Here is a 47,039-nt window from a genome sequence, read left to right on the forward strand (position 1 = left end):
CCTGGACACCCACCGGCCTGTCCGCCGGCACGGTCCCCGCACCCCGCGCCGGCGGTGCGTCGGCGGCACCGACGTCCGCAGCGCCGCTGGGCAGCGCCCCGGACCCGGTCCGGGCCACCGCGGCGCGTGACGAGTACGACGACGCGGACGACGACTACGAGGACGACGAGCGCCCGCGGCACCCGTACACGTGGCTGCACCTCATCGTGCTCGCCCTCGTCGCGTTCGTGCTCGGCTTCCTCATCGTCCTGCTGCTCAGCAACGCGTCCGACGAGGAGCCCGGCTCGACCGCTGCGGCCGTGCTCGTCGTGACGCCCGATGTCCACACCCTGACCGGCCTGCCGGCCGGTCCCGCCTGACCTGAACCAAGGAGACCTGTGGCTGCGACCGAACGAGCGATCGAGCTGGCCCTGGCGGCCGCTCGCGCCGCCTCCGACATCAAGGCGGAGGAGATCATCGCGCTCGACGTGAGCGAGCAGCTGGTGCTCACCGACGTCTTCCTGATCGCCTCCGGCACCAACGAGCGGCAGGTCGGCGCCATCGTCGACGCCGTCGAGGAGGCACTCTTCAAGCTCGGCGCCAAGCCGATCCGCCGCGAGGGCAAGGCCGCCGGCCGCTGGGTCCTCGTGGACTTCGGCGACGTCGTCGTGCACGTGCAGCACGCCGAGGACCGGGTGTACTACGCCCTCGAGCGGCTGTGGAAGGACTGCCCCGTGATCGATCTCCCCGCAGACGCGCGGGGGACCGACGAGGGCTCCGAGGCGTGACCGCAGGGCGTCTGCTCCTGGTCCGGCACGGCCGCACCGCCTACAACTCGGAGGCGCGGCTGCAGGGCCAGGTCGACATCCCGCTCGACGCGGTCGGCCGGTGGCAGGCGCGCACGGCCGCGGCTCGGCTGCTGACCCGGCACGAGCCGACGAGGATCGTCACGTCCGACCTCAGCCGCGCGCACGAGACCGCAACCTTCCTCGCGCGGGCGACCGGCCTCGACCTCGCCGTCGACGCTCGCCTGCGCGAGCGTGCCTTCGGCCTGTGGGAGGGCCTCACGGGCGACGACCTGCGGCGGGACTGGGCCGACGAGTTCGCCGTCTGGCGAGCCGGCGGCCAGCCGGAGGGCGTCGGCGCCGAGACCCGCGCGGAGGTCGCGCAGCGTGTGCGCGAGGGGATCCTCGAGCACGCGGAGTCGCTGGGGTCGGACGACACGCTCGTCGTCGTCTCGCACGGCTCCGCGATCAGCTGCGCAGTCGGGGACCTGCTCGGCATGCCGACCGACTGGCACGGCTTCACGGGCATGCTCAACGTGCACTGGACCGAGCTCGTCGCCACCCGCGGCGACTTCGCACCGCCGTGGCGGATGGTCGGCTACAACCTGGGACCGACCGACGCGTCGAGCGACTGGAACGCCGGACCGGACACGTCGCCCGAGTCGGACGCCGACGCCGAGACCCGGGACCCCGATTAGCGTTTGGCCCCGCGTTCGATCTAGACTCTCCGAGCGCCTACGGGCGTAGGTGGTTCCCTCCGGGGGACCGCGGGGCTGTGGCGCAGCTGGTAGCGCACCTGCATGGCATGCAGGGGGTCAGGGGTTCGAATCCCCTCAGCTCCACCGAAAGTGCTGGTCAGAGGCCACGCCGGGATCCTGAACATGGGAGCCGGGCGTGGCCTCTTCCATGTGCTGGACCCTCGCCGTCGGCGCCGTCATGGCGTGACGTGTGATCCCGTTCCCCTAGAGTCTCGTGCGATGGGACAGACCGCGCCGCGCAAGCGCCCGACGATCCGTGACGTCGCGGCTGCGGCTGGCGTGTCCCGGGGCACTGTCTCGCGCGTGATCAACGGTGGGCACTGGGTGTCCCCGGACTCGCTCGCGGCCGTGAAGGATGCGATCCGGACCACCGGCTACGCCGCGAACCAGCACGCGCGCAGCCTGGTCACCGGACGGTCGAACTCGGTGGCGTTCCTGCTCACCGAACCGCAGCACCTGCTCTTCGAGGACCCGAACTTCTCGATCCTCCTGCGGGGCGCCGCCCAGGCACTGGCCGCGCGCGGCATGCCGCTCCTGCTCATGGTCGCGGGCACCCCTGAGGAGCAGAAGCAGGTCTCGTCCTACGTCGGTGCCGGGCACGTGGACGGCGTCCTCGCCATCTCGTCGCACAGCGGCAACCCCCTGCTCGACGCGCTGGTGCGCCAGGGCATCCCGATGATCGCCTGCGGCATCCCGCTCGGCTTCGAGGGCAGCCTCGGCTACGTCTCCGCCGACGACCTCGGCGGCGGGCGGCGGATGACGCGGCACCTGCTCGACATCGGTCGCACCAGGATCGCGACGATCACCGGGCCCCTGGACACCCCCGGGGGCAGGCTCCGGCTCGAGGGCTACCGCGACGAGCTCGGGCCGCGCTACGACGAGTCGCTCGTGACTCACGGCGACTACTCGCGCGACGGTGGAGCCGCAGGGATGCGGACGCTCCTCGCGCGCCGACCCGACCTCGACGCGGTCTTCGTGCACTCCGACCTCATGGCTGCGGGCGCCCTGCAGGTGCTTCGCGAGGCCGGCAGACACGTCCCGCAGGACGTCGCGGTCGGAGGCTTCGACGACTCCGGGCTCGCAGCGACGCTCGACCCGCCGCTCACCACCATGCGGCAGCCGCTCGAACGCATCGCCGGCGAGATGGTGCGCCTGCTGATCGAGCTGGTGGAGGGCGGCGAACCGGCCGCCGTCACGCTGCCGACCACGCTCGTCGTGCGTGCCAGCACCGGATCGGCCGCTCCGGCCCCCTCCTGACGAGCCCGGGCGCGGCGGCCGCCCGATACCTGTGCACGCTCCCAGATCGCAGCGGTAGAAGCGGACATCTTGACGAGTCCTTCCGCGCGCTCGTACGGTGGCTCGGTGCTGTGCACGTGCACACTCCGATGAGACAAGGACGTCCCATGCACCCCATCAGACGACGCTCGACGCTCGCCCTCCTTGCCGCAGGCGCCCTCGTCCTCGGCAGCGCGGGCCCCGCCCCGGCCGAGGAACCTGACGGCGCGGTCCACTTCGCACCCGTCCGCAGCAACCTCGCCGCGAAGCCCTGGGTCACGGTGAGCGCCACCGCGGCGCAGGCCAGTGCAGCCCTCGCCGTCGACGGCGACCCGACGACCGCGTGGACGGCGCGTGGCAAGGGTCGGCACTCGCTCGTGCTTGACCTCGGAGGCGCGTACGACAACGTCCGGAAGGTCGGGCTCGTCTTCCCCGACGCGCACGGCACCTACCGGTACGTGGTCGAGGCCTCCCCGGACGGTGACGCCTGGCAGACCCTCGTCGACCGCAGGAGGAACACGCTGGCGGGTCGCGGCGAGGAGCACCTCGTCGCGCACGCGGGGATCGCCTTCCTGCGGGTGACGATCACTGACGTGTCCCCGGGCGCCGTCGCCGGCATCAGCGAGCTGTCCGTGTGGAACTACCTGCGCGACGACGTCGTGCTGGGCGCGGACATCTCGTACGCCGACCAGAACGACGCGCAGGGCCTGACGTACGTCGTGGACGAGGGCGCCGCGCCGGTGCCGATCCTCGAGGCGGCGGCCGACGCCGGCATGGAGTACGTCCGCCTGCGCGTCTTCAACGACCCGCGTGACGAGCAGACGGGTGAGTACCTCGAGCCCGCGTACCAGGGTCCGGAGCGCACCCTCGACGTGGCGCGCAAGGTCGTCGAGCAGGGCATGGGCCTGGGCGTCGACCTGCACTACGCCGACTCGTGGGCCGACCCGAGCAAGCAGGCGAAGCCCACCGCGTGGCGTGAGCTGCCCTTCGACGAGCTGACGCAGGCGGTCTACGACTACACGTACGCGACGGTGGACGCCCTCGTCGCCCAGGGCACCACCCCCGAGAAGGTCGCGGTGGGCAACGAGCTCATCAACGGGTTCATGTGGGGGAGCGAGCGTCCGCTGCCGTGGTTCGACGACGCGGCCTGGTGCGGCACGTGCTACTTCAACCAGGACCCGTCGTTCGTCTCGCAGCCCGGCGGTGCCCTGCTCTGGGACTACTGGGGCTCGGACGACCCGGCGGAGCAGGCCGCCTACGACGCCGCCTGGGACCGGTTCACCACCCTGCAGGCGTCGGGCATCGCGGCGGTCCGTGACGTCGCGGCCGCCCACGGTGCGGAGATCCCGGTGGAGACCCACGTGATCATCGACAACGGCCGGGTCGACAAGACGCTCGAGTTCTGGGACCAGTTCCTCACCCGGCTGAACGCCAAGGGCCAGGACATCGACGTGATCGCGCACTCGTACTACCCCGACTGGCACGGGACGCCCGAGCACTACGAGGCGAACCTGCACCAGGTGGCCGCGGCGCACCCGGGCTACGCCATGGAGATCGCCGAGACGTCGCACCAGTCGAACGACTGGGACGGCCTGCCGGTCCCGAACTCGCCCTACCCCAAGACGGCGGAGGGTGCCGGCCTCTTCCTCCAGGACGTCTTCCGGATCGCGAACGACCTGCCCGACAACCGCGGCGCCGGCGTCCTGGTCTGGGAGCCCGCGAACTGGCAGGAGATGATCGACTGGTCGAGCAGCGCGTGGCCGGTGCTCACGTTCCACGAGACGATCGAGGTCTACGAGGCCAGCGACGCCGAGTTCGTGGTCGCCGACACCGTCTACCGGACCGTGCGCACATCGAGCCCGCTCCGGCTGCCGGCCACCGTCGACGTCCTCGACTCCGACGGCACGCTCCACGCCGTGCCCGTGACCTGGGACGCGGCACCGGCCCGCGCCCCGTCCCGCCCCGGACAGGTCGTCGTCAGCGGCACCACGGCCGAGCACGGTCCGGTGACCGCGGTCGTCGACGTCGTCCGGAGGGCGCTCGCCAGCCGGTGAGCGCTCGCGCCTGGCGCACCGCCGGCGGTGGTCCCTCGCGGGCCACCGCCGGCGCCGTGCACGCCCGAGATCGCAGACGCCCGCTCAGCTGATCGAGAAGTACGTCGCCCTGTTGTTCCAGTTCTGGACCTGGGTCTGGTTGAGGTTGGCCGACTCGTGGATCCAGGCGCTGTCGGCGTTGCCCGCGGAGAGCTGCACGTCACAGTGGTTGAACGTGCGGATGGACTCGACGTTGTAGGCGAAGGGGGCGTACCCGCCGTCGGGCAGCGCGGCCTCGAACTCGTCGCCGTCATAGGGCGCCGTGCAGTCGCCACCGAGCTTCCAGATGCGCAGGCGCTTTCCCTCGAAGTTCGTCTCGGTGAACAGCGCCGCTGCGAGAGTGCGGCCAGCCTCCGGGGTGCCCACCTGCTCCTCCTCGCAGGTGTAGCCCCAGCCGAGCTGCTTCTCGTACAGGACGCAGGTGTCGAGCATCCCTGCGGACGCCGGTGCGCTCGCGGCGACGATCCCTCCTGCGGACACGAGCGCCACGACGGCCGTCCGGGCCACCAGGTGTCTGACGTGCATGGTCCCTCCCCTGACTCGACGAACGCCCGACGGTGGGCGCGCCTTCAGGATGCCGGACCGACTCGGACGTCGCCGCTCAGTCGAGCGGAGCGGTCCAGCGCAGCAGCGCCCCCCGGCCGGACGGCGGCCGCTGCAACGAGAAGGTGCCGCCGGACTGCCGGGCCCGGATGGCCAGGTTCTTCGTGCCGGAGGCTCGGGTGGGTGCGGCCGGCACGCCGACTCCGTCGTCCTCGACCTCGACGACGATCAGGCCGGGTGGCTGCGAGGACACCATGAGGCGGACGGCGACCGACTGGGAGTGGGCGTGGCGCGCGGTGTTCGACAGCGCCTCGCGGACGACCGCCACGACGTTGTTCGCGCGCCCGGGTGCCACCAGGTCGTCGAGCAGGCCCGGGGCGGGGGAGGACGGGTCGCCGTCGGTGACGGGGTCGCCGTCCACGCTGACCAGCAGCGACGGGGGGAAGCCCAGGGAGCTGGAGGCGAGGTCCACCTCGGCGGTGACCCGCTCGACGAGCGGCCGCGCGGCCCCGGGGTCGTCGAGCGTGCGCACGACCACCCGGATCTGCTGGATCCCGGCGTCGACGTAGCTCAGGGCGGTGTCCAGGGTGTGGGCGAGGCTCGGGGTGAGGGGCTCGTCGGGGCTGGTGCGGGCGCTCTCCAGCTGCATCCCGGCGGCGAAGAGCTGCTGGATGGCCAGGTCGTGCAGGTCGCGGGCGATGCGGGTGCGTTCGTCGTCGAGCACCGCCCGCCCCTGGACGCGCCGGGCCTCGGCCAGCACGAACGCGAGCGCCGCCTGTGACGCGAAGGCCTGCGAGAGCGTGAGGTCGCTGTCGGTGAAGGGTTCCGCGCCGGCGCGCCGCAGCAGCAGCAGGACGCCGACGCCCTGGCCCGCGGCGCGCAGAGGGGCGAACAGGGCAGGCCCGTACCGGGTCAGGGAGGGGTCGGCGCTCTGGATGCGGCTGACGAACTGGGCGGTGCCGTCGTCGAACGCCGAGCGGACGCGCTCGTCGTCCGTCAGGTCCAGGCCCAGGAGCTCGTCCTGGCCCACCCCCGACACGATCTCGAGTACCAGCTCGCCGCGGCGCCCAGGGAGCACGAGCGCCGCGGCGTCCGCCTGGTCGATCTCGCGGGCCGACGCCGCGATGCGCACGAGGACGTCCTCGTCGTCGGCGTCCTCCAGCAGCATGTTGCTGATCACCTGGGCCGCGGTCAGCCACTGCTGACGGCGCCGCTCGAGGGCGTACAGCTGCGCGTTCTGCACCGCGACCGCGGCGGCCGCTGCCAGCGCGAGCGCCACCGACTGGTCCTGGTCGTGGAACCCGCCCGCCTTCTCCGACAGGTAGAGGGTGCCGTACCTCGCCCCGCCGACGCGGACGGCCGCACCGAGGAACGAGCCCATCGGGGGGTGCCCGGCCGGCAGACCGCGGAACGCCGGGTGCGCCGTGAGGTCCTCCAGGCGCAGGACACCCTCGTCCGGGATGCTGCCGAGCACGCCCCACGCGTGCGGCGGGTGACCGAGGAAGGTGGCCGTGGTGGGGTCGACGCCGCTCTGCACGAACGTGGTCGACGCGCCGCTCTCGTCGACGATGTTGATGGCACCGTAGCGGGCGCCCGTCAGCTCCGTGCTCGCCACCACGAACCGTTCGAGCAGGCTCTGGATGTCCAGGTCCGCCGCCAGGCCGAGGATGGCGTCGAGGAGAGCGACCTCGCTGTCCGAGGGTGCCGGTGCCGGGGTGCTCGTCTCGTCGATGCTCACGATCGGACCCCCGGGAGTCGGGCTCCCACCAGGACGAGGGGTGCGCGAGGGACCAAGGTCCCATGACGGGAGGCCATCCTCCAAGAAGCGGCGGCGTCAGGCGTCGTCGCGCGAGGTCCGGTCCACCAGGTACGGGCGTCCGTCGGGACCCTGGACGCGCGCGAACGTGCCGCGGATCTCGGCCTCTCGCTCCTGCTCGTCGACGGTGGTGCCGCGCCCCTGGCTGTCCGGGGCGTTCGTGGTGGGCGGGCCGACGAACCGTAGGAAGAAGAGCGTCACGTGCTCGTTGAACGCGTCGAACCGATCGGAGAAGCCCACCGTCGCCCACCACCATTTGCCTACAGAAGATTAGGGCACGAATCTAACATAGGCTGGCGGTATGCCGACGACTCCGGACGTGGACCCGCTCGCCGTGGAGGCGCAGCTGTGCCTCGCCGTCTCCGCCGCCTCCCGCGCCCTGGTCGGGCTCTACCGGCCGCTGCTGGAGCCGCTCGGCCTCACACACCCGCAGTACCTGGCCATGCTCGCGCTCTGGCAGCACGGCGAGCTGTCGCTCAAGGAGCTGGCGGGGATCCTGCACCTGGAGGCGGCCACGACGTCACCCCTGGTCAAGCGCCTGGAGGCGCTGGGCCTCGTGACGCGGGCGAGGGGGAGCGCCGACGAGCGCGTGCTCGTCATCGCGCTGACCGACGCAGGGCGCGCCCTGCGCAAGCAGGCGGTCGGGATCCCGACGGCGATGCTCGACGACCTGCGGATGACGCGCGAGACGCTGGACGAGATCCGGTCCGGGGTGGACCTCCTCCTGGCCGCGTGCGTGCGCGCGCAGGCCCCCTCCGTCAGTCGGTGACCGCGACGACCCCTCGTGCACCGCGCTCGGCGTCGGACATCACGTGGCTCACGAACGGGTAGTGCCCCGCCTCGGGGAACGTCAGCTCGACGAAGCCGCCCTGGGCGGCCGCGAGGTCGAGCACCTGTGCGCCGCCGGTCCCTGTGCTGCCACCGTCCTGGAGCACGTACTCGCCCTCCTTGAAGACCGTGTGGAACTGGCCGCCGACGACGTGGAATGCCGAGCCGACGTCGGGGCCGGCCGCCACCACCCACATCCGCACGGTCTCGCCCGAACGGGCCGTCAGCGGGCGCGCGGCGTACTGGTTCGCGTACCCGTTGAACACCACCAGGTCCGGCCGTCCCGACTGCAGCCTCACGGGGTCGACCTCTCCACCCTGCGGACCCAGGTAGTACTCCGACTGGACCAGCACGTACTCGCGGTCCACGGCGGCCAGGCCGGGCGGGTCGATGATGACGGCCCCGAACATGCCGTTGGCGATGTGCACCGACATGGGCATGGTCGAGCAGTGGTAGAGCCAGATGCCGGAGCGGGTGGCGGTGAACGTGTAGACCAGCCGCTCGCCCGGCGCGATGGTGCGCATCACCTCGTCGGGGCTCACCGCGCCGGCGTGGAAGTCGATGGAGTGCCCGATCGTCCCCTCGTTCACCAGGGTGATCTCGAAGACGTCGCCCACCGAACCGCGCAGGGTGGGACCCGGGGCGGTGCCGTCGAAGGTCCACAGGGTCTGCCGCACCCCGGGCGCCACCTCCGTCTCCACGTCCTGCACGGTGAGCGTCCGGCGGTGCACCGTCGCGCCGGGCGCGGGCGGCAGGGTCGCGTCGCGCGCCACGAAGCCCGCGTCGGGCTCGCTCATCGGGTCGAGGTCGTCGGCCGCCGAGGTACCCGACGCGGCCGCGACGTGGCCCCCGTGCTCGCCGGCGCCGGTGGCGACGATGGTCAGGTCCATGCCGAGCAGGCGGTGCCCGGCGATCGAGCACCACCCCTGCACGCTCGCCCCGACCAGGCCGACCGCCACCCGCTCGGACTCGCCCTGGTCGAGGGAGCCTGACACCAGACCGGTCTCGAGGACCAGGTTGTGCACCATGTCGTCCCGGTTGGTCAGGGTGATCACGAGCTCGTCGCCCGCCGGTACCTCGATGCGGTCGGGGACGAACCGGGTGTGCACCATCTCGATCGCGACCTCGGTGGTGTGGCCGGTCGCCGTCACGTCGGCGGTGCTCGTCCGCGCGGAGGCCGAGGCCAGGCCGATCGACGCGGGGTCCACGGCGATGCCGACGGTCACCGTGAGCAGGAGGGCGCCGACGGCCGCCAGGATCTTGCCGGTCGCCCGCGGCGCGGGCACGACCGCGAGGCGTGCTGCCGACGTCACGGGGACGAGCGGAAGACTGCGCACCCGCCGGTTGGTGCGCAGCGCGCGGCCGAAGAGCACCAGGAAGCTGGCGAGGACGCCCACCACCAGCAGGGACAGCGCCACGGTGAGGCTGCTCGACACCGGGAGCAGCGAGAGCACGAGCGCGGCGTTCACCGTGACCACCCGGAACAGCCCGCCCCGGTCGAGCTCGGCCGCGGTGGCCTTGGACGCCGCCGGCCCGCCACCGAGCACGACCGGCACCAGGTAGCTGAGCGCGCCCACCAGCACCTGGGCCGCGAACCCCACGGCGACGTACGGCACCAGCACCTCGACGCGCGCGGCGGCGAGGGTCCAGCTGGGGGCAAGGGCCACCTGGACGCCGAACCCCAGCGTGCACAGCGCGAACCAGATCAGTGCGGCGCCGAGGCTCCACGCGGCGAAGGTGACGGCGGGTGCGCGGCGCAGGTGGCCGACGGCCTCCCGGAGCACCCGGCCGAGCGCCACCAGGTAGACCAGCACCCCCAGCCCCACGACCGTCCGCTGGTCGACCAGGCACCCGAGCGCGAGCAGCCCGAGACCGGCCACGAGCACGGACAGGGTGCGCCCGGCAGCGACGGTCGCGCCGTCGATCCGGGTGTGCAGCACCGTCGGCCACAGCAGCGCGATCGTCCCGATCACGGCCAGGCCCACCCAGCCGAACAGGTTCAGGCCGAGGTGGCCGACGAACAGCCGCTCGTAGTCCTCACCACCGCCGTCGAGGCGCGCCATGAGGACCCCGAGAGTCACCCCTGCGGCGAGCGTCAGCGCGCTGGCCGCGTAGTAGCGCACCAGCGGCCCGAAGCGGGCGGGCAGAGCGCCACGGGACTGGCCGACGACGACGACGGCGTGCGCGACCGCGTTCGCGCCCACCAGGACGCCGCCGGCCAGCACGAGCGCGAACCGGTCGGTGACCACTCCCGTCATCACCAGCACGGCACCCACGGTGTGCGCGGTCAGGCGAAGACCGAGCGAGAGCCGGTGGCCGGGGGCCCTGCGATGCAGCAGCGTGTCGGAGAAGTGCTGGCTCCAGATGAGGATCGCGGTGCTCACCGCACCGAGCAGCAGCAGGTGCACCAGCAACCAGCCCGACGAGGGCGTCTCCCGGTGCAGCAGCGTGCCGAGCACGGCCGCCGCCAGCCACGCGGGGACCAGGCTGCCGGAGACGACGTGCCAGAGCCGGTCCCTCATCGGACCGGCCTGCCGAGCACCGACGTCACGGCGACCACGACGAACAGCAGCACCGCCACGATGTTGAGCACTCCGCCCCACTGCACCAGGACCGGCCAGCCGTAGGCGTCACCGAGCAGCACGCGGGCCAGCAACGAGGCGTGCAGCAGCGCCGCCGGCCCGTACATGACCGGTCGGTACGGCAACGGCCGCCGGAGCACGGCCGGGAGGATAGAGGGGGCGTGCGCCATGATCATCGACATCACGAAGCCGAGGAACACGGCGTGCATCATCGCGTCGTACGCGGGGCCCGCGTAGACCGGCCCCTGCACCAGCCAGATCCCGGCCACCACCACGAGCCAGCCGTAGCCGGCGAGCAGGCACAGAGCCATGTACCGGGGGAGCCCGACCGCTCGCACGGTCCGGGTGGCGACGTCGTACCGGAGCAGCCAGACCACCAGCGCCAGCACGCCCAGGCCCAGCAGCGGGTAGCCGGCGACCGGCCACACGAGCGCCACGACCGCACCCGTGACGAGCCCGAGGCCGATGCCGAGCATCCGCTGCTCCGCGCGGTGGTCGACCGCGGGGGAGACGCGCGAGAGCTCGAGCCGTTCCCCGGCGATCGTCAGCACCAGGTACAGGATGAGCAGCGGCGCCAGTGAGGGGATCCCGACGCCGCGCAGCCACAGCGCGGTGGCCATCAGACCCATCAGGGCGCCGAGCACCTGCACCCCGGTCGACACCGAGGCCTGCCGGCGCCAGATCGCTGCGTAGACGGCCAGGAGGACGGCGCTGCCGGCTATCAGGGCGACCTGGCCCACGGCGACCGGGAGCGGGGACACCAGTGCCAGCCCGCCCACCCCGAGCAGTGCGGGCGACAGGTACGCCCACGACCTGCGCACGGCGACGGCCCGTTCGAGCGTGACGACGGTGCCGACGAACCCGAAGACCATGAGCGGGCCGTGCACCTCGGCGAGCCGGAGGCTGTCGACGGGGGCGCCGAGACCCAGGAGCACCAGGGCGCCGTCGAGCCCCGCGAGAAGGGCCACGCCGCCGAGCAGCAGGAGCCCGAGCCGCGATCCGACCCGGGGTCGCGGCACGGTGGGGGTGCCCCGCAGTGTGGTGCTGGGGCTGAGCGAGGTCATCGACGGCGCGCGCTGGCGCTACTGCGCGCGGGTGAGCCGGACGGTCCAGGCCTCGGGCCCGCGCTCGACGTACGACACGACGAACTCCCCGGGGCGGCTGCTCTCGAGCTGCGCGAGCAGCGGCAGGGGGTCGTGGGGAGCGACGAGGTCGAGGGCGAACCCGGGCTGGATGGCCCCGAGGGCGCCGAAGATCGAGGCGTGGCGGATCGCGTGCGGGATCGTGCGGGCGTCGAGCACGATGGTCGGCGCGTCGTCGTGGCCGCACGCGCAGGCGTGGTCTGCGTGCCCGTCGGCCTCGGCTGCACCGGCGCGGCCGGACGACAGGACGATCGGTTCGGCGGGCATGGGTTCCTCCTCGGCGGGCCGGGCGACCCTGGAACCAATTTAAGAGGAACGCACTCCGTTCAAAAGGACGTAGGACCTACTCCGCCGTGCGCCGGGCCGCGGGCAGGTCCACCAGGCACAGGTCCGGCTGCACGAACGGCCGCAGGCCGACGTCGCCGGTGTCGCCCTCCGACCTCGCGAGACCACGCAGGAGTCCCAGGTGCACCGAGCACACCACGTCGGGCAGCGCCCTCGCCTCGGCCCGGAACGGGCAGGCGAGCAGGGCGATGGTCGTCTCGTCGCGCAGCTCCGGCTCGAAGCCGATCTCGGTGAGGGCCCGCAGGAGCACCGGCGTCGGGCCGGCGAGCGCGCCGTCGTGCTCCGCGGCGCTCGCCGCGGTGGTGAGCTGCTCCGACCAGCGCTCGCCGGCGCGCTCCGCGCGGGCCCGGCCGCCGTCGCTGTCGTCGCCGATCACCGACGCGAGCGCGTGGGTGAGCCGCTGCTGGGCCTCCCCGACCGGCACCGGCGCCACGGTCGCGCGGAACAGCACCTGCGGCCGGCCGCGCCGACCCGAGCGGGCCACCTCGCGGGAGACAAGCCCCGCGGCCTCCAGGTGCTCCAGATGGAACCGCGCGGTGGTGACGTGCACCCCCACCGCCGCCGCCACGGTCACGGCGTCCACGGGGTGGGCGGACTCCTCCAGGACTGCCAGCACGCGGCGGCGCGGTTCGCTGGCCAGCGCGGAGTGCCACGCACCGCTCTGCGTGGACGGGACCATGATTTGAGAGTAACAGCGTGCTCTTTACGCGTTCGTCGGGTGCCGGGACCTTCGGCCGCACTGCTCCCGGCGTCCGGCCCGTAGTGTGCGTCCCGACCTGGACCGTCGCCCGGCGCACGTCGCGCGCGAGATCCGGCACGAGGAGGCGGCGACGTGGCGGACCCCCGGGGATTCCTGCGGACCCGGCAGCGCGAGCTGCCGGCGGACCGGCCCGTCGACGTCCGCATCATGGACTGGCACGAGGTGCACGCCCACCGCGCCGGCCACCCGGACGACCTCGCGATGATCACCCGCCAGGCGAGTCGCTGCATGGACTGCGGCATCCCGTTCTGCCACAACGGCTGCCCCCTGGGCAACGTCGTGCCGGACTGGAACGACCTGGTGTGGCGGGGCCAGTGGGCCGACGCGAGCGACCGCCTGCACATGACCAACAACTTCCCGGACTTCACCGGGCGGCTGTGCCCCGCCCCGTGCGAGACGGCGTGCGTGCTCGGCATCACCGAGCCGCCGATCACGATCAAGAACGTCGAGGTCACCATCGCCGACGAGGCGTTCGAGCGTGGCCTCGTCCGGCCGCAGCTCCCGCAGTGGATGACCGGCAAGACCGTCGCGATCGTCGGGTCGGGACCGGCCGGGCTCGCGGCCGCCCAGCAGCTGACCCGGCAGGGCCACACCGTCGCCGTCTACGAGCGCGCCGACAAGCCCGGCGGGCTGCTCCGGTACGGGATCCCTGAGTTCAAGATGGAGAAGCGGCACGTCGACCGCCGTCTCGCGCTCATGGAGACCGAGGGCACCCGGTTCCACAACGGCGTCTCGGTGGGGACGGACGTGACCGGCCAGCAGCTGCGCGAGCGGTACGACGCGGTCGTCGTGGCGGTGGGCGCGACGGTCCCGCGGGACCTGCCCGTGCCCGGCCGGGACGCCGGTGGAGTGCTGCAGGCGATGCAGTACCTGGTGCCCGCCAACCGGGTCGCGCTCGGCGAGCAGGTGGCGGACCAGCCGGTGGCGACGGGCAGGGACGTCGTGGTGGTCGGCGGCGGTGACACGGGCGCGGACTGCGTCGGCACCGCGATCCGCCAGGGCGCCCGGTCGGTGACGCAGCTGGAGATCATGCCGCGCCCGCCGCAGGAGCGTCCCGCCGGCCAGCCGTGGCCCACGTATCCGATGGTCTACCGCGTGGCCAGCGCCCACGAGGAGGGCGGCGAGCGGGTCTACGCCGTCAGCACGCAGGAGATCCTCGCCGACGAGGACGGGCACGTCCGCGCGCTGCGCCTGGTCGAGGTCGAGCTGGTCGACGGCAGGTTCGCGCCCGTCGAGGGGTCGGTGCACGAGATCCCTGCGCAGCTGGTGCTGCTCGCCATGGGCTTCACCGGCCCGGAGCGCGGGTCGCTGCTGGACCAGCTCGGCGTGGACCTCACGGAGCGCGGGACCGTGGCGCGGGACGACGAGTTCGCCACGAACGTGCCCGGCGTCTTCGTCGCGGGCGACGCCGGCCGAGGTCAGTCGCTGATCGTGTGGGCGATCGCCGAGGGCCGGTCCGCCGCGGCGGCGGTCGACACCTACCTGTCGGGCATCACCGAGCTGCCGTCGCCCATCCGCGCGAGCACCGGGGCGCTCCGGCCCTGACGGTCTGCACCGTCACCGCCCCAGCGTGCGGGCCCCGGCCGAGGACACCGAGCGCTCCGACACGGCGATGTCCGCGCGGGCGCCCGCCGCTGCGCCCGCCGCCCAGCCCCGACCCGACAGTCGACGCATCGTGCGACGGACGTGGGGGAACGCGGTGGCGACGGCCGCATCCACGTCGCGCTCCCGCGCGGCCAGGACGAGCTCGCTCGACGTGCCCTCGGTCTGCGCCTCGGTCAGCACCTCCGCGTAGAACCTGCGCAGGCGGTCCGCCACGGTCGTGGCGAAGCCGGCGGCGAACGTGCGCTTGTCGCTCACCGTCCCGCCGTGGCCGTACATCTCGGCCAGCATCTGCGGCTCGATCGACGCGGCGAGGACAGCCGCCATCGACATGTCCGCCGCGAACCCGAACGCCACGAACTCGGTGCCGTTCCCGCGCCGCACCCGTAGCGGTCGGCAGCCGAACGCGCCGTAGACGGCGTTGCGCAGCTCGATCCGGTCCGCCACCCAGGAGCCGGTCACCGAGACGTCGGTGCGGACCGGCTCACGTGCCCGCTCGCTCGTCATCCGGACCTGCGCCTCGTCGACGCTGTGCCGCAGCATGAGCCTCTCGGCGCGTGTCCGGGCGAGCTCACGCTCCGGCTGGTGCGGCGAGCCGCCGTCCGCGATCGCCAGCAGCGTGCGGATCAGCGCGAGTGTCTCGGCAGGGGACTTGGGCATCGGCGCTCCGGTGTGTGCGGTGGGGCCGTCACCGTAGGCGCAGGCACCGACACCGCTGCGCCTGTCAGGTCTCCTGGTGTGCGTCCGCGCCGACCCGGTGCAGCTGGAACAGGAACGGCTGCGCCATGCCGCGGCAGTCCATGGCGCCGAGCACCGTGTCGTCGTCGACGGCGCGGAAGGCGTCGATGACGGGCAGGTCGTCGTAGACCATCGCCGCCGACACCACGCCGCGGTAGCGCACGTCACGCAGGCGCGCGCGGGGTCGCCGCGTCGACACGAGCGGGCGGGCCACGGCGAACGCTCCGGCGGCCACAGGGGTACGCAGCAGGGGAGCCGCCCGCAGCACCACCGCGAAGGGGACCAGGGCGGGGTTGATGCTCGTCAGGCCGCGTCGGGAGCGGAAGACCAGCGGCTGGACCCGCTCGTCGTCGTCGAACCGCTTGCCGAACCAGCCCAGCCGCTCCAGCACGCCGTCGAGCCGGTGCCCGGTCGGTACCGGCGAGCCGCGCCACAGTCCGCGCAGGTGCTCCGTCGTCACGGCAGGCAGGGTGTCGAACCGCTCGAGCGCAGTCTCGGTCATGAGCCGCAGGTCAGCGCACCATGCTGTGGTCGTACTCCGGGGACAGCCGCGCCTTGACGCTCAGCAGCGTCTCGATGATGAAGTCCTCGCGACCGGCCAGGCGGCTGATCGGCACGGCGACGCTGACACCGTCCACCGCGGGGCGGGCGAACGGCAGCGCCACCCCGAAGCAGCGCACCCCGATGCAGGACTCCTCGCTCTCGGTGGCGTAGCCCAGCCGCGCGGCGTCGTCGATGATCTGGAGCAGCGCGTCCCGGTCGGTCACCGTCTGCGAGGTGATCCGCGCGATCGTCGGGGGCACCAGCCGCGCCCGCACGTCCGTGGGTCTCTCGGCCAGGATCGCCCGGCCGAGGGCGGTGGAGAACGCCGGGAGGCGCCGGCCGACGGGGGAGTGCATGCGCAGGGGGTGCACGGACTCCCGCTTGGCGGTGTAGATGACCTGGTTGCCGGCCAGCCGGCCGAGGTTGACGGTCTCCTCCGTGGCGCCGGCGATCTCGTCCATGATCGCCTGGGCGCGCGCGAGCACCGGGTCGCCGGCCAGGTACGCGGAGCTGACCACCAGCGAGTGGATCCCCAGCTGGTAGACGCTGCCGGTCTGGTCGGTCTCGAGCCAGCCGCGGTCGGTCATGGTCTTCAGGAGTGCGTGCAGGCTGCTCTTGGGGATGCCCAGCCGGGTGGACAGCTGCAGCTGGGTCCCGGGTCCGCTGGCCGCGATCTCGTCGAGGAGGTCCAGGGCGCGGGCGGCCGACTTCACGGGGCCGGCGGCGCCCAGGGTGGCAATCGCGTTCGGGGACTGCATCGCAGGGCCTCCTGATCTTCCGCGCATCCTGCACGCGCGGAGCGTTCCTCCGACTGTACCCGCTCGTCCACATACATGGACGGACTTCCCTCCCTTGACCGTGGGGTGGGTCACGTGTACGTTCGCGGTTCACATAGACGAACACAGTTCATGAAACAGGGAGCACACGTGATCCAGGTCCGTTATTCGACATCGCCGTCGAGTGTGGAGACAGCACCCACCGCGGACCTGCGGGAGAACTTTCTCGTCGACGACCTGTTCGAGACCGGTCAGGTGCACGGTGTCTACACGCATGACGACCGGATGGTCGTCGGGGGCGCCGTCCCCGGCCATGAGCGGCTCGCGCTGCCGGCGTGGACCGAGGTCCTGGGCACCGGCTCGCACCTGGAGCGCCGCGAGCTCGGCGTCGTCAACGTGGGGGAGACCGGGCACGTCCTCGTGGACGGCGAGAAGTTCGAGCTCGGTCACCTCGACGGCCTGTACGTCGGCCGCGGCAGCGAGGTCGCATTCACCGGAGCGGACGCCGCGTTCTACTTCGTGTCCGCAGCCGCCGGCGCCACCTACCCCACCACCGCGCTGGTGCACGACGACGTCAGCGGCGTGTCCATCGGCACCGCCCAGGGCGCCAGCGAGCGCTGCCTGTACCGCTACGCCTGGGGCTCGGAGCTGAAGACGGCGACCCTGCAGTTCGGCGTCACGGTCCTCGCCGACGGGTCGGTCTGGAACACGCTGCCGCCGCACCTGCACGACCGCCGCACGGAGGTCTACCTCTACGTCGACCTGGCCGACGACGACCGGGTCTTCCACTTCCTCGGCAAGCCCGGTGCCACCCGGCACCTCGTGATGGGCAACCGGCAGGCCGTGATCTCGCCCCCGTGGTCCATCCACGCCGGCGCGGGCACCGCCTCCTACGCCTTCATCTGGGCGATGGCCGGCGAGAACACGCAGTACACCGACCTCGCGCCCGTCCCCCTGGAGCAGCTGTGACCCGCTCGCCCTTCGACCTGTCCGGCAGGCGAGCCGTGGTGACGGGCGCCGGTCGCGGCCTCGGCCGCGGTGTCGCGCTCGGCCTCGCGCAGGCAGGTGCCGACCTCGTCCTCGTCGGGCGTCCCGGCAGCCAGGTCGAGACGGAGAAGGCGGTCCGGGACCTCGGCCGCGACGTGGACGTCGTCGAGCTCGACCTGGGCGACCACGCCGCCGTCGCGGCGGTCGGCGCGCAGCTCGCTGCCCGGTACGAGGTCGACATCCTGGTGAACAACGCCGGCGTGATCGACCGCCACGACACGGTCGACGTCACCCAGGACTCCTGGAACAGGGTGCTCGACGTCAACCTCTCGGGATCCTTCTTCCTCACCCAGCACCTCGGGGCAGCCATGGTCGAGCGCGGGCACGGGAAGATCGTCAACATCGCGAGCCTGCTCTCCTTCCAGGGCGGCATCCGCGTCATCTCCTACACGGCCAGCAAGCACGGCGTCGCGGGGATCACCAAGGCCCTGGCCAACGAGTGGGGCCCGCACGGCGTCCAGGTCAACGCGATCGCGCCCGGCTACATGGCCACCGACAACACGCAGGCGCTGCGCGACGACCCCGACCGCGCCCGTGCGATCCTCGAGCGGATCCCGGCCGGACGCTGGGGCACTCCCGACGACATCGCCGGCACCGCCGTGTTCCTGAGCTCCTCGGCAGCCGACTACGTCAACGGGCACGTGCTCGTGGTGGACGGGGGCTGGATGGCGCGCTGACCGAGCTGGCACTGCCGACGTTCCTGACGCCGCGGCCTGCGGCCTCACGCACCACCCTCTCGGAATCGTCCCGCCGGAGTTTCTGGCACTACGGAAGAGGATCAACGATGATCTGCACCCCACGTTCCGCCGCCGCGCTGCTCGGGCTGTCGCTGGCGGCCCTGGCCCTGACGGGCTGCACCGAGGCGTCCAGCGCCGAGGAAGGCCCTACGGCCGCCACCGGGTCGTGCGACCCCGCCGACGTCAAGCTGGTCGGCCAGGTCCGCAACGAGTCCAACCCCTACGAGGCGTCTTGGCTCGACGGCGGCGACGCGTTCGCCGAGTCGGTCGGCCTGGAGCAGCAGCGGCTCACGTACGACGGCGAGTCCACCAAGCAGCAGGAGCAGATCCGCCAGGTCCTCGCGGGCGACACGGACTGCCTCGTGCTCAACGTGCTGCCCAACGGAGACGCGGACACCAAGCCGATCGTCGAGGGCGCCGACGCAGCGGGGGCCTTCCTGGTCACCCAGTGGAACAAGCCGGCCGACCTCGACCCGGCCGACTACGACACCTGGCTCAGCCACATCACGTACAACGGAATCGAGTCCGGCAAGCAGATCGGCGACGCGCTGGCCGAGGCCATCGGCGGCGAGGGCGGCATCATCGCCCTGCAGGGCATCCTCGACACCGGGGCGGCCAAGGACCGGTTCGCCGGGCTGGAGGAGTCGCTCGCCGAGAACTCGGGCGTCCAGCTGCTCGACCAGCAGACCGCCAACTTCTCCCGCCAGGAAGCCCTGGCGGTGACCGAGACCCTGCTCACCAAGCACGGTGACCTGGTCAAGGGCATCTGGGCCGCCAACGACGACATGGCCCTCGGTGCCCTGCAGGCGCTCGAGCAGGCCGGACGCACCGACGTCGCCGTGGTCGGCATCGACGCGGTCCCCGACGCCCTGACCGCCATCGAGGACGGCACCATGACCGCGACCGTCTCGAGCGACGGCCCGTGGCAGGGTGGCATCGGCCTGGCCATCGGCTACTGCGTCGCGACCGGTGAGCTCGCGGTCGAGGACATCGCCGACGAGAACCGCGCGTTCTTCGCCGAGCAGTTCCTCATCACCGACGAGAACGTCGCCGACTACCTCACCCCGAAGACCGACCCTGCCGACTTCGAGTGCGACAACGTCTTCAACCGAGTGGCCGGTTCGCTGTCGTGACCCTGACATCCCCCGCCGAGGACGTCGTCGCGGCGCGCCCCCAGCCTCGGCGGGGGGTGTCCCTGCGGGACGCCGGTCCTCCGGTCGCCCTCATGGTGATCGTGATCGTCTTCTCGCTCCTCAGCGCGCAGTTCCGCACGCTGGGCAACGTCCAGAACATCCTCGACGCGGCCTCGGTCCTGGCCGTCGTCACCTGCGGCGCCACGTTCGTGCTGCTGATGGGCTCGATCGACCTGTCCGCCGCCGGGGTGATGGCCACGTCGGCCATCACCGTGGCGCTGCTGGTCGAGAACAACCGCAACGGCAACGACCTCGGGTTCCTCGGCATCGCGATCGCGATCGCCCTGGGCGCGGCGCTCGGGTGCCTGAGCGGCGTGCTGCTGATGCTCCTCAAGGTCCCGTCGTTCATGACCACCCTGGGCGTCTCGGCCATCGGGATCGGCATCGCGACGCTCCTGTTCGCCGGCGTCCAGCCGAACATCACCGACGCCGCCCTCGAGAGCTGGGCGACGGACCGGCTCCTCGGGTTCACCTACCTCACCTGGATCGCTGCGGCGTGCGTGCTCGTCGGCTGGCTCATCCAGCGGTACACCCGGCTGGGGCGCTATGCCTACGCCATCGGCGGTGCCGAGGAGGTGCTCGGGCTGTCGGGCGTGCGGGTCGCGCCGTACAAGGTGGCGGTGTTCACGCTGGCTGGCGCGCGCTACGGGCTCGGCGCGGTCATGGTGACCAGCCAGCTCGGTGCCGGGCTGGTGCAGGCGGGCGCCGACTTCACGTTCTCCTCCATCACCGCCGCCGTCGTGGGCGGCACCCTGCTCACCGGCGGCCGCGGAGGAGTCCTGCACTCCACCGTCGGCGTGCTGCTGATCGTCGTCCTGACCAACGGCCTCGTGCAGGTCGGGGTCAGCCCGTACTGGCAGGGCGGCGTGCAGGGCCTCATCGTCGTCATCGCCGTCGCCGCGGCCGCCGTGCCGCTGCGCCACAGGAACCAGGTCGTCAAGTGAGCGTCGAACTCGCCAACCAGTCCAGCCCCCTGCTGCCCGCCCTCGAGGTCCGCGGCCTGGTCAAGCACTACCCGGGCGTCAAGGCGCTCGACGGGGTCGACTTCGTCGTCCACCAGAACGAGGTGCTCGGTCTGGCGGGCGAGAACGGCGCGGGCAAGTCGACCCTGCTCAAGGCGCTCGTCGGTCTGGTCCGGCCCGACGCGGGACAGATCTATGTGCGCGGCGAGAAGGTCCGGATGCGCAGCGTCGTGGACGCAGCGAACCACGGTGTCGGCATGGTGTTCCAGGAGCAGTCGCTGGTGCCCAACCTCACTGCGGCCGAGAACATCGTGCTCGGCAGCGAGGGGCCGGGGGTCCGCCGCGGGCTCTACCGCTGGGAGACCATGCGCAGGCTGGCGCAGGAGCAGCTGGACAAGATCGGGTCGAGCATCGACCCGCTCGCCCGCACGGACACGCTCAGCTTCGCCGACCGGCAGATGGTCGAGATCGCCAAGGTGCTGCGCATCGAGCAGCGCACCCAGCACGCCCCGGTGATCATCCTGGACGAGCCGACGTCGGTGCTGGAGTCCGGCGAGGTGGAAACCTTGTTCACGCAGATCCGACGGCTGCGGGAGTTCGCCTCGGTCATCTTCGTCTCGCACCGGCTGGACGAGGTGCTCGAGGTGTGCGACCGGGTCACGGTGCTCCGCGGCGGCCAGTCCGTCGGGGACGTCCCCACCGCGGGCGCCGTGCCGGGCGACCTGCACCGCCTGATGATCGGGTCGACGGGGTCCGACGACCACTACCACGACAGCTCCATCGCACGCCCTGAGTCTCGCCCTCGACTCACCGTGCGCGGCCTGCGCGGCCCGTCGTTCCGCGACGTCGACCTGGACATCGCGGCGGGGGAGATCCTCGCGATCGTCGGCGTGCACGGCTCGGGGCGGGAGGATGTGTGCCGCGCGCTGTTCGGTGCCGAGGAGACGCTGGCCGGCGAGGTCACCCTCGACGGGAAGAAGCTCGACCTGTCCGGCACGCGGGCGGCATGCTCCGCAGGTGTCGGCTACGTGCCGGCCGAGCGCAAGATCGAGGGCATGGTCGGCCCCATGTCGGTCGCCGACAACATGACCCTGACCAAGCAGGGCGTCCGGTGCGCCGGGCCACTGGTCATGCCGGTCAAGCAGGCGTCGATCGTGGACAGCTGGATCTCGCGGCTCTCCATCCGCACGCCGCACCGGGGGACCCCCATCCAGCGACTGTCCGGGGGCAACCAGCAGAAGGTCGTCCTGGCCCGCTGGCTGGTGGGCGGCGACATCCGGCTGCTCCTGCTCGACCACCCCACCCGTGGCCTCGACATCGGAGCGCGCTCGGAGGTCTACAAGCTCATGCGCGAGCTGGCCAACACCGGGGTGGCCACCCTGCTGCTGGCCGACAGCCTCGAGGAGGCGATCGGCATGGCCGACCGGATCGTCGTGATGAGCGACGGCCGGATCACGGCGGAGATGGACTGCCCGTCGGGCAGCAAGCCCACCCCGCTCGACCTCGTCAAGGAGATGGTGTGAGCACCCCCGTCATGACCAAGCCGGCGACGGACAACGCCGTCAGGGGCGGTCCCACCGTCGGTGCGCGCGTGACCGCGTTCATGCCGGTGATCGCCCTGCTCGCGCTGGTGGTCGCCCTGGCGATCGCCGACCCCGGCTTCCTCACGCAGAAGAGCCTCACGGCCGTCGTCAACACCGCGGCCCCCCTGGCCGTGCTCGCCGCGGGCGCCACGGTCGTGGTGCTGTGCGGCGGCATCGACCTGTCGGTCGCGGCGCTCGCCTCGCTGTCGAGCGTGTTCCTCGCGCTCTGGCTGCCGAGCCTGGGTGGTCTCAGCACGCTCGCGGTCGTCGGCGTGGCCGCCGCTCTCGGCGCGCTGCAGGGGGCGCTCCACGTGTTCCTGCGGATCCCGTCGTTCATCGTGACGCTGGGCGGGATGAGCATCTTCTCCGCGATCGCCCTCGTGGTGTCCGGCGCGGGCACGGTCCCGGTCGTCGACGACGCACCGATCCGCTGGGCCAACCTGTATGTCGCAGGACGGGTGCCCACCGCCGTCGTCGTCGCCGTGGCCGTCGTGGCGGTGCTCGCGATCATCATCAAGCTGACCCCGCTGGACAGCTACATCAAGGCCACCGGCTTCTCCGAGCCCGCTGCGCGGCTGGCCGGCGTGCCGGTCGACGCCGTCAAGATCGGGGCGTTCTGCGTCTCGGGAGCGTGCGCCGGGCTCGCGGCCGTGCTCCTGGTGGCCCGCAACTACAGCGGAAGCCCCACGGTCGCGGACTCGCTACTCCTGCCCGCGGTCGCAGCCATCGTCGTCGGCGGCACCGCCATCACCGGCGGCCACGGCAGCCTCTGGCGGACGCTCGCCGGTGCGCTCGTCGTCACCCTGCTCCGCGTGGGTCTCTCCACGGTAGGCGTCTCGTCGGCCTACGAGCAGATCCTCTACGGCGCGATCATCGTCGTCGCCGTGGCCCTCACCCTCGACCGATCGAAGGTCTCGATCATCAAGTAGCCGTCGTCTCTCAACCGCTCCACGTCTCTCCTGGAAGGCCACCATGTCGCTCGACACCTCCACCCTCCTGCCCGCCGTCCGCTCGTTCCTCTCGTCGCCCAAGCAGCTGCTGATCGACGGCGAGTGGATGGACGCGAAGGACGGCAAGACCTTCGCCACCGTGAACCCGTCGACCGAGGAGGTCCTGGTCCAGGTCGCGCAGGCGTCCGCCGTGGACGTCGACCGGGCCGTCTCCGCGGCGCGCAACGCGTTCGAGTCCCCCTCGCCGTGGTCCCGGTTCACGCCGCGCGACCGCTCACACCTGCTGTGGCGCATCGGCGACCTCATCGAGGCCCACGCCACCGAGCTCGCGCAGCTGGAGGCCCTGGACAACGGCAAGCGGGTCGAGGCCGCCCGGGACGGGGACGTGGCGACCGCGGCAGAGCTGTTCCGCTACTTCGCCGGGTGGGCCACCAAGATGGAGGGGACCACCATCCCGATGTCGGTGCCGGGCCGGTCCTTCCACGCCTACACGCGCCGCGAGGCCATCGGGGTCGTCGCGGGCATCGTGCCGTGGAACTTCCCGCTGCTCATGGCCTGCTTCAAGATCGTCCCGGCGATCACCGCGGGGAACACCGTCATCCTCAAGCCGGCCGAGCAGACTCCGCTGACCGCCCTGCGGCTGGGGGAGCTCCTGCTCGAGGCGGGCGTCCCCGCGGGCGTCGTGAACATCCTGCCCGGGTTCGGGGACGCGGGCGCCGCGCTGGTCGACCACCCCGGCGTCGACAAGGTCGCGTTCACGGGCAGCACCGAGGTCGGCAAGAAGATCGCCGCCGCGGCGTCGGTCAACCTCAAGAAGGTGTCGCTGGAGCTCGGCGGCAAGGCGCCCAACATCATCTTCGCGGACGCGGACCTCGACGCCGCCGTGGCCGGTGCGACGCTGGGTGGCTACTTCAACGAGGGGCAGTGCTGCGTCAACGGCTCGCGCCTCTACGTCCAGCGTGCCGTCTTCGACCAGGTGGTCGACGGCGTCGCCGCCGCAGCCCGCGCGATCACCGTGGGGGACGGCTTCGAGGTCGGCGCGCACATGGGTCCGCTGGTGTCGCAGGAGCAGTTCGACAAGGTGCTCGGCTACATCCGGGGTGCCGTCGCCGACGGGGCAGTCCTGAGCGCGGGCAGCACCGACCCCGCGCGTGATCGCGGCTACTTCGTCAGCCCGACCCTGATCACCTCGGTCACCGAGCAGATGGCGGTCCAGACCGACGAGATCTTCGGCCCGGTGGTCACCGCGATCCCGTTCGACACCGAGGACGAGGTGGTCGCAGCCGCCAACAACACCGTCTACGGCCTGGCCGCGGGCGTGTGGTCGCAGAACATCGGGACCGCCCACCGCGTGGGCGCACGGCTGCGGGCGGGCACGGTGTGGCTCAACACCTGGCACGCCGACGACGTCACGCTGCCGCGTGGCGGGTTCAAGCAGTCCGGGTGGGGTCGCGAGCTGGGCTCCTTCGGCCTGGACGACTACACGGAGCTGAAGACGGTGATCGCCGAGCTCCGCTGACCTCACCCTCACCTCCCGCCCCGCCCGCAGGCGTGGCGCAACGAGATCGAGGGTTCGGCACGAGATCGTCCGTTCGCATCCCCGATCTCGTGCCGAACCCACGGTCTCGCCTGTCCGGCGGGGATGGGCGCCGGCTATCCCAGCTCTCGGCGGGGGCGGAGGGCGGTCTCACCGACGTCGGGAGCGCCGCCGCGACCCGGCTGACCAGGGTGGTCGGGTGGCGGACGTCCTCGTGGGTGACCCGCAGCAGCCGGTAGCCCTCGTCGACGACCGCGTCGTGGCGTCGCTTCTCGCGGACGAGCTCCTCGGTGGGGCGGTCGGCATACTTCGTGCGGCCGTCGTACTCGAGCAGCACCTTCCACTCCGGCCAACCCAGGGTCGCCCAGAACGTGCCGAGCCTCGTCTGCACGGGGACCTGCGTCTGCGGGACCGGAAGGCCGGCGCGCACGAGCACGAACCGGCAGGCCGTCTCCCAGGGGGACTCGGCGCCGTCGTCGGCGATCTGCAGGACGGCCAAGCCGCGCACCGAGCCGCGACGACCCGCTGCGGCGGCCGCCCGCGCGTCGAGCTCTGCCCTGTCCAGGCCGGCGCGCAGGGCGGCGTCGAGGATGACGAGCCCGCCCAGCGGCGGCAGGCTCGTCGCGCAGTCCCATGCCGTCCGTCCGAGCGTGGTGGCGCGGATGCCGTCGAGAACGATCACGTCCTGCGGCGGCGGGTACGGAGCGTGCCGGGCGATCTGCGGCGAGCAGTCCCCGCTGGCCGACGACGGCTGGTAGACGTGGATGACGATGCCCACCTCCCACAGGGGCAGCCCGTGCAGCACGGCGGCGGAGGTGTGGCTGAAGCAGGTCGGCGCGGTGAGCCGGGCGTGGAGTCCGACCACACGGGCGAGCGCGTCGGACCGGGCGGACGAGGGACCGTCCGTCGGCACGTAGACACCCCGCGCGACCCGTCGCCACTCGCCGTCTCGCACGTGTGCGGCGACCACGGCGCGCGGGACATCGCGGGCAAGGTGCACCGCCGGGCGCGGCAGCGGGACGGGCGGGAGAGAACCTGGTCGGAGAGGCACGGCGCCGATCGTGCGGCCGACCCGCCGGCCCGGCACGCGTCGACGGGGACTGCGGTGGACGGGGCCTCGCCAGGCGGGGCGGTGGGCGGCCCGCCGAGATCGTGCGTCTGACGCCACCTCGTGCACTCGCACCCTCGATCTCGCGCGGAACCCCCGATCTCGCGGAATCGCCGCGCGCGACCCGAGCCGGTGATATCTGGTGGTTCACAGACGTGAACGTTGTCGAGCAATTGTTCACAAATCAGGACCAGGTTCTTGCACATGTGCATTCTGCGCCACTACGGTCCAAAATGACGCGGCCCGCCGGTGTGCACCGTCGGACCCGTCGCTGCGCTGTTCCGAGCCGACGACCGAGGGATCCCCAGATGAACCTGCTACGCAGATCAGCCCACGTGCGGACCGCACGTCGCCGTCGTCCGGTCCTGCGGTTCGTCGCGCTGGCGGCGGCGCTGGCGGTCGGTGTCCCGGCGATGGCCGTCGCGGCCTCCGCGGCGCCGGGGGACGACGAGACCCTCCGGGTCCTGCTCTTCTACAAGCCCAACTTCCACGCCTCGCACGTGCAGGCGCGCCAGGCGGTGCGCGAACTGGCGACCGAGCTGTCCACCGAGTACGGCAAGACCCTCGAGGTCCAGGAGACGGAGGACCCCGCGGCGTTCACCACCGCGAACCTGGCGACGGTCGACGCGATGGTGTTCGCCCAGACCGGTGGCGTGCTCTTCGACGCGGCGCAGCGGGCGGCCCTGGAGGCCTACATCCGCGGCGGTGGCGGCTTCATGGGCCTGCACTACGCCGGCTGGTCGGTGGGGCAGAGCGAGCACGACGTCAACCCGTTCTACGCCCGTCTGGTCGGCGCCATGTCGGAGGGCCACCCGGAGAACCCCGCCGTGCGTCCGGGCCGCGTCGTCGTGAGCGACGTGAACCACCCGCTGACGGCAGGCGTCCCGGCGAGCTTCACCCGCAGCGACGAGTGGTACGACTGGACGGTCAACCCCGCCCCCCACGTGCGCACGCTCCTCCTCGCCGACGAGGCCTCCTACGGCGGCGGCCGTCAGGGCACCTCGCACCCGATCACGTGGTGCCAGGAGATCGACAACGGTCGGTCCTGGTACTCGGCGATGGGCCACGAGGGCACCGCGTACGCCGAGCCGGTCATCCGCACCCAGATGCGCAACGGCCTGGCCTACGCGTCCGGCCTGGTGCAGGCCGACTGCTCGGCTCCGTCCAAGGAGGTCAACGGCGCCTGGAGCGGTGTGACGCCGTGGCCGCTGATGCCCATCAACATGGCGCTGACGTCCGACGGGACGGTGCAGTCCTTCGGGAGCGTCGGCGGCTGGGGCACGGACACCACGCCGTACGACTGGACCGGCGACAGCTCGATCTCGCAGGGCGGTCAGATGGAGGTCGACGTCTGGGACCCGGCGCAGGAGCGCACCCTGGCCAACCTGCGCAGCGGCATCCTGCCGAACACCACGTACACCGACCTGTTCTGCTCGATGCAAGTGCAGAACGCGCACGACCACTCGACGATGACCGTCGGCGGTGACGACGGCCTGGGCGGCAACGCACCCAACGACGCCGCCATCGGCGTGACCAGCTACAGCACCAACAACGGGCTGCAGAACGAGGCGCCCATGAACTTCCCGCGCTGGTACCCGACCGGCACGACGATGCCGAACGGCGACATCGTGGTGCAGGGCGGCAGCCTCCGCGGCGGACCGGGCGGACCCGGCGTGCTCACCCCGGAGATCTACACGCCGGACGACGGCAGCGGCTGGAAGACCCTCGACGGCGCCACCAGCCCGGTGGCGTACGGCGACGGCGGTGCCGACCACGCCGGCGCCGACGAGAACCGCTGGTGGTACCCGCGCGCGTTCGTGACCCCGGGCAGCGGCACGCTGTTCAACCTCAGCGGCACGCAGATGTTCGAGCTGGACCCGCAGGGCAACGGCGGCGAGGGCGAGCTCACGCTGCGCGGCACCCTGCCGGCCGGCATCGCCAACCAGGGCGCCGACGGCAACCCCGTCGGTGCGACCTCGACGGCCACCATGTACCGGCCGGGCAAGATCCTGCAGGTCGGTGGCGGCTGGTGGGCCAACGGTGGCGGTCCCGAGGGCGCGCGCGCCGCGTTCACGGTGGACATCACCGGTGGCGCGGCCACCCCGGTCATCGCAGCGACCGAGCCGATGACGTACCAGCGCCACTGGGCGACCTCGACGGTCCTGCCCGACGGCGACGTGATCGTCACCGGCGGCAGCCGCGACAACAACGGCAACGGCGGCTACGTCACGAACGCCGAGATCTGGGACCCCGAGACGGGGGAGTGGACCACCGTCGAGGCGCCGTACGAGCACGCCCGGCTGTACCACTCCGCGGCGCTGCTCCTGCCGGACGGTCGCGTGATGATCGGCGGCGGTGGTGCTCCCGGCCCGCGCAACTACACGGACGTGGAGTATTACTCGCCGGCCTACCTGTTCGACGGCGAGGAGCCGGCCCAGCGGCCGCAGATCACCGCCGCGCCCGAGGCCATCGGCTACGACGGGACGTTCGGGATCACCGCGTCCGGTGACGTCTCCCGCGTGACGCTGGTCCGCAACGGCTCGGTCACGCACGGCTTCAACAACGACCAGAACTTCCAGGACCTGCAGTTCAGCCAGGTCCCCGGGTCGGGCGAGGTCACCATCACCGCTCCGCAGGACGGCACCTACGCACCTCCCGGCGCGTACATGCTGTTCGTCTTCGACGCGGACGGCACCCCGTCGGTCGCGTCCATCGTGGACATCGACCCCGAGGTCGCGATGGACAAGCGGACCCCGCAGGTCGTCGACCAGTTCGAGTACCCGCGGCTGCCCGTCGACTGGCGCGGCGGCAACCCCGCCGCGGTCGTCGACGTGGCCGCGGGCACTGGGCGGATGACGCCGTGGACGGTCGGCACCCAGGTCCAGCTCGTGCGCGGCACCGCGCCCGGCCAGGGTGGTCTCGGACTCACCGGGTACCAGCTGGCGCTCGGCGGCTCGGGCAGCCTCGAGCGGACGCTCACGGGGCTCGAGCCCGGCAGCGAGTACCGGGTCTCGCTGCGCTACGCACGCGACAGCCGGTCGGCTGCAGGGTCGGGGCCGGGCACGGCCGCACTCTCGGTCGGTGACCTGAGCACCACGCTCACGACGGAGGCGCCCTCGCAGAGCAGCGGGGCCATCACGTTCGGCACGTACGTCGGCACGTTCACGGCCTCGGCACGCGCTGAGTCGCTGAGCCTCACCGGCGCCGGCGGCGCAGGGCTGGTGATCGACGACCTCGTCGTGATCGGCGTGGACCCGGGCGTCGGTGACGTACCCGTCCACTACGAGTTCGAGGAGGGTCAGGGCACCTCGGCAGCCAACACCGGCTCCGACGCGTCGATCGGCGCGGCGACGCTGACCGGCACCGCAGGGTGGTCGTCGTCAGGCGTCCTCGGCGGAGCGCTCGACCTGCCGGGGGGCTCGAATGCCAACGCGGTCGACCTGCCGGACAACCTGCTCCAGGGCGCGGAGAGCTTCTCCACCTCGTTCTGGGTGCGTCCGGACACCAAGGCGAGCTGGATCGGTCTGTTCCACCTGGGCGACGGGCTGGAGGGCGCGGGCAGCTTCTTCCAGATCCAGATGCAGACGCAGGCGGCCGGCAGCACCGGGCTGGCCGCCACGTTCAAGGCGAAGGGCAGCGCGCTGCAAGAACGCGTCTACGCCACCCCGCCGACGGACGTGGTGGCTGGCACGTGGAACCACGTGGCGTTCACCCGGGAGGGTGCGACGGGCACGCTGTACCTGAACGGTGCCGCGGTCGCGAGCCGGACGGACCTCACGATCGACCTGGCCGACGTCGGCCCGACGTCGAACAACTGGCTGGGCCGCAACGGGTACCCCGACCCGGCCCACGACGGGCTCATGGACGACGTGCGCCTGTACACGTCCACTCTGTCCGCGGACGACGTGTCGGCCCTGTACGACGACGGCACGGCGCTGCGGACCACGACGACGGTCACGGCCGACCCGGCCTCCCCGTCGCCGTTCGCGGAGCCGGTGGCCTTCACGGCCTCCGTCGAGGGTGAGGACGGCCAGCCCGCCGGCGGCACGGCCGCGCTGTGGGTGGACGGGACAGCCGTCGGCTCGCCGGAGACGCTGGCAGCCGGGACGGTCACGTTCCCGGAGCTCACGCTGCGCCGGGGCGACCACCAGGTCGAGGTCCGGTTCGCGGCAGCCGACGGCTGGCGCGACTCGGCCGCGACGATCGCTCACACGGTCCAGGGGCCACCCCCGGGATCGGGCGTGCCCATCCGGTACACGTTCGACGAGGGCACCGGGACCACGGCCGCCAACACCGGGCTGGACCAGTCCATCGGGTCGGCGACCCTGCAGGGTGCGGCCGGCTGGTCAGCGGAGGGCAGGTTCGGCCCCGCGCTGTCGCTGCCCGGCGGAGGCTCGGCCACGGGCAACCAGGCCAGGCTCCCGGACAACGTGCAGGACGGCATGGACGACGAGTTCAGCGTGTCCGTGTGGGCGCGGCCGGACGTCCTGCCGGCGTGGGTGCCGCTCCTGCAGATCGGGAGCAGCACGGACACGTTCTTCCTGCTGCAGTCGAACACCAACGCCGCCGGTGCCACGGGGTTCGCCGCGACCTTCAAGAAGGCCGGGGTGGCCGCCCAGGAGCGGTTGACGTTGGGGGCCGGCAACGACCTGCCGCTGAACCAGTGGACGCACGTGGTCTACACCCACAGCGGCACGACCGGGCGGATCTACTTCGACGGCGTGCTGAAGGCCACCCGCACCGACTTCACGCTCGACATGGGCGATGTCGGGGTGGCCGGCAGCACGACCGCCAACCTGGTGGGCGGCACCAGCTGGCCCGACGGACGGTTCGACGGCCTGGTCGACGAGCTCCAGCTGTTCGGGTACGCGCTGACCGAGGAGCAGATCGATGACCTGTTCGAGGGACCGCCGTCGCCCGACACGGCTCCGGTCGGGGTCGCGGACTCCTTCACGACCTCCGAGGGTGATCCCCTCACGGTCGCGGCTCCGGGCGTCCTGGCCAACGACACGGACGCCGAGGGCAGCCCGCTCACGGCGACGAACGCGACCCAGCCGGCCCACGGCACCGTCGCGCTCGCGGCTCCGGGTTCCTTCACCTACACCCCTGTGGCCGACTTCTTCGGTACGGACACCTTCACGTACACGGCGAACGACGGGTCGCTCGACTCGGCGCCGGTGGCGGTGACCATCACCGTGGAGGAGGACGTGGACCCGGGACCTGTGGCGACGACGGTCGCAGGATCGGCGGCGTCGTTCACCTACGGCTCGGCGGGTTCGGTCGTCGCGACCGTCACCCCGACCACGGCCACGGGGACGGTCGCCGTGCTCCTCGGCACCCGCACCTTCGGGTCGGGCGAGCTGTCGGCGGGGACGGTGACGATCCCGCTCGCGGCGACGTCGCTGATCCCCGGCACCCACCAGCTCACGCTGGAGTACGCCGGTGACCCGACGCACGCTCCCTCGACCGGGACCGTGGCGGTGACCGTCCAGAAGGTCACCCCGACGATGGTGGTCACCGCACCGACCGAGGTGGCGCCGGGGACGCGGCCGAGCGTGACCGTGGTGCTCTCGGCAGCGGACGGCGTCCCGGTGACCGGCTCGGTCAGGATCGACGTGGCCGGCTACAACACGGTGAGCGGCACTCTCAAGGACGGCAAGGTGGTCCTCGAGCTCGCCACGGCGACCGAGGTCGGCGTGCTGGACCTCACGGTGACGTACCGGGGGAGCAGCCTGGCCGAGCGGGTGGTGAAGAACCTCACGATCGCGGTGGCGGTCCCGACGCCACCGGCGACCACCAAGGTCACAGGGTCCGCGGCGACGTACACCTACGGCACGGCGGGGTCGGTCGTCGCGACCGTCACCCCGACCACGGCCACGGGAACCGTGACGGTGCGTCTCGGAACCCGCGTCCTCGGGTCAGGCACCCTGTCGGCGGGTAGGGCCACGATCCCGCTGCCGGCGACGTCGCTGCCGCCGGGGACGCACCAGCTCACGCTGGAGTACGGGGGCGACCCGAAGCACAAGGCGTCGGCGGCGACCGTGAAGGTGACGGTCAAGAAGGCCACGCCGACGCTCGCGGTCCAGGCGCCCTCCGAGGTGAAGGTCGGTGCGCGCCCTGTGGTGCAGGTGACCGTGTCCGCACCCGACGGGGTCCCGGTCACGGGCACGGTCGCGGTGGCTGTCGCCGGCGGGAGCTCGGTGGTCCGCACCCTCGGCGGCGGTGCGGTGGCGGTCGAGCTGGCCAGGGCGACGAAGGTCGGCGACCTCAAGGTCACGGTCACCTACCGTGGGAGCTCCGTGGCCGAGACGGTGAAGAAGGACCTCACGATCAAGGTGAGGCGCTAGCCCGACAGACGAGGCGGGCCCGGAGGATGTTCCTCCGGGCCCGCCTCGCCGTTGCTGTCTGCTCAGGCCCTGTCGTCCAGCGCGGCCACGACGCCCGCGCGGCTGGCGTCCTCGCTGGCCAGGATCCCGCCGTTGGCCACGATGTCGGGAGTGATCTCGGTGAAGACCATGCGGACGTCCTGGCGGCGTGCGCCCAGGATGTCGACCGCGCTGTCGGCCACGGCCTGGGCGAAGGCGCGGCGCTGCTCGAGCGTCCGGCCCCGGAGCAGCTCGACGGTGATGTTGGGCATGGGCGGTATCCCTCTCCTGGGTGCTTCGCGGGGAGCGTGGTCCACATGCACGACCATGGTTCGCTGATGTGAACACGGCCATCCTAGGCGGCGTGCCGCGGACGTTCAACAGTGTGGAGTCGGTTCACATCCATGACGCGTCACGACGTTCGTGCTAACGCCTCCCGCAGGCGAGCCAGCTGGTCCCGGAGCGGGAGGGGCACGCGGTCGCCGAACGTCGCGAAGAACTCCTCGGTCAGCTCGGCCTCGCGGGTCCAGGAGTCCGCGTGCACGTCGAACAGCTGTGCCAGCGCGGCGTCGTCGAGGTCGAGGCCGCGAGTGTCCAGCGCACCCGGCGAGGGCAGCAGGCCGACGGGGCTCGGCACGGCGCCGACGTCGGTGCGCAGACCCCGCGCGCGGTCGACCTGGTCGACCATCCACGCCAGCACGCGGGAGTTCTCCCCGAACCCCGGCCACAGGAACCGGCCCTGCTCGTCCTTGCGGAACCAGTTGACCTGGAAGACGAGGGGACGGTGGTCGCGGTCCAGCTCCGCCCCGATGCGCAACCAGTGCGCCCAGTGGTCGGCCATGTCGTAGCCGCAGAACGGCATCATGGCGAACGGATCGCGGCGCAGCTCACCGACCTGGCCCTCGGCGGCGGCGGTGCGTTCCGACGAGATCGTCGCGCCCATGAAGACCCCGTGCTCCCAGCTCTGCGCCTGGGCGACGAGCGGGACGTTGGTGGCGCGGCGCCCGCCGAACACGATGGCGTCCAGGGCGACGCCGGCCGGGTCGTCCCAGTCGGGCGCGATCGTCGGGCACTGCGCGGCGGCCACGGTGAAGCGGGAGTTCGGGTGGGCGGCGGGGCGGCCGGACCCGGGCGCCCAGTCCTGGCCGGTCCAGTCGACCAGGTGCTCCGGCGCCTGCGGGGTCAGCCCCTCCCACCAGACGTCGCCGTCGTCGGTGAGCGCCACGTTGGTGAAGATCGTGTCGCGGCTGATCGTCTCGATCGCCGACGGGTTGGTCGCCGCTCCCGTGCCGGGGGCGACCCCGAAGAACCCGGCCTCGGGGTTGATCGCGCGCAGCGAGCCGTCGGCGCCCGGCCGCAGCCATGCGATGTCGTCGCCGATCGTCTCGACGGTCCAGCCCGGCAGCGTGGGCACGAGCATCGCCAGGTTCGTCTTGCCGCACGCCGACGGGAACGCGGCGGCCATGTGGTACCGCCGACCGTGCGGCGACGTCAGGCGGATGAGGAGCATGTGCTCGGCCAGCCAGCCCTCGTCGCGTCCCATCACCGACGCGATCCGCAGGGCGAAGCACTTCTTGCCCAGCAGGGCGTTGCCGCCGTAGCCGGAGCCGTAGGACCAGATCTCGCGCGTCTCGGGGAAGTGGGCGACGTACTTCGTGGGGTTGCACGGCCACGGCACGTCGGAGGCGCCGCGGTCCAGGGGCGCCCCGACCGAGTGCACGGCCGGGACGAACGGCTCGCCGGCCTCGACCAGGTCGAGCACCCGTCGCTCGACCCGCGTCATCACGTGCATGCTCACCACCACGTACGGCGAGTCGGTGAGCTGGACGCCGACCTGGGACAACGGGCCACCGACCGGCCCCATCGAGAACGGCACGACGTACATGGTCCGGCCGCGCATGGCGCCGGCGAACACCACGTCGAGCTCGGCGCGCATCGCCTCCGGCTCGCGCCAGTTGTTGGTGGGTCCGGCGTCCGCCTGGTCCCGGGGGCACACGAACGTGCGCGACTCGACGCGGGCGACGTCGTCCGGGTCCGAGCGCGCCAGGTAGCTGCCGGGCCGCAGCGTCGGGTCGAGGGCCAGCAGCGTCCCGCCGGCCAGCATCTGCGCGACGAGACCCTGCCGCTCGTCGTCGGACCCGTCGCACCACACCACCGCGTCCGGCTGGAGCACCCGAGCCGCCGCGTCGACCCACTCGTGGACGTCTCCCCGCACGGCGGCCGCGCTGACGTCGGGGAGCGTGGTGGTGGGGTGGATGAGGGCGGGCGACTCGGCCAGCGACGTCATGTTCGTGATCTCCTCGGGGCGGCGGCGTATCCGTCAGACCCATCGTCACGTCAAGGACCTCCACCCTGCTGCGATCAGCACCTGTCAATTTTAGCGGTTCTTGACCTACAGTCACACCATGGCGACTGAGACCAGCGAGGACGCGAACCCGCACGGCGCTCCGGACGCGCTCACGCTGGGACGCCGCCTCCGGCACCTGCGCACCGCCCGCGGTCTGACGCTCGACGCCCTCGGGCGCCAGGTGGGCGTGACGCCGAGCCTCCTCTCACTCTTCGAGAACGGGCACCGTGAACCGCGCCTGGCGCTGCTGCGCGCACTGGCAGAGGCGCTGGGCGTCGCAGTCGCCGACCTGCTCGACGCGGAGCCCCCGTCGCGCCGGGCCGCGCTGGAGATCGCGCTCGAGCGTGCGCAGCGGTCCGCGGGCTTCGAGCGGCTCGCGCTGCCCGCCGTGCGGCCCGGTCGCTCCCTGCCCCTGCCCGTGCTCGAGCACCTGGTCGGCCTGCACGCCGAGCTGGCCCGGCGCGACCTCGAGGCCGTCGCGACGCCGGAGGAGGCCCGCCGCGCCAACACCCAGATCCGGCTCGAGCGACAGCAACGGGACAACTACCTGCCGGAGATCGAGCGGGTGGCCGAGGCGATGGCCCGCAGGGCGGGGTACTCCTCGGGTGCGCTCACGCACCGTGCGGTGTCGCGGATGGCCGAGCAGCTCGGGTTCGCCATCATCCACACGGACGACCTGCCGAGCTCCACCCGGACCGTCACGGACCTCGAGCACGGTCGGGTCTACCTGCCGCTGGCGTCGATCCCGGGCGGGCACGGGCTGCGCTCGCTCGCGCTGCAGGCCATCGCGCACCGCGTGCTGGGGCACGAGCGACCCACCTCCTACGACGTGTTCCTGCGCCAGCGGATGGAGATCACCTACTTCGCCTCCTGCTGCCTCATGCCGGAGACGGCCGCCGTCGAGCACCTCCAGCAGGCCAAGAAGGACAAGGACCTGGCGATCGAGGACCTGCGGGACGCGTTCGGGGTCACCCACGAGGCCGCCGCACAGCGGTTCACCAGCCTGGCGACCCACCACCTGGGCATCCCCGTGCACTTCGTGCGGATCGGCGGCGACGGTGCGATCTACCGCGCCTACGCGAACGACGGGCTCCCGCTCCCCACGGACGTGACGGGCGCGATCGAGGGCCAGCTGGTGTGCCGGAGCTGGGGGGTGCGGCGGGCCCTGACCCGGCGCGACCGCACGTCGGAGTCCTACCAGTACACCGACACCCCGGCGGGCACGTTCTGGTGCTCGACGCAGACGGGCTCCGGCACGACCGGCCAGATGGCCCTCACGGTGGGGGTGCCGTTCACGTCCGCGACCTGGTTCCGGGGCCGGGACACCAAGGTCCGCCACCAGTCGACCTGCCCGGACGCGGCCTGCTGCCGTCGTCCGCCGGCGTCGGCGGTCGCCCGCTGGCAGGACGCGTCGTGGCCCAGCGCGCGGATCCACCAGCAGGTGTTCACCGCGCTGCCCACCGGAGCGTTCCCCGGGGTGGACGCCCGGGAGGTGTTCGCTTTCCTCGACCGGCACGCCCCTCAGCGGGGTGGCGAGAGCCAGGCCTGAGCCGGGACCTCAGCGGTCCGCCTCCGCCAGCAGCGCTGCCGCCGTGGTGCCGCCCGGCGGCAGGCCAGCAGTCGACGCGAGGCGGGCACGTCTCTGCAGGACCGCGTTCACCGGCGTGGCCACGCCATGGAGCCTGCCCAGCAGGACGATCTCCCCGTTGAGGTGGTCGGACTCGATCGAGCCGGTGCCGCGCACCAGGGACTGCCAGGTCGACCCGCCGCCGCGCTCGCGGCCGGGCAGCGGCTCGACGCGGAACCCGCTGCGCGCGGCGTCGTGCGCGGCGTCGTCGAGCGTGGTGATGCCGGCGGCGCGCAGGACTGCCCGGCCCTCGGCGTCCGCGCGGGCGGCCAGAGCGCGGCTGTCGTCGTCCCGGAGCGAGCCGCACAGGGCCTCGACGGCGTTGGCGAGGTTGGTGAGCAGCTTCGTGTACTTCCAGGCCATGACGTCCGCAGCCACGGGTGCGCGGAACCCGGCGTCGACGAGATCGCCCGCGTAGCCGGAGAGCAGCCCGTCACCGGGCGCGGGCGGGGTCGCCGCGTGGCCGACGGTGAGGATGCCGGGCACGGGGACCCCTCCGGCCGACACCCTGCCCGGCTCGAGGTAGGTGGCGGGCAGCCAGACGCACATGGCGATCACGCGGGCGAACCGCCGCAGGGCGGCCCGCTCGTTGTCGACGCCGTTCTGGGCGCAGACCACCGCGAGCCGTTCCGCGGCCGTCCCGCCGCCGGCGACCGGCCGATCGGACCAGGCGGCGAGGGCGTCGGCGGTGTCCTGGCTCTTGACGGCGAGGACCAGCACGTCGTCCGGCCGCAGGTCGACCTCCTGGTGACCCGACGCCACCGCGGGCCTCACGCGGACCGTCCCCGCAGCGGTCGCCACCTCGAGCCCCGCGGCGCGCACGGCGTCGAGCTGCGCTCCGCGGGCGACCAGCACGACGTCCTTGCCGGCGCTCGCCAGGAGCCCGCCGATGACGCCGCCGACCGCACCTGTCCCGATGATGATGTGACGCACCGGCCCACCGTACGGACGCGCGTCGGGTACGTCACACTGCCCATCGCCTGGACGGGCAGGCAGGCGTCGGCGTCGGTGGCCTAGTTTTGGCCCGTGACCGCACCTGTTTCCCCGAGCGACGCCGCGCACGCCCCCGCCCCGAGCCCGGTGAGCCACGAGGTCCCCGAGCCCATGCGCAACGACGTCCGCGTCCTGGGCGAGTTCCTCGGGCGCGTGCTGCGCGAGGCCGGTGGCGAGGACCTGCTCACCGACGTCGAGCGGCTGCGCGAGCTGGCCATCCGGGCCCACAACGGGCCGGACGCCGACGCGCTGGCGCAGGCCGAGGACCTGGTCGCCGGGTTCACGCACACCCGGGCCGAGGAGGTCGCCCGGGCGTTCACGTGCTACTTCCACCTGGCCAACACCGCGGAGGAGTACCACCGCGTGCGTGTGCTGCGGGAGCGTGAGGCCAACCTGCAGCCGCACCACCTCGCCCCGGACGACTCGCTTCCCGCGGCGGTGGCGCAGCTGGCCGACGAGGTCGGGGAGGACGTCGCCCGCCAGCGGCTGGCCGACCTCGAGTTCCGGCCGGTGTTCACGGCGCACCCCACCGAGGCGCGCCGTCGGGCGGTGTCCAGCTCGATCCGCCGGATCGCGGAGCTCGTCGCGGAGCGCGACCTGCGCTACGTGGGCGGGATGTCCCTGGCGGAGAACGACCGGCGCCTGCTCGCCGAGATCGACACCCTCTGGCGCACCGCGCCGCTGCGCGAGGCCAAGCCGTCGGTGCTGGACGAGGTCCGCACGGTGCTCAACGTCTTCGAGACGACGCTCGCCGACGTGCTGCCGGCCGTCTACCGGCGGCTGGACGACTGGCTGCTGGCCGACGCCGCGGGCACCACCGCGCCGGCGGTGCGGCCGTTCGCCCGGCTCGGGACGTGGATCGGCGGCGACCGGGACGGCAACCCGAACGTCACGGCAGAGATCACCGAGGCGGCCGCCGCGATGGCCTCCGAGCACGCGCTGCTCGAGCTGGAGTCCTCCGCGCGGCGCACCGCCCACGGGCTGACGCTGGACGCGTCCGGCACGCCGGCGTCGGCCGAGCTGGGCGCGCTGTGGCAGAAGCAGCGTGGGCTGTCGGCCCCGCTCGCCGCGCGCATCGCCGGCGACGCACCCAACGAGCCGCACCGGCGGGTCGTCTACTTCCTGGTCGAGCGCATCGCCGCGACGCGCACGCGCAACGCCGACCTCGCGTTCGGTGCCGCCACGGAGCTGGAGGCCGACCTCGCCGTCGTGCAGCGCTCGCTCGCGGAGGCAGGCGCCAGCCGGGCCGCGTACGGCGACCTGCAGCGGCTCATCTGGCAGGTTCAGACCTTCGGGTTCCACCTGGCCGAGCTCGAGGTGCGCCAGCACTCGCAGGTGCACGAGGGGGCGTTGACCGACCTGCGCGCCCACGGGATCGAGGGCAAGCTCGAGCCGCGCACCGTCGAGGTGATCGACACGTTCCGCTCCATCGCGGCCGTGCAGCGGCGCTTCAGCGTGCTGGCGGCCCGCCGCTACATCGTGTCCTTCACGCGGTCGGCGGAGCACCTGGCGGCCGTCTACGAGCTGGCCGAGCTCACGTTCGCCGGCATGGACGCGCCCGTCATCGACGCGATCCCGCTGTTCGAGACGTTCGCCGACCTCGAGGCCGCCGTCGAGATCCTCGACGGGGCGCTCGCCCTGCCGCAGGTGCAGCGGCGCCTCGCGGAGAACGGTCGCCGCTTCGAGGTCATGCTCGGGTACTCCGACTCGTCCAAGGACGTCGGCCCCGTCTCGGCGACGCTGACGCTGGACACCGCGCAGCGCCGGATCACCGAGTGGGCCCGCCGCAACGACATCGTCCTCACGCTGTTCCACGGGCGCGGCGGGGCGCTCGGCCGCGGCGGCGGCCCCGCCAACCGCGCGGTCATGGCGCAGCCGCCGGGGTCGGTCGACGGCCGGTTCAAGCTGACCGAGCAGGGTGAGGTCATCTTCGCCCGCTACGGCGACCCGGTGATCGCGGCCCGGCACATCGAGCAGGTGGCGGCGGCGACGCTGCTGGCCGGGGCCCCCTCCGTCGAGCGGCGCAACGCGGCGGCCACCGAGCGGTTCACCGCCCTGGCCGCGCAGCTGGACGAGACGTCGCGCGTCCGCTTCCACCAGCTGGTCAAGGCCGAGGGCTTCCCCCAGTGGTTCGCCGAGGTCACCCCGCTCGAGGAGGTCGGCATGCTGCCGATCGGCTCGCGCCCGGCGCGCCGCGGACTGTCGGTGGAGTCGCTCGACGACCTGCGGGCGATCCCGTGGGTGTTCTCCTGGTCGCAGGCCCGGATCAACCTGGCCGGCTGGTACGGGCTGGGCACCGCCCTGGAGACCGTCGGCGACCTGACGGAGCTGCGGGAGGCGTACGCGCAGTGGCCGCTGTTCGCCACCATGATCGACAACGTCGAGATGTCGCTGGCCAAGACCGACGAGCGCATCGCCGAGCGGTACCTGGCCCTGGGTGACCGGGACGACCTGGCGGGGCAGGTGCTCGACGAGATGGCCCTGACCCGCACGTGGGTCCTGGCGATCACGGACAGCGAGGCCATCCTGTCGCGTCGGCGCATCCTGGGCCGTGCCGTGCAGCTGCGCAGCCCGTACGTCGACGCACTGTCGCTGCTGCAGCTGCGCGCGCTGCGGGGCCTGCGCACGGGTGACGCGGCCGAGCAGGCCGACGACCTGCGTCGGCTGCTGCTGCTCACCGTGAACGGCGTCGCGGCCGGCCTGCAGAACACCGGCTGACGCTCAGGGCCCGGTGGGTCCGAATCGTTCGGTCCGGATGCGCTCGGGGTCGTGACCGAGGTCGACCAGCGTGTCGGCGACGTTCTCCACGAACGGCGTCGGCCCGCAGACGAACACGTGCGCGCGCTCGTCGGGCGGGAAGCACGCGGCCTCGAGCAGCCCGGGGTCGATCCGTCCCACCCGCCCGGTCCACCCGTCCGGCCCGCGTCGGGTCCACACGCGGGTGATGCCGACCTCCGCGTCCAGCGACGCCAGCTCGTCGGCGTAGAGGGCGTCCTGCGGCGTGCGGACCGAGACGGCCAGCCGGAACGGCGCCACGCTCCGGGCGAGCCGGCGTGTGCGGAGCATCGACATGAGCGGGACCAGGCCGGAGCCGCCGCCGATCAGCTGCACCGGGTGCGGGTCCGTCGGGTGCCACACGAACCAGTGGCCGACCGGTCCGCGCAGCTCGAGCTCGTCGCCCACCTGCAGGTCCTGCGTGAGGTAGGGCGACACCTCGCCGTCGTCGACCACCTGGACGGTGAGCGCGATCCGGCTGCTGTGCCCTGTCGGGTCGGGTGGCACGCCGGGCAGCCCCATGGTGCCGGGGGAGGCCAGCGAGTAGGACCGCTGCGTCGAGTAGCCGTCCTCGGCCGTCAGGCGGACGTCGACGTGCTGGCCGGCCAGGGCGCCGCGCCAGCCGGGCACGTCGAGCTCGAGGGTCATGGCGGTCGGGGTCTCGGCGGTCCGGGCGACGAGGGTGCCGACCATCCAGGGCAGGGCGTACAGCTCAGCGGCGGGGGAGTCGTCCTGCGGTAGGGCAGCCACGCTCAGTCGCCCCAATACCGCTGCTCCTTCCACGGGTCGCCGTACGCGTGGTAGCCGAGCCGCTCCCAGAACCCCGGCGAGTCCTGGGTCAGGAGATCGAGGCTGCGCACCCACTTGGCCGACTTCCAGAAGTACAGGTGGGGGATGAGCAGGCGGGCGGGGCCGCCGTGCTCGGGGGGCAGGGGTGCGCCGTCGTACTGGTAGGCGATCCACGCCTTGCCGCCGCGCAGGTCGGCCAGCGGGACGTTCGTGGTGTACCCGCCGTCGCAGTGCGCCATCACGTACTGCTCCTCGGGCGACACCCCGACGCCCTCGAGCAGGGTGTCCAGCGAGATCCCGCGCCACGCGGAGTCGAGCTTGGTCCACTTGGTGACGCAGTGGATGTCCTTGACGACGTCGTCGTGCGGCAGGCTCGTCAGCTCCGCCCACGTCCAGCTGGCCCGAGGAGCGCCGCCCGCGGTGATCGAGAACGTCCACGTGGACAGGTCCGCGCGCGGTGTCGGGCCGGCCGACAGGACGGGGAACCCGCGCTCGAGGTACTGGCCGGGCGGGATGCGCGGATCGACCTCGCGCTTGCCGCGGAACCCGCGGGAGATGATCGCCATCAGAGGGCCGTCAGCTGGGACATGGTCGCTCCCGGGGGGTGGTGGACGCTGCGCCTCATCATGGGGCCGCGCTCGGCGTGAACGCCAGAGGCCGGTCCGACATGTCGGACCGGCCTCTGGGCTGCTCAGGGTGTGCGTCAGCCGCGCGAGTAGACCACGCGGGGGCCGCCGGAAGCCGCACCGGAACCGCCGCTGCTGCCGCGACCGCTCCCACCGCGACGACGACGCTGACCGGATGCGCCGGCCGTCGCAGCGGCGGCCGGGGCCGCTCCACGGCCGCGGCCACGTCCGCGACCACCGCCGCCCCCGCCACCACCGGTGCTGGCGGACACGGGCGGGGCGACGTACGTCACGTGCGCGGCGACCTCGCCGACGAGGCGCGTGAGCGTCGCGTCACCGGGGAAGACGGGCTTGGGGGTCGCGGTGATCTTCGCGGCGCGGGTCAGCGCGCGCACGTCGCCGCGCTGCTCGGGCAGGACGATGGTGACGACGTCGCCGCCCGACCCGGCACGCGCCGTGCGGCCCGAGCGGTGCAGGTAGGCCTTGTGCTCGGCCGGCGGGTCGACGTGCACGACGAGCTCGATGTCGTCCACGTGGATGCCGCGCGCGGCGATGTCGGTGGCGACGAGCACCCGGACGGCGCCGGAGGAGAACGCCTCGAGGTTGCGCTCGCGGGCGCCCTGGGCCAGGTTGCCGTGCAGGTCGACGGCGGGGATGCCGTCCATCGTCAGCTGCTTGGCCAGCTTCTTGGCCTGGTGCTTGGTGCGCATGAAGAGCAGGCGGCGGCCGGTGCCCGAGGCGAGGTGGTGCACGACCTGCTTCTTGGCGTCGGCGTCGCGGACCTCGAAGAGGTGGTGGGTCATGGCGGCGACGGGCGAGTCCGCACCATCGACGGAGTGCTCGACCGGCGAGGTGAGGTAGCGCTTGACCAGCTGGTCGACGCCGTTGTCCAGGGTGGCCGAGAAGAGCAGGCGCTGGCCGGCCTTCGGCGTCTTGTCCATGATGCGCTTGACGCCGGGCAGGAAGCCGAGGTCGGCCATGTGGTCGGCCTCGTCGAGGACGGTGATCTGCACGTCGTCGAGCGTGAGGGCCTTCTGGCTGAGCAGGTCCTCGAGGCGGCCGGGGCAGGCAACGACGATGTCCACGCCGCCGTTGAGCGCCGACGTCTGCTTGCCCTGCGAGACGCCGCCGAAGATGACGGTCGTGTTCAGGCCGAGCACCTTGGCCAGCGGTGCGATGGTCGCGTCGATCTGCGTGGCGAGCTCGCGGGTCGGGGCGAGCACCAGGGCGCGGGGGCGGCGGGCGGCCTTGCCCTTGCCCGCGGTGGCGGCGAGGCGCACGACGAGCGGCAGCGCGAACGCGAGGGTCTTGCCGGAGCCCGTGCGGCCGCGGCCGAGGACGTCGCGGCCGGCCAGGGAGTCGGGCAGGGTGGCGGTCTGGATGGGGAAGGGCGAGGTGATGCCCTGGGCCGTCAGCGCGGTGCACAGGGCAGTGGGCACGCCAAGTTCAGCGAACGAAGTCATAGATAGAGCCTCTCGGGGCTTGGTCGGGGTCCGCCGCCAGAGCAACCAGAGCGAGTGCTCCGGGGGACCTCCACGACGCGGGGCGCGCAGGTTCGCGCAGCCCTTGATGTCCCCACCCTCTCACACGCTGCTCATCGCGGGGGCTCGCGGTGGCGAGCATCACAAGGGACGATCGGTCCGGACAGCGCCGGCACCTGGAGGAACGCACCGCGATGACCAGCCCCGTGATCGCCTCTGCGCATGCCCTGGTCAAGGTCTACGGCACGGGGTCGACGACCGTCCGAGCCCTGGACGGTGTCGACGTCGACCTGGTCCGGGGCGAGCTCACGGCGATCATGGGACCGTCCGGCTCGGGCAAGTCGACGCTCATGCACTGCCTGGCGGGACTGGACCGGCCGACGTCGGGGACGGTGGTGGTCGACGGCGAGACCGTGAGCGCCATGAGCGAGCGACGCCTGACCGCGCTGCGGCGCACGCGGGTGGGGTTCGTGTTCCAGGCGTACAACCTGGTGCCGACGCTGACCGCCCTGGAGAACATCACGCTGCCCCTGGACATCGCCCGCCGGCGCGTCGACCAGGACCACCTCCGGCTCGTCGTCGAGACGCTGGGGCTCGGGGACCGGCTGGGGCACAAGCCGAACGAGCTCTCCGGGGGGCAGCAGCAGCGGGTCGCGTGCGCGCGCGCCCTCGTCGCCCGCCCCGCGGTGGTCTTCGCCGACGAGCCGACGGGCAACCTCGACAGCACGTCGGCCGCCGAGGTGCTCGGCTTCCTGCGCAGCAGCGTGGACGACCTCGGGCAGTCGGTCGTCATGGTCACCCACGACCCGACGTCCGCCGGCTACGCGCACCGCGTGCTGTTCCTCGCGGACGGGCGGCTGGTGGGCGAGCTGCGGGACCCGACCGCGGACACCGTCCTGACCGCCCTCACCGCCCTGCGCGCCGGCGTCTGATGGTCCGCGTCGCGCTGCGCGGGGTGCGGGCGCACCTGGTGCGGTTCTGCCTGTCGGTGCTCGCCGTGGCCCTGGGGGTCGCGTTCGTCGCGGGCACGTTCGCGCTGCGCACCATGCTCGGCTCCACCTTCACGGACATCGTGGCGACGACGACCCTCGGTGACGCGTACGTCCGCGGCGCCGAGCCGGCCGGCGGCACGGGCGGCCCCGACCGGATCAGCCCCGACGTGCGCAACCCGGTGCCGCTGACGCTCGTCGACGAGCTCGAGGCGGTCGAGGGCGTCGCCGCGGCGCTGCCGGACGTGCAGGGCCCGCTCGTGCTGGTCGGTGCCGACGGGACCGCCGTGCAGAGCACGCAGGCGCCCAGCTTCGGCTTCGCCTACGACCCGCGCGACCGGGCGGTGGACCTGGTCGACGGCCGGGAGCCGCGGGGTCCCGACGAGATCGCCGTGGAGTCGGCGACGCTCGTCGCGTCCGGGCTGGCGCTCGGCGACGCCACGCGGGTGGTCGTCGGCGGGGAGGTGCGCCCGGTGACCGTGGTGGGGGAGATGGGGCTCGGCGCCGCGCTGGCCGGTGCCACGGTGGTCTTCCTCGACCCCGCGACCGCCGCGGCCGCGTTCGCCCCGGACGGCACGGTCGCCACCATCTCGGTGCTGGCCGACGACGGGCTCACCGAGCACGAGCTGGTGGACCGGATCGCGTCGGTGGCGCGGGCGTCGGCCGTGCCCGCGGAGGCGGTGACCGGGGACGAGGTCCGCGAGCGGGCCACCCAGGACATCCTGTCGATCCTCGGGTTCATCACCACGTTCCTGCTCGTGTTCGCGGGGATCTCGCTGTTCGTCGGCGGGTTCATCATCGCCAACACGTTCTCCATGTGGGTCCGGCAGCGGACGCGGGAGCTCGCCCTGCTGCGCGCGGTCGGCGCGTCGCCGCTGCAGGTGTTCAGCTCGATCGTGCTGCAGGCGGCCATCGTCGGGGTCGTCGGCGCGGTGCTCGGCGTCGCCGGGGGCCTCGGGCTGGTCGTCGTGCTCCGCGCGGTGCTCGGCCGGTTCGGCATGGAGCTGACCGGGCGGGTGCCGCTGGACGGGTTCACGCTGGTGGTCTCCGTGCTGGTCGGCACGCTCGTGAGCGTGCTTGCCGCCGCCGTGCCGGCCCGCCGCGCCGCGCTGGTCCCCCCGGTCGAGGCGCTGCGCGACGAGGTGTCGCTGCCGGAGCGGTCGCTGGTCCGCCGGGCGGTCGCCGGGTCCACGCTCGTGGTGCTCGGGGTCGGCGCTGTCGTGCTGGCGCTGCTGCGGCCCACTGCGGACCGTGCCGACCTGCTGCTCGGGTGCGGCGCGGGGGCGGTCGTGCTCGGGGTCCTGGCGGCGTCCCCGGTGCTGGCGCGCGGCTTCCTGCGGGTGGCGTCGATCCCCGTCGCCCGGTGGCGGCCCGTGGGACCGCTGGCGCGGGGCAACGTCACCCGGAACCCGCGCCGCACCGCGAACACCGCGGGGGCGCTGATGATCGGGATGGCGCTGGTCGGTGCGGCGGCCGTGATCGCGGCGACCACGCAGGCCTCGACCAGCGCGATCGTCGCGCGCGAGGCGACGACGGACTACATCCTGCGCGGTGCCGCCCAGGGCACGGTGCCGGAGCAGGCGGTGGCGGACGTCCGCGCGCTGCCCGACGTCCGGGCGGCCGACACGTTCGCCACCGCGAACGTGCTCGTCGACGACTCCGCCTTCGCCGTCACAGGGATCGACCCGACCGCCGTCGGTCGGAGCATCCGCACCGAGGTGGTCGAGGGAGACTTCCCCGGCGCGCTCGCGGCCGGCGAGGTCGCGGTCCAGCGGACCACCATGGACGACGAAGACTGGTCCCTCGGCCAGGACCTCACGCTCGTGGGGTCGTCCGCCCGGGAGACCGTACGGATCGGCGCGGTCATCGACTCGCCCGCGTTCGGCGTCCCGTTCGTCGTCTCGCAGCAGCTCCTGGACACCCTCCTGCCCCCGGACGAGCAGCGGCTGACGGCCGCGTTCGTCACGGCGGTCGACGGCGCCGACGTCGCGGGGCTGCGCGCGCAGCTCGCCGACGCCGTCCGGCCGTACGTGGTGGTGTCCGTCATGGACAGCGAGGAGTTCGTGTCCGACCTCGCGGAGCAGGTGGACCGCGTGCTCGTGATCCTCTACGCGCTGCTGGGGCTGTCGGTCGTCATCGCTGTGCTGGGCATCGTGAACACCCTCGCGCTGTCGGTCATCGAGCGCACGCGGGAGATCGGGCTGCTGCGCGCGGTGGGCCTCGGCCGGCTCCAGCTGGGCACCACGATCACGCTCGAGTCCGTGCTCACCGCCGTCTTCGGGACGACGGTGGGACTGGTGATGGGGGTCGCCCTGGCCGCCACGCTGCCGACCGTCTTCGCGGACGTCGGGCTGCGCACCCTAGCCGTCCCGTGGGCCAGCCTCGCGCTCATGCTCGCGCTCGCGGTGGTGGTCGGGGTGGTCGCGGCCCTGTGGCCCGCCGTCCGGGCGGCGCGTCTGCCCGTGCTCGACGCCGTGACCACCGAGTGACCGATAGCCTCGGAGGGTGAGCGACACGGGGTACGGCGACTTCGAGTTCGAGCGTCGCTTCTGGGCGCGGGACGTCCCGGCGGACCTGCTGGACGCCTCGCCGGCCCTCATCGTCCAGAGCTACGTCCTGGCCGACGAGGGCTTCGCCATCCGGGTCCGCGTGCAGGCGACGGTCGAGGGGCTCCGGCTCGAGCCCGGTCTGGACGAGCTCGCGATCCTCGACCGGTACGCCGACCGCATGGACTTCTGCGCGATCACCGTCAAGGGGCCGATGAACGAGGGCACCCGGTACGAGGCCGAGCGCGAGCTGGACGTGTCGGTCGGCCTCGAGCTGGTGCGCCGCGGTGGCGCGCGGGTGGCCAAGACCCGGCACTCGGTGTGGCTGGGCGACGACGGCTGGGTGGTCGACACGTTCGCCGGCGGGAACGCGCCGCTGCTCGTCGCTGAGGTCGAGCGCGGCGGTCCGGTCACCGACCTGACCATCCCGGCGTTCTGCGTCACCGAGGTGACGTCCGACCCGCGCTTCTCCAACGACGCGCTCGCGTCCCGGCCGTACGGGTCGTGGGCCGGGGCGTTCGAGGCCGAGCTGGCCGCGAGCGGCCCGCGGTTCCTGCAGAGCCTGGGCCACAACCACCGCCCGCCCGAGCCCGGTTCCGACTAGCGCATCCAGGCGCGGTGGCCCCGCCGGGTCGCCCGGCGCAGCGGCCGGCTCGCGGACTCCTCCGCCGCGTCGCCCGCCACCTGCTCGAGCGCGTGCAGGCGCCCGTAGGTGAACGTGCTCTCGCCGTCGAGCTCGGCCTGGTGGGCGAGCCGGCGCAGGGTCTCCAGCCGGGTGACCGCGTCGTGCTGGGTGCCCAGGACCTCCTGCACCCGGTG

General features: G+C 72.8%; 37 protein-coding genes, 1 tRNA gene and 1 pseudogene. 21 read left to right on the forward strand and 18 right to left on the reverse strand.

The window, feature by feature from the left end; translation table 11 throughout:
- From RYN42_RS07360 to RYN42_RS07385, 6 genes are all read left to right on the forward strand, one after another.
- The coding region (locus RYN42_RS07360) for a hypothetical protein (protein ID WP_399552423.1) at window positions 1–359 on the forward strand (359 nt) is incomplete at its 5' end.
- A gap of 18 nt (window positions 360–377) precedes the next feature.
- The gene (gene rsfS / locus RYN42_RS07365; RefSeq protein WP_315095036.1) at window positions 378–767 is read left to right on the forward strand and encodes a ribosome silencing factor; all 390 of its coding nucleotides are present in this window, start codon (window positions 378–380) and stop codon (window positions 765–767) included.
- Window positions 764–1,462, forward strand: coding sequence for a histidine phosphatase family protein (locus RYN42_RS07370; protein ID WP_315095037.1), 699 nt, complete (start codon window positions 764–766; stop codon window positions 1,460–1,462). Before rsfS ends, RYN42_RS07370 begins: the two co-directional genes overlap by 4 nt.
- A gap of 71 nt (window positions 1,463–1,533) precedes the next feature.
- Window positions 1,534–1,606, forward strand: a tRNA-Ala gene (locus RYN42_RS07375).
- Between the two features lie 135 nt (window positions 1,607–1,741).
- Window positions 1,742–2,779 carry a LacI family DNA-binding transcriptional regulator gene (locus RYN42_RS07380; RefSeq protein WP_315095039.1) on the forward strand — a complete coding sequence of 346 codons (1,038 nt, stop codon included), beginning with the start codon at window positions 1,742–1,744 and terminating at the stop codon, window positions 2,777–2,779.
- Window positions 2,780–2,925: 146 nt separating this feature from the next.
- Entirely contained in the window at window positions 2,926–4,851 is a 1,926-nt protein-coding gene (locus RYN42_RS07385) for a glycosyl hydrolase 53 family protein (protein ID WP_315095041.1), read from the forward strand.
- Window positions 4,852–4,935: 84 nt separating this feature from the next.
- On the opposite strand, the gene RYN42_RS07390 is transcribed toward RYN42_RS07385, so the two are convergent.
- From RYN42_RS07390 to RYN42_RS07400, 3 genes are all read right to left on the reverse strand, one after another.
- A complete protein-coding gene (locus tag RYN42_RS07390; RefSeq protein WP_315095042.1) occupies window positions 4,936–5,415 on the reverse strand; it encodes a hypothetical protein in 480 nt (159 codons plus the stop codon).
- 76 nt (window positions 5,416–5,491) lie between these two features.
- Window positions 5,492–7,171, reverse strand: a complete 1,680-nt coding sequence (locus tag RYN42_RS07395) for a GAF domain-containing protein (protein WP_315095043.1) — start codon at window positions 7,169–7,171, stop codon at window positions 5,492–5,494.
- Window positions 7,172–7,267: 96 nt separating this feature from the next.
- Window positions 7,268–7,489, reverse strand: a complete 222-nt coding sequence (locus RYN42_RS07400; RefSeq protein ID WP_315095045.1) for a hypothetical protein — start codon at window positions 7,487–7,489, stop codon at window positions 7,268–7,270.
- Window positions 7,490–7,550: 61 nt separating this feature from the next.
- On the opposite strand from RYN42_RS07400, the gene RYN42_RS07405 reads away from it, so the two are divergent.
- Window positions 7,551–8,018, forward strand: a complete 468-nt coding sequence (locus RYN42_RS07405) for a MarR family transcriptional regulator (protein WP_315095047.1) — start codon at window positions 7,551–7,553, stop codon at window positions 8,016–8,018.
- Here RYN42_RS07405 and RYN42_RS07410 read toward each other — a convergent pair.
- The 4 genes from RYN42_RS07410 to RYN42_RS07425 all read right to left on the reverse strand — a co-directional run bounded on the left by RYN42_RS07410 (window position 8,008) and on the right by RYN42_RS07425 (window position 12,825).
- Window positions 8,008–10,599 (reverse strand): multicopper oxidase domain-containing protein, encoded by a 2,592-nt coding sequence (locus RYN42_RS07410; protein WP_315095049.1) that lies wholly within the window; start codon window positions 10,597–10,599, stop codon window positions 8,008–8,010. The genes RYN42_RS07405 and RYN42_RS07410 overlap by 11 nt on opposite strands.
- Window positions 10,596–11,723, reverse strand: coding sequence for a hypothetical protein (locus tag RYN42_RS07415; protein ID WP_315095050.1), 1,128 nt, complete (start codon window positions 11,721–11,723; stop codon window positions 10,596–10,598). Before RYN42_RS07415 ends, RYN42_RS07410 begins: the two co-directional genes overlap by 4 nt.
- Before the next feature lie 18 nt (window positions 11,724–11,741).
- Entirely contained in the window at window positions 11,742–12,068 is a 327-nt protein-coding gene (locus tag RYN42_RS07420) for a DUF2249 domain-containing protein (RefSeq protein ID WP_315095052.1), read from the reverse strand.
- Window positions 12,069–12,144: 76 nt separating this feature from the next.
- The gene (locus RYN42_RS07425; protein ID WP_315095054.1) at window positions 12,145–12,825 is read right to left on the reverse strand and encodes a helix-turn-helix domain-containing protein; all 681 of its coding nucleotides are present in this window, start codon (window positions 12,823–12,825) and stop codon (window positions 12,145–12,147) included.
- A 153-nt stretch (window positions 12,826–12,978) separates the two neighbouring features.
- On the opposite strand from RYN42_RS07425, the gene RYN42_RS07430 reads away from it, so the two are divergent.
- A complete protein-coding gene (locus tag RYN42_RS07430) occupies window positions 12,979–14,451 on the forward strand; it encodes a glutamate synthase subunit beta (RefSeq protein ID WP_315095056.1) in 1,473 nt (490 codons plus the stop codon).
- Between the two features lie 12 nt (window positions 14,452–14,463).
- Here RYN42_RS07430 and RYN42_RS07435 read toward each other — a convergent pair whose 3' ends face one another.
- From RYN42_RS07435 to RYN42_RS07445, 3 genes are all read right to left on the reverse strand, one after another.
- Complete coding sequence (locus RYN42_RS07435) at window positions 14,464–15,168, reverse strand: hypothetical protein (protein WP_315095058.1); 705 nt, start codon at window positions 15,166–15,168, stop codon at window positions 14,464–14,466.
- Between the two features lie 64 nt (window positions 15,169–15,232).
- Window positions 15,233–15,748, reverse strand: coding sequence for a DUF4334 domain-containing protein (locus RYN42_RS07440; RefSeq protein ID WP_315095060.1), 516 nt, complete (start codon window positions 15,746–15,748; stop codon window positions 15,233–15,235).
- 10 nt (window positions 15,749–15,758) lie between these two features.
- The gene (locus RYN42_RS07445) at window positions 15,759–16,547 is read right to left on the reverse strand and encodes an IclR family transcriptional regulator (RefSeq protein ID WP_315095061.1); all 789 of its coding nucleotides are present in this window, start codon (window positions 16,545–16,547) and stop codon (window positions 15,759–15,761) included.
- A gap of 204 nt (window positions 16,548–16,751) precedes the next feature.
- On the opposite strand from RYN42_RS07445, the gene kduI reads away from it, so the two are divergent.
- The 7 genes from kduI (at window position 16,752) to RYN42_RS07480 (ending at window position 24,556) form a co-directional block, all read left to right on the forward strand.
- The gene (gene kduI / locus RYN42_RS07450; RefSeq protein WP_315095062.1) at window positions 16,752–17,534 is read left to right on the forward strand and encodes a 5-dehydro-4-deoxy-D-glucuronate isomerase; all 783 of its coding nucleotides are present in this window, start codon (window positions 16,752–16,754) and stop codon (window positions 17,532–17,534) included.
- Entirely contained in the window at window positions 17,531–18,289 is a 759-nt protein-coding gene (gene kduD / locus RYN42_RS07455; RefSeq protein ID WP_315095063.1) for a 2-dehydro-3-deoxy-D-gluconate 5-dehydrogenase KduD, read from the forward strand. The genes kduI and kduD overlap by 4 nt, the downstream gene beginning before the upstream one ends.
- Before the next feature lie 107 nt (window positions 18,290–18,396).
- Window positions 18,397–19,482: a sugar ABC transporter substrate-binding protein gene (locus RYN42_RS07460; protein WP_315095064.1), complete on the forward strand. Its 1,086-nt coding sequence runs from the start codon at window positions 18,397–18,399 to the stop codon at window positions 19,480–19,482.
- Window positions 19,479–20,486, forward strand: a complete 1,008-nt coding sequence (locus RYN42_RS07465) for an ABC transporter permease (protein ID WP_315095066.1) — start codon at window positions 19,479–19,481, stop codon at window positions 20,484–20,486. The genes RYN42_RS07460 and RYN42_RS07465 overlap by 4 nt, the downstream gene beginning before the upstream one ends.
- Complete coding sequence (locus RYN42_RS07470) at window positions 20,483–22,027, forward strand: sugar ABC transporter ATP-binding protein (protein WP_315095067.1); 1,545 nt, start codon at window positions 20,483–20,485, stop codon at window positions 22,025–22,027. Before RYN42_RS07465 ends, RYN42_RS07470 begins: the two co-directional genes overlap by 4 nt.
- On the forward strand, window positions 22,024–23,016 hold the full coding sequence (locus RYN42_RS07475) for an ABC transporter permease (protein ID WP_315095069.1): 993 nt from the start codon (window positions 22,024–22,026) through the stop codon (window positions 23,014–23,016). The genes RYN42_RS07470 and RYN42_RS07475 overlap by 4 nt, the downstream gene beginning before the upstream one ends.
- A 43-nt stretch (window positions 23,017–23,059) precedes the next feature.
- A complete protein-coding gene (locus RYN42_RS07480; protein WP_315095071.1) occupies window positions 23,060–24,556 on the forward strand; it encodes an aldehyde dehydrogenase family protein in 1,497 nt (498 codons plus the stop codon).
- Here RYN42_RS07480 and RYN42_RS07485 read toward each other — a convergent pair.
- A complete protein-coding gene (locus RYN42_RS07485; RefSeq protein WP_315095073.1) occupies window positions 24,468–25,487 on the reverse strand; it encodes a hypothetical protein in 1,020 nt (339 codons plus the stop codon). The genes RYN42_RS07480 and RYN42_RS07485 overlap by 89 nt on opposite strands.
- Window positions 25,488–25,990: 503 nt before the next feature.
- Between RYN42_RS07485 and RYN42_RS07490 the strand changes: the two genes are divergently transcribed.
- Complete coding sequence (locus RYN42_RS07490; protein WP_315095075.1) at window positions 25,991–32,029, forward strand: LamG-like jellyroll fold domain-containing protein; 6,039 nt, start codon at window positions 25,991–25,993, stop codon at window positions 32,027–32,029.
- Window positions 32,030–32,091: 62 nt separating this feature from the next.
- Here RYN42_RS07490 and RYN42_RS07495 read toward each other — a convergent pair whose 3' ends face one another.
- Together RYN42_RS07495 and RYN42_RS07500 are read right to left on the reverse strand one after the other, a co-directional pair.
- Window positions 32,092–32,319 carry a tautomerase family protein gene (locus RYN42_RS07495; RefSeq protein WP_315095077.1) on the reverse strand — a complete coding sequence of 76 codons (228 nt, stop codon included), beginning with the start codon at window positions 32,317–32,319 and terminating at the stop codon, window positions 32,092–32,094.
- A gap of 140 nt (window positions 32,320–32,459) precedes the next feature.
- Window positions 32,460–34,334: a phosphoenolpyruvate carboxykinase (GTP) gene (locus tag RYN42_RS07500; RefSeq protein WP_399552425.1), complete on the reverse strand. Its 1,875-nt coding sequence runs from the start codon at window positions 34,332–34,334 to the stop codon at window positions 32,460–32,462.
- Between the two features lie 118 nt (window positions 34,335–34,452).
- Between RYN42_RS07500 and RYN42_RS07505 the strand changes: the two genes are divergently transcribed.
- The gene (locus RYN42_RS07505) at window positions 34,453–35,943 is read left to right on the forward strand and encodes a helix-turn-helix domain-containing protein (protein ID WP_315095078.1); all 1,491 of its coding nucleotides are present in this window, start codon (window positions 34,453–34,455) and stop codon (window positions 35,941–35,943) included.
- Between the two features lie 9 nt (window positions 35,944–35,952).
- Here the strand turns inward: RYN42_RS07505 and RYN42_RS07510 are convergent, their stop codons facing one another.
- Window positions 35,953–36,954 (reverse strand): 2-dehydropantoate 2-reductase N-terminal domain-containing protein, encoded by a 1,002-nt coding sequence (locus RYN42_RS07510; protein ID WP_315095079.1) that lies wholly within the window; start codon window positions 36,952–36,954, stop codon window positions 35,953–35,955.
- A gap of 171 nt (window positions 36,955–37,125) precedes the next feature.
- Between RYN42_RS07510 and RYN42_RS07515 the strand changes: the two genes are divergently transcribed.
- Window positions 37,126–39,732 (forward strand): phosphoenolpyruvate carboxylase, encoded by a 2,607-nt coding sequence (locus RYN42_RS07515; protein WP_315095094.1) that lies wholly within the window; start codon window positions 37,126–37,128, stop codon window positions 39,730–39,732.
- A 3-nt stretch (window positions 39,733–39,735) separates the two neighbouring features.
- Here the strand turns inward: RYN42_RS07515 and RYN42_RS07520 are convergent, their stop codons facing one another.
- The 3 genes from RYN42_RS07520 to RYN42_RS07530 all read right to left on the reverse strand — a co-directional run bounded on the left by RYN42_RS07520 (window position 39,736) and on the right by RYN42_RS07530 (window position 42,667).
- Window positions 39,736–40,482, reverse strand: coding sequence for a ferredoxin reductase (locus tag RYN42_RS07520; RefSeq protein ID WP_399552426.1), 747 nt, complete (start codon window positions 40,480–40,482; stop codon window positions 39,736–39,738).
- A 59-nt stretch (window positions 40,483–40,541) separates the two neighbouring features.
- The gene (locus RYN42_RS07525; protein WP_315095082.1) at window positions 40,542–41,144 is read right to left on the reverse strand and encodes a sulfite oxidase-like oxidoreductase; all 603 of its coding nucleotides are present in this window, start codon (window positions 41,142–41,144) and stop codon (window positions 40,542–40,544) included.
- Between the two features lie 137 nt (window positions 41,145–41,281).
- Window positions 41,282–42,667 (reverse strand): DEAD/DEAH box helicase, encoded by a 1,386-nt coding sequence (locus RYN42_RS07530; protein WP_315095085.1) that lies wholly within the window; start codon window positions 42,665–42,667, stop codon window positions 41,282–41,284.
- 212 nt (window positions 42,668–42,879) lie between these two features.
- Between RYN42_RS07530 and RYN42_RS07535 the strand changes: the two genes are divergently transcribed.
- From RYN42_RS07535 to RYN42_RS07545, 3 genes are read left to right on the forward strand one after another with little or no spacing between them, the layout of a single operon-like run.
- Window positions 42,880–43,617: an ABC transporter ATP-binding protein gene (locus RYN42_RS07535; RefSeq protein ID WP_315095087.1), complete on the forward strand. Its 738-nt coding sequence runs from the start codon at window positions 42,880–42,882 to the stop codon at window positions 43,615–43,617.
- Window positions 43,617–46,163 carry an ABC transporter permease gene (locus tag RYN42_RS07540; RefSeq protein ID WP_315095089.1) on the forward strand — a complete coding sequence of 849 codons (2,547 nt, stop codon included), beginning with the start codon at window positions 43,617–43,619 and terminating at the stop codon, window positions 46,161–46,163. Before RYN42_RS07535 ends, RYN42_RS07540 begins: the two co-directional genes overlap by 1 nt.
- Window positions 46,164–46,179: 16 nt before the next feature.
- Entirely contained in the window at window positions 46,180–46,824 is a 645-nt protein-coding gene (locus tag RYN42_RS07545; RefSeq protein WP_315095091.1) for a hypothetical protein, read from the forward strand.
- Here the strand turns inward: RYN42_RS07545 and RYN42_RS07550 are convergent.
- Window positions 46,821–47,039 (reverse strand): annotated as a pseudogene (locus tag RYN42_RS07550) (hypothetical protein); the annotation flags it as partial. The gene RYN42_RS07545 and the pseudogene RYN42_RS07550 sit on opposite strands and share 4 nt — an antisense overlap.

The sequence above is a fragment of the uncultured Cellulomonas sp. genome, assembly GCF_963527515.1.
Classification (GTDB): Bacteria; Actinomycetota; Actinomycetes; order Actinomycetales; family Cellulomonadaceae; genus Cellulomonas.

Coding starts and splice junctions, on each gene's coding strand:
- RYN42_RS07490 (WP_315095075.1), top strand. CDS start 25,991: ATGAACCTGCTACGCAGATCAGCCCACGTGCGGACCGCACGTCGCCGT.
- RYN42_RS07420 (WP_315095052.1), bottom strand. CDS start 12,068: ATGCCCGCCGAACCGATCGTCCTGTCGTCCGGCCGCGCCGGTGCAGCC.
- RYN42_RS07445 (WP_315095061.1), bottom strand. CDS start 16,547: ATGCAGTCCCCGAACGCGATTGCCACCCTGGGCGCCGCCGGCCCCGTG.
- RYN42_RS07380 (WP_315095039.1), top strand. CDS start 1,742: ATGGGACAGACCGCGCCGCGCAAGCGCCCGACGATCCGTGACGTCGCG.
- RYN42_RS07520 (WP_399552426.1), bottom strand. CDS start 40,482: ATGGTCGGCACCCTCGTCGCCCGGACCGCCGAGACCCCGACCGCCATG.
- RYN42_RS07505 (WP_315095078.1), top strand. CDS start 34,453: ATGGCGACTGAGACCAGCGAGGACGCGAACCCGCACGGCGCTCCGGAC.
- RYN42_RS07385 (WP_315095041.1), top strand. CDS start 2,926: ATGCACCCCATCAGACGACGCTCGACGCTCGCCCTCCTTGCCGCAGGC.
- RYN42_RS07500 (WP_399552425.1), bottom strand. CDS start 34,334: ATGACGTCGCTGGCCGAGTCGCCCGCCCTCATCCACCCCACCACCACG.
- RYN42_RS07480 (WP_315095071.1), top strand. CDS start 23,060: ATGTCGCTCGACACCTCCACCCTCCTGCCCGCCGTCCGCTCGTTCCTC.
- RYN42_RS07535 (WP_315095087.1), top strand. CDS start 42,880: ATGACCAGCCCCGTGATCGCCTCTGCGCATGCCCTGGTCAAGGTCTAC.
- RYN42_RS07415 (WP_315095050.1), bottom strand. CDS start 11,723: ATGACCTCGCTCAGCCCCAGCACCACACTGCGGGGCACCCCCACCGTG.
- RYN42_RS07515 (WP_315095094.1), top strand. CDS start 37,126: ATGCGCAACGACGTCCGCGTCCTGGGCGAGTTCCTCGGGCGCGTGCTG.
- RYN42_RS07435 (WP_315095058.1), bottom strand. CDS start 15,168: ATGCCCAAGTCCCCTGCCGAGACACTCGCGCTGATCCGCACGCTGCTG.
- RYN42_RS07405 (WP_315095047.1), top strand. CDS start 7,551: ATGCCGACGACTCCGGACGTGGACCCGCTCGCCGTGGAGGCGCAGCTG.
- RYN42_RS07525 (WP_315095082.1), bottom strand. CDS start 41,144: ATGGCGATCATCTCCCGCGGGTTCCGCGGCAAGCGCGAGGTCGATCCG.
- RYN42_RS07530 (WP_315095085.1), bottom strand. CDS start 42,667: ATGACTTCGTTCGCTGAACTTGGCGTGCCCACTGCCCTGTGCACCGCG.
- RYN42_RS07390 (WP_315095042.1), bottom strand. CDS start 5,415: ATGCACGTCAGACACCTGGTGGCCCGGACGGCCGTCGTGGCGCTCGTG.
- RYN42_RS07440 (WP_315095060.1), bottom strand. CDS start 15,748: ATGACCGAGACTGCGCTCGAGCGGTTCGACACCCTGCCTGCCGTGACG.
- RYN42_RS07540 (WP_315095089.1), top strand. CDS start 43,617: ATGGTCCGCGTCGCGCTGCGCGGGGTGCGGGCGCACCTGGTGCGGTTC.
- RYN42_RS07425 (WP_315095054.1), bottom strand. CDS start 12,825: ATGGTCCCGTCCACGCAGAGCGGTGCGTGGCACTCCGCGCTGGCCAGC.
- RYN42_RS07460 (WP_315095064.1), top strand. CDS start 18,397: ATGATCTGCACCCCACGTTCCGCCGCCGCGCTGCTCGGGCTGTCGCTG.
- RYN42_RS07495 (WP_315095077.1), bottom strand. CDS start 32,319: ATGCCCAACATCACCGTCGAGCTGCTCCGGGGCCGGACGCTCGAGCAG.
- RYN42_RS07410 (WP_315095049.1), bottom strand. CDS start 10,599: ATGAGGGACCGGCTCTGGCACGTCGTCTCCGGCAGCCTGGTCCCCGCG.